Annotated in this window: 34 protein-coding genes (1 of these 34 running past the window's edge); 6 read left to right on the top strand and 28 right to left on the bottom strand. The window is 45.4% G+C overall.

Features of this window, described 5'->3' with window-relative positions; translation table 11 throughout:
- Window positions 1-1,203 carry the beginning of an alpha-L-rhamnosidase gene (locus HQN88_RS12330; RefSeq protein ID WP_173111764.1) on the bottom strand. It extends 2,085 nt beyond the left edge of the window, so only the first 1,203 of its 3,288 coding nucleotides appear in the window; its start codon is at window positions 1,201-1,203; the stop codon falls past the left edge of the window.
- 174 nt (window positions 1,204-1,377) lie between these two features.
- On the opposite strand from HQN88_RS12330, the gene HQN88_RS12325 reads away from it, so the two are divergent.
- A complete protein-coding gene (locus HQN88_RS12325; RefSeq protein WP_173111761.1) occupies window positions 1,378-2,370 on the top strand; it encodes an AraC family transcriptional regulator in 993 nt (330 codons plus the stop codon).
- A 92-nt stretch (window positions 2,371-2,462) separates the two neighbouring features.
- Here the strand turns inward: HQN88_RS12325 and HQN88_RS12320 are convergent, their stop codons facing one another.
- The 3 genes from HQN88_RS12320 to HQN88_RS12310 are packed head-to-tail and all read right to left on the bottom strand — an operon-like array spanning window position 2,463 to window position 7,509.
- Complete coding sequence (locus tag HQN88_RS12320) at window positions 2,463-3,560, bottom strand: SGNH/GDSL hydrolase family protein (protein ID WP_173111758.1); 1,098 nt, start codon at window positions 3,558-3,560, stop codon at window positions 2,463-2,465.
- Window positions 3,561-3,589: 29 nt separating this feature from the next.
- Window positions 3,590-6,070: a hypothetical protein gene (locus HQN88_RS12315; protein WP_173111755.1), complete on the bottom strand. Its 2,481-nt coding sequence runs from the start codon at window positions 6,068-6,070 to the stop codon at window positions 3,590-3,592.
- Entirely contained in the window at window positions 6,067-7,509 is a 1,443-nt protein-coding gene (locus HQN88_RS12310) for an L-fucose/L-arabinose isomerase family protein (RefSeq protein WP_173111752.1), read from the bottom strand. Before HQN88_RS12310 ends, HQN88_RS12315 begins: the two co-directional genes overlap by 4 nt.
- A 159-nt stretch (window positions 7,510-7,668) precedes the next feature.
- Between HQN88_RS12310 and HQN88_RS12305 the strand changes: the two genes are divergently transcribed.
- Complete coding sequence (locus HQN88_RS12305; protein WP_173111749.1) at window positions 7,669-8,457, top strand: helix-turn-helix domain-containing protein; 789 nt, start codon at window positions 7,669-7,671, stop codon at window positions 8,455-8,457.
- Window positions 8,458-8,473: 16 nt separating this feature from the next.
- Here HQN88_RS12305 and HQN88_RS12300 read toward each other — a convergent pair whose 3' ends face one another.
- Window positions 8,474-9,571 carry an SGNH/GDSL hydrolase family protein gene (locus HQN88_RS12300; protein WP_173111746.1) on the bottom strand — a complete coding sequence of 366 codons (1,098 nt, stop codon included), beginning with the start codon at window positions 9,569-9,571 and terminating at the stop codon, window positions 8,474-8,476.
- A gap of 299 nt (window positions 9,572-9,870) precedes the next feature.
- Between HQN88_RS12300 and HQN88_RS12295 the strand changes: the two genes are divergently transcribed.
- Entirely contained in the window at window positions 9,871-12,258 is a 2,388-nt protein-coding gene (locus HQN88_RS12295) for a helix-turn-helix domain-containing protein (RefSeq protein ID WP_173111743.1), read from the top strand.
- A 98-nt stretch (window positions 12,259-12,356) separates the two neighbouring features.
- The gene (locus tag HQN88_RS12290; RefSeq protein WP_173111739.1) at window positions 12,357-13,943 is read left to right on the top strand and encodes a glycoside hydrolase family 3 protein; all 1,587 of its coding nucleotides are present in this window, start codon (window positions 12,357-12,359) and stop codon (window positions 13,941-13,943) included.
- Between the two features lie 66 nt (window positions 13,944-14,009).
- On the opposite strand, the gene HQN88_RS12285 is transcribed toward HQN88_RS12290, so the two are convergent.
- From HQN88_RS12285 to HQN88_RS12175, 23 genes are all read right to left on the bottom strand, one after another.
- The gene (locus tag HQN88_RS12285; protein ID WP_173111736.1) at window positions 14,010-15,062 is read right to left on the bottom strand and encodes a zinc-binding dehydrogenase; all 1,053 of its coding nucleotides are present in this window, start codon (window positions 15,060-15,062) and stop codon (window positions 14,010-14,012) included.
- Window positions 15,063-15,144: 82 nt separating this feature from the next.
- The gene (locus HQN88_RS12280) at window positions 15,145-22,692 is read right to left on the bottom strand and encodes an Ig-like domain-containing protein (protein WP_173111733.1); all 7,548 of its coding nucleotides are present in this window, start codon (window positions 22,690-22,692) and stop codon (window positions 15,145-15,147) included.
- A 129-nt stretch (window positions 22,693-22,821) separates the two neighbouring features.
- Window positions 22,822-24,378 carry a DUF3502 domain-containing protein gene (locus HQN88_RS38360; RefSeq protein ID WP_173111730.1) on the bottom strand — a complete coding sequence of 519 codons (1,557 nt, stop codon included), beginning with the start codon at window positions 24,376-24,378 and terminating at the stop codon, window positions 22,822-22,824.
- Between the two features lie 86 nt (window positions 24,379-24,464).
- Complete coding sequence (locus HQN88_RS12270) at window positions 24,465-25,373, bottom strand: carbohydrate ABC transporter permease (RefSeq protein ID WP_246320199.1); 909 nt, start codon at window positions 25,371-25,373, stop codon at window positions 24,465-24,467.
- A 12-nt stretch (window positions 25,374-25,385) separates the two neighbouring features.
- On the bottom strand, window positions 25,386-26,285 hold the full coding sequence (locus HQN88_RS12265; RefSeq protein ID WP_173111727.1) for an ABC transporter permease: 900 nt from the start codon (window positions 26,283-26,285) through the stop codon (window positions 25,386-25,388).
- Window positions 26,286-26,542: 257 nt separating this feature from the next.
- Window positions 26,543-27,745: a Ger(x)C family spore germination protein gene (locus HQN88_RS12260; RefSeq protein ID WP_173111724.1), complete on the bottom strand. Its 1,203-nt coding sequence runs from the start codon at window positions 27,743-27,745 to the stop codon at window positions 26,543-26,545.
- An 8-nt stretch (window positions 27,746-27,753) separates the two neighbouring features.
- Window positions 27,754-29,265: a spore germination protein gene (locus HQN88_RS12255; protein WP_173111721.1), complete on the bottom strand. Its 1,512-nt coding sequence runs from the start codon at window positions 29,263-29,265 to the stop codon at window positions 27,754-27,756.
- Window positions 29,262-30,383, bottom strand: a complete 1,122-nt coding sequence (locus HQN88_RS12250) for a GerAB/ArcD/ProY family transporter (RefSeq protein ID WP_173111718.1) — start codon at window positions 30,381-30,383, stop codon at window positions 29,262-29,264. The genes HQN88_RS12255 and HQN88_RS12250 overlap by 4 nt, the downstream gene beginning before the upstream one ends.
- Window positions 30,384-30,399: 16 nt before the next feature.
- Complete coding sequence (locus tag HQN88_RS12245) at window positions 30,400-30,645, bottom strand: hypothetical protein (protein ID WP_173111715.1); 246 nt, start codon at window positions 30,643-30,645, stop codon at window positions 30,400-30,402.
- A gap of 201 nt (window positions 30,646-30,846) precedes the next feature.
- Window positions 30,847-31,881 carry a zinc-dependent alcohol dehydrogenase gene (locus HQN88_RS12240; protein WP_173111712.1) on the bottom strand — a complete coding sequence of 345 codons (1,035 nt, stop codon included), beginning with the start codon at window positions 31,879-31,881 and terminating at the stop codon, window positions 30,847-30,849.
- A 58-nt stretch (window positions 31,882-31,939) separates the two neighbouring features.
- On the bottom strand, window positions 31,940-32,938 hold the full coding sequence (locus HQN88_RS12235; protein ID WP_173111709.1) for a hydroxyacid dehydrogenase: 999 nt from the start codon (window positions 32,936-32,938) through the stop codon (window positions 31,940-31,942).
- Window positions 32,931-33,998: a Gfo/Idh/MocA family protein gene (locus tag HQN88_RS12230; RefSeq protein WP_173111706.1), complete on the bottom strand. Its 1,068-nt coding sequence runs from the start codon at window positions 33,996-33,998 to the stop codon at window positions 32,931-32,933. Before HQN88_RS12230 ends, HQN88_RS12235 begins: the two co-directional genes overlap by 8 nt.
- Window positions 33,999-34,030: 32 nt before the next feature.
- Window positions 34,031-34,822 carry a sugar phosphate isomerase/epimerase family protein gene (locus tag HQN88_RS12225; protein ID WP_173111703.1) on the bottom strand — a complete coding sequence of 264 codons (792 nt, stop codon included), beginning with the start codon at window positions 34,820-34,822 and terminating at the stop codon, window positions 34,031-34,033.
- Between the two features lie 21 nt (window positions 34,823-34,843).
- Window positions 34,844-35,761: a carbon-nitrogen hydrolase family protein gene (locus tag HQN88_RS12220; RefSeq protein WP_173111700.1), complete on the bottom strand. Its 918-nt coding sequence runs from the start codon at window positions 35,759-35,761 to the stop codon at window positions 34,844-34,846.
- Between the two features lie 78 nt (window positions 35,762-35,839).
- On the bottom strand, window positions 35,840-38,650 hold the full coding sequence (locus HQN88_RS12215) for an endo-1,4-beta-xylanase (protein ID WP_173111697.1): 2,811 nt from the start codon (window positions 38,648-38,650) through the stop codon (window positions 35,840-35,842).
- Window positions 38,651-38,751: 101 nt separating this feature from the next.
- A complete protein-coding gene (locus HQN88_RS12210) occupies window positions 38,752-42,015 on the bottom strand; it encodes a right-handed parallel beta-helix repeat-containing protein (RefSeq protein WP_173111694.1) in 3,264 nt (1,087 codons plus the stop codon).
- Between the two features lie 196 nt (window positions 42,016-42,211).
- Window positions 42,212-43,729 (bottom strand): extracellular solute-binding protein, encoded by a 1,518-nt coding sequence (locus tag HQN88_RS12205; protein ID WP_173111691.1) that lies wholly within the window; start codon window positions 43,727-43,729, stop codon window positions 42,212-42,214.
- Between the two features lie 74 nt (window positions 43,730-43,803).
- The gene (locus tag HQN88_RS12200; RefSeq protein WP_173111688.1) at window positions 43,804-44,670 is read right to left on the bottom strand and encodes a carbohydrate ABC transporter permease; all 867 of its coding nucleotides are present in this window, start codon (window positions 44,668-44,670) and stop codon (window positions 43,804-43,806) included.
- 26 nt (window positions 44,671-44,696) lie between these two features.
- On the bottom strand, window positions 44,697-45,650 hold the full coding sequence (locus HQN88_RS12195; protein ID WP_173111685.1) for an ABC transporter permease: 954 nt from the start codon (window positions 45,648-45,650) through the stop codon (window positions 44,697-44,699).
- A 144-nt stretch (window positions 45,651-45,794) separates the two neighbouring features.
- Complete coding sequence (locus HQN88_RS12190) at window positions 45,795-47,387, bottom strand: response regulator (RefSeq protein WP_173111682.1); 1,593 nt, start codon at window positions 47,385-47,387, stop codon at window positions 45,795-45,797.
- Window positions 47,388-47,389: 2 nt separating this feature from the next.
- Window positions 47,390-49,174, bottom strand: a complete 1,785-nt coding sequence (locus tag HQN88_RS38355; RefSeq protein WP_173111679.1) for a sensor histidine kinase — start codon at window positions 49,172-49,174, stop codon at window positions 47,390-47,392.
- 148 nt (window positions 49,175-49,322) lie between these two features.
- A complete protein-coding gene (locus HQN88_RS12180) occupies window positions 49,323-50,063 on the bottom strand; it encodes a LamG domain-containing protein (protein ID WP_173111676.1) in 741 nt (246 codons plus the stop codon).
- A gap of 150 nt (window positions 50,064-50,213) precedes the next feature.
- Entirely contained in the window at window positions 50,214-54,389 is a 4,176-nt protein-coding gene (locus tag HQN88_RS12175) for an RCC1 domain-containing protein (protein WP_173111673.1), read from the bottom strand.
- Between the two features lie 245 nt (window positions 54,390-54,634).
- On the opposite strand from HQN88_RS12175, the gene HQN88_RS12170 reads away from it, so the two are divergent.
- Both HQN88_RS12170 and HQN88_RS12165 read left to right on the top strand, forming a co-directional pair.
- A complete protein-coding gene (locus HQN88_RS12170) occupies window positions 54,635-56,383 on the top strand; it encodes a sensor histidine kinase (RefSeq protein WP_173111670.1) in 1,749 nt (582 codons plus the stop codon).
- Complete coding sequence (locus HQN88_RS12165) at window positions 56,364-57,479, top strand: response regulator (protein WP_173111667.1); 1,116 nt, start codon at window positions 56,364-56,366, stop codon at window positions 57,477-57,479. The genes HQN88_RS12170 and HQN88_RS12165 overlap by 20 nt, the downstream gene beginning before the upstream one ends.
- Window positions 57,480-57,671 lie beyond the last annotated feature (192 nt).

Genomic DNA, 57,671 nt, shown 5'->3' with positions numbered 1-57,671 from the left:
ATAAGTTTGATATATCAAATGTTTGTCAAATTGGCTGGAACCTGGCGCAAAATACTGATCGCTAATCGCCCTGCCATTGATTCTGCAATCATAAATCCCCCTAGCTGTCGCATAAAGTCTCGCTTGCTTAAGCGGTCCTTTGACTGAAAAATCCCTGCGCAGCATGGGGAGTGCATGGCAATCCGGACTTTTGGTCACTCTTAAGTCCGTTCCATCTCCATCCAAATCAATTCCGCAGTCGGTATCCATTTCAAAAAACTGATTAGACGGGTGTCGCAAATAGCTTAAGCGAATACCATCAAAGTGCGCACTTGTTCCCGCACCAACCCAATAACCAATTTCATTGAGTCGCGGAAAGGTTGTGATGTCGTTATTCCCGAGCGGATTTAATTGTCTCCCCATGACTCTCGTTCCTATGGAGCTAGGATTTAATACGGCATCAATGAGTACGCCATCTACATACGCGTAAGCCCCATTACCCACAACATCGATCTTGATTTCATGAGGATCGTATTGATTGGCTTCCGTAATCAGCGGACCTTTCTCTTCCCCTTCAAAGTTAACGATGGGTACTGAAGCAAAAGGAACATGTTTGTTATCATCTCTGTGATAGCCTACCCGATAAATATCCAACGTTGCTGGCTGATTGCTGATGTTGATTTCATACGAAATATAGTTTTCACCTTCTAAGAAGGATTCATTTCTTTCCCTGTTTAACAGTCTGGCATCATTAGCACCAAATACAATTCCTGCCCTAGTTCCACCTGTTGCGATAGTAATCGTACTTCTCAAAGAGAAAATGCCCATGGAATCGCTGCAAACGTAATATTCCGGTGCACCGATCCACTTCGCCCCGTTCCAGGCATCTAATGTCGGATTCATCAAGCCAGTTTCAAATTTGGTCGAGGCAACGGCGATTTCCGATGTTTGGTTCATTGTTATTACCGTAACAAAATATTCCGTACATGGCTGCAGCGCCCTTCCAGCATATGGAGTTCCGATCGAACAGTCCGTATCCATCCAACCACTGTCCCACATATCCAGACCCGTTGGTTTCCCCCCCACAGTAATCCTTACAGCCGTTTGCTTCATGTTCTTCTCATTTGAAATAAATGTCCAGGCAAACACCGGTTCTTTCTCATCTAAACCCATAGGCTCAATTTCATTCATGACCGTAATTTCAGAAATCAGGTAACCCGTCATATGCTATTTGCTCCCTATGCATTGTAGTTAATTTACATGATAATGAAATCCATGAATAAAATCATTAACCTCATTCACCTTAAAAAGTTTACATTTTATGCACTTTTTTATATGGTATAGTTATTCTTTTGAAAGCCTTTTCTTAACAGATGACCTTCTTGGAGGCTACGTACAATGAACCTAGTTGAATTGGACATCATGCTTAAAGCATATTCGGAAGAAGAGCTAGTATATCGTAAGTATTACGATGCCAAAAAGGATCGCAATGCGCTTCAAGTTTTTATGGATAACACTGACATGGAACTTATCAAGGAACTTACAGAAGGAGACTATTTTTCTTCGGGCGGTCGTACAGACATTATCATTCTAAAACACAAAAGATTTACACCCCTTTTCAAACATCGGCATGAGTTCTTCGAATTGATTTACGTATATGCGGGGCATTGCGTCCAGGAGATTAATGGCGAAGTTATTCAGCTAAGTGAATGTGATTTATGTATCATCCCACCCAAGGTGGAACATACAATTGAGGTATTTGATGATAGCATTATCCTAAATGTATTGATAAAGAGAAGTACGTTCAATGAAACATTTCTAGAAATGCTTAAACATGAAACCGTTCTCTCCGCATTCTTTATCAAAGTCCTGTATACAGAGGAATACAATAATTACATCATTTTTCGAACAAATCGAGATCCCAATCTCAAAGAAATCCTTTCCAAGTTATATGTTGAACAACATAACAACAAAAAATATACCGCGAATATCCTATTTAACTTGCTCATGCTTTTTTTCAGCTATTTGCTACGGGATTATGAAAGTCAAGTCGAATTACCCAAAAGTGTAACGAAGAATGATAAGTTGCTTTCGATCTTAGCCTATGTGCAAGATCACTATAAAACAGTAACCTTAGGAGAATTATCGAGTACTTTTCATTTCACCGAATCGTACTTAAGCAAGCTCATTAGAGCTACCTCTGGCCAAACTTTTCTAGATATCATCAAAACAATAAAATTAAATAAAGCCATTGAACTACTTACCTCTTCTGATTTAAAAGTTCAAAATATAAGTGAATCTATTGGCTTTGAAAATAACACGCATTTTATTAGGACATTCAAAAAAGTTTATGGCATTTCACCTAATCAATTCAGGAAAAATAGCAAATAGAGGCCGCTTATGACTACATAGAAAAAGTGGCTAAGCAGGATGTTGATCCTGGCTCAGCCACTTTTTACGTTAATAGTTCCTTACTAACGCTGTTAGAAAATCAGTTTACGAAAAATAGGACTAAGTGTTTCCGCTATATGATAATACCCTAAATCGGAAGGGTGAATACCATCTGTGGTGCATTCCTGGTAATCCGCACCTAACAACTCTGCCCCGTCAAAGAAGTGAAGATTAGCATCCCCTTCCTGCTGCAATCGCTCAATGATGGCCATTTGAAGCCCTTTGCGATCTTCACGACTTCGAAACATCTTGTCATCAAAGGCTTCCTTCGCAAATCGAATCTGCGAGATAACGAGAATGGGAACTTCAGGATGACGGGAACGATAAATTCCAATAAATTCAGGCAAAGACTCCTGAAACCGTTCTAGACTTGGCGCATTACCTTCATAGTCCAGAACAAGCAACGCGGGATCATCAATTTGGCTGATCAAATGGGCAAGCTCCGGCTCCCCTTGTGCATTCCCGGAGAAACCGAGATTCACAATTTCAATCGGTAATTTTCGGCTTAAAATGTTGGGGTAGGCCATACCAGGCCTAGAGGCACAAGCCCCATGGGTGATGGAGGTTCCGTAAATAAGAACCTTCTTGCCGCTAGAGAAGCCAGGAAATCCAGCAACCGATGAGGAAGGATCAAGACCTATCCAAATCTCCTTCACCCCTTGATATAGCGGAAGATTAAGCGTGATATCCCTCATTTCCCACGACAGGGATTCAAAGAGGATGGATTCGTATTCCTCTTTCGACTGATCAAAGCGAGTGGTATTTATATACCGTTGATTTCCCGTTGCACCGATGTAGCAATCAACACCACATTGACCAGTGGCAGGCATCTGGTACATAGTTGCCTTGTCCGCCAAAACGACCCTCACAGAAAGTTTCGGTGAATCGGACTGGAACCGAATTTGCACGCCAGCTGTATAATTCGCAAGTCGATCTACCTCTGATCGAATCGGATGACTTGGTTGGAGCGGCAGTCTTCGATATACCCCATCTTGTTCAAACCACGGCAAACCTGTTATTCGAAATGGTTCGCTGCTAGGAGAGTGCCATTCCCAGTCGCTGTTGATAGCCACATCTATTTTCATATTTCGATCCAGATTCTCTATCTCATTCTTCCTTGATACATTCATCTATTTTCACCGTCCTAAACGATTAGAACCTACCATGAAATATCAATGTTCCCGCTAATCTTCGATAGTCTTATGCAATTCCCAACAATCTTGCCGGATACATCCAAAAAGTGTTCGCCATTCTTCACTTCAACGACGCCGTCTTGTAGCTGCGCAAGAGGTGGGTAAATGGTAACATCTGCCTCAATAAGATTGTAAACACTAAGATTGCGTATTGTGCTGATTTGCTTCTTCACGGTTGGATAGGGCTGATTTTCTCTGCACGTGATGCGAGATGTTTGCTTCTGATTAACAAAAATTCGGCATTCATCATGGAAAGTTCGATCTAGTGCATAAGTAGCCGCTCCTTCTCCAATCATCACAGAATGTCCGATGATCACCGGGGCGCCATCAGGGAAACGTAGCTGAAGCCCAACAGAAGTATCCTGCTTACAGCCGGTAAGGATGAATGCGTTATCATGCCGTGTTATGAACATAAGCGCCGATTCAGAAGCGATCTCCTCCTTCAATTGGTAGAAGGAATAACCGAATTGCTGCAGGAGATAGCGTACGAAAAGGGAGGAATCCACAAATTCCTTGTCCTGCATGACTGGCAAATGCGTGATACCCGCAGTTTGGAATGGCAGCGAACCGCGTACCCAACCCACTTTGCCTCCATCCCATTCCGGTAAAGCTCTAGTTAGACTAAATACACGTTCTGTGCCCGTCTGATTCACACTTGCATGCACTTGCGTAGACCCGTCAGCCAGGTTGTCGACTACTTCACTTAACCCTCCACCTGAAATATGCGAGTGATGGTGCAGTTGATGAGTTCCCTTACTACTTAGGTGTTCTGTATGCTTAATCGTATCCTCTGGCAATGATAAGTTAACGGAAAAAGTACCTTCAAGCGCCTCCTCACTTCTTACATTTAACAGTTGCCGTAGCGCAGGATCTTCGACATTGCCATAGAAAATGATCTTGCCTCCACGACGGACGTAATCGACGATTCGCTGTACTTTCGCTCCTTTAATCCACGAGGCAGATGTAAACAAGACCGTATCTTGAAGCTTAAGCAAGGTATTGTCCTTCATTGCAAAAAAATCATCTGTGCTAAGAACCGTATTCAGCGGCAAGCCTTGGTTAATGGCATTGCGCACAAACCAATCATGGAAAAACACTTCGCTTGAATGCTCGCCAGATTCCGCCATTGCTTCGTGCAGTTCACGAAAAGGGTACAACCAAGTTAAAATCCCCGGCTGGTCGGGTGCATCTTTGAAGGCCTTCTTAATATGAGGAATAACTTCCATCGGGATATCTGCATCCAGCTCGCCTTTTTCCGAATCGATAGTTAAAATTTGAACGACACCCGGGCTCTCTAGTTCCCCCTCCGTATTAATTCGAGCGACGGTGAGCGGGCAATAAATATCATGCGGTTCCCGATCATAGAGGTCCCACCACGGATTTTGCCAGAACCAAGGATCATTGGCATAGAAGCGGAATAGGTAGGTCTGACTCGGCAGCACAGCAATACGTGACATATATCCTGTTAACTCCAAACCGAAATCATAGTTAAGCGCTCCCCATGGTGAGTTTGGCGGTGGGAATTCAACATAATTTCTCTCATACAGATCAAGTAATGGAATACAGTCCTTGGCTAGGTCCATGCCTGTACCGTAATTGGTTCCTCTAATCTCTGTTCGATAATTCGGGCATTCTTGTTTGAATATTTCCCAGAACGACAGCATCTTGGTCGATAATTCTTCGTACTCTGCCATGGCAAGCTGCTTACCATCGTAATTAGCTCCTAGATACGTCCAGGGAAAGTACGACAAGGCAAATCCATTGGAAAACCAAATATAATCAAAACCTAATGCAGGTAAAAAGCTTGCACACTGCCGCCCCAGAAACTCACCAAATGCTGTGCCTTCGGGAATGCCATCAGGATAAGCTGCATAAGCAACATTATCTTCTTTCAGCTTCGACCATCCACACACGACGGTATAGTCCGCCTTCAGCGAGATGAATTGCCCGCCAACTTCAGCGCGATTGATTTCCGGGTGCAGCTTATATTTGAAATCGGAGTAGGCAAATTCAGGTCCAGCGTCAAAAGTAGCTCCTACCTCCATGCGAATGCCATAACGCTCGGCTGCAATTCTTTTAAAGGAAGCGACTATGAATTGCAAATCACCGTAGGTGATTTTTGCTGTTTCGCTAATGTAAGGCTGGGCGATTCGCGGATCAGTGCCCTCTGTAAGGTGGCCGAAGAATTGCTCATTCGCGTATCCCACATAACGAGCCCATTCGATCTCGCGGTGCATATCGCCGTCCCAGACGAGAATCTCACTTCCATCAGCGACCCACAACAGCATGGAACAGCTGTCCGCCATGCCGATCAGAGGAAGCCATTGACGGATTGCCTCCGTACATACGGCTTCGATCGCCTCAGGTGCCATACTCTTGAAAGGCTTGAGGCTCATTTCCAGTGTAACTCTCTGCAAGGAATGCTTTGGTTTACTGGTGGTTGTCATATGACTTCCACCTCAATGCCCAGCACCTTGGCAACATTGCGAATCTTCGAACCCACATGACCCACCCCAAGCGCGAAGTGATGTGTAGGTCCCGCCGAACACCATCTTTCTACGAATTCAGCAACACCGTAATTAAATTTACAGCGTGTATTGGTATTTCCGGTTTGCGGAATTTCTCCTTTAATTGATTCGCCTTCCGTAGCAATCATTTTATATTTGCCTGCAGCTGTTTGTGAAATACTGAGCAAAGTAACAGGACCTGATTTGATACTGAATTCGACACCGATACCAGAACCGCTTTTGCCATGGAACAGATCTAATCCACGAATAATTGGCTGTCCGTCGCTGATCTTAATATTATGTGGACCATCATGCCCGACTAGCACAATATCATCGACGAAATCACAAGGATGCAGCTCTGCAAATGATCCCCCTGCGTCCAGACGATCCATAATTAACATCGCTGCGCAGGTCTTCAAATCGGCTTCTCCGGCAAGCGGAACTCCTTTGCCTGTCAACAGCGAGTTGCCGAGTACCATATTCGATCCGATTCGTTCATATTCGTTATTGTCGAGACCCCGGTAATAATAAGCAAGGCCTGTTAGCCCATTTTCCACAATCAGCTTATCCAGCCCGACCGCAACTTTAGCTGACCAATCGAGATCCTCTTGCTTGATCGGTCTTGTTACCGGATCGATAAAGGGATCGGATATTTTGAAAACACTTTTAATTTCATCCAGTTTATCCGCCGCTTCCTTAGCCGTTACACCATTGACCAACTTGGCTAAATCGCACATCTCCAGCATTTGCACATGCGAACCAAAGGCAGCTGTAAACGCTGTCGGATCGGAGTTCATATCATACATACCCTCGTAGGTATGCCCCATATAGCCGATTTTGGCATATTTGAATGCTCTGCGCGTATTAGCGACTTGGCACCATCCTTGTAATTCCTTCATCGCACGCTCATCATCATAGAGCGTTCCTACGATCATCCCAGCCGCAGGTTTTCCCGCTCGCACCAGTACACCGCCTATTTCAGGGAGTGAACAGATATTATCGTTAACTAACTGCATATAGGTCGTCGTATTACGATAATCAAGACGCTTTCTTGGCTGCAAGGCAACAAGTACCGTTGGAACAGACAAGTTCAGGATCGGGGTAGCCGCCGTCGAAGACGTCACATATGTGCTTAAGAAGCAAAATAGGAAATCCACATCTTGGCTTTTCAAATAGGAGGATGCGGTAAATGACTTATCTACCGTATCGACAAAGCCTGCCGACACCACCTCAACGTCTTGCCTCCGAAGCATCTCCTCAAATTCACGGCCGTAGCCCTCAAGCTCCTCTTTCAATCCTGGAAATTGCGCCCAATACGGCTCATGCCCCACTGTTATCACGCCGACGCGTGCTTTTGCTTTTTGGAATAAACTACTCATTTCCCTTCATCTCCCTTACTTCATTTTCTTCTTTAAGCTTAGTAAAATCAGTCTATTGAAACAATGAAGAATACAATAATTATTTCAACAATTCTACGATTTCGTTTATAATAAGAGAACGATTACAAACCTGACAAAGACAGATAAAAGGAGACTATTATGATCCAACCAGTTGCCGTCTATTTTGAGAATTGCGAACCCAATTGGCATGTACCGAAGGGTATGACTAACAATCATATTGTCATCCTAATGACGAATGGAAACATCCGCTATACAATTGAGGACCAAATCTTTTCGATGCAGAAGGGCGACCTTCTATTTGTCCCTCAAGGTGTTTGGCGCAGCGCGATGAATCCAACTAAAGAACCGCATGATATGTATGTCGCGCACTTTCACTATCAAGGAGATGGGGATGGACTTCCCCTGCTCATCACACCTAATCGTTGCATAACCAGACCTTTTAACTTTGACTATATGAAGCAAAGATTTTCGCTTTTAACTCAGCATTGGCTGCGTAAATCCGTCTATTCGCATACAATTTGCCATAGCATCCTGCTTGAAATCCTTGCTGTTATGAATGAAGAAATCGAGTCGCAATCCACACAAGGCAAATCGTATAGCATCGTTATGTTGCTACAAGCCTACATTCTCGATCACTATCACAGAACGATTACTTTGACGGAACTAGCTGAATACGCAGATCGTACACCGAATTATGTCAGTACCATTTTCAAACAAGTTACTGGACTATCCGTCATCGACTACATCCAGCAGATCCGCATTGCCGCCGCCTGCGACCTGTTAACCAACTCACAAATGAACGTAGGAGAAATCTCCGATTTTCTCGGATTCTGCGAGCAATCCTATTTTAATAAAGTGTTTAAGAAATGTACCGGAACCCTACCTTCAACCTATATGAAAGAGAAAGTTCAGGTATGGAAATCTTAAGCTGTTTTCATACCTCTTACTTCAGAATTCCGATAAGAGCCACATGAAAATTCGTCCCTGCGCAATCCTCTCGATTGCCGTGAACAACCTCCAGCTCTATCTGATGCAGTCCTTCTTCGAGATCATCCGCGATCCAGTAGATACGGAACCAACCCCCGTCCTCGCACCAATCGGGACGATCGCGACAAGTCGTGATCGCAGGGCCCCCGTCCAGCTGATAGGTGAATTCAGCTGACTTTTTGCCAAAGTCGAAAGCTAGGGCTACTCCCTTGCCTGTAAAAGAAAAAGAAAGCTTAGCCCCAATTGCTGATGTGCTTAATATCTGATCAACCCAAGGCATCTGGGGCGCAGCGCGTCTAGTCATCCATGGACCTTCCAGCTGAACCTCATCGAATGAGAGCGTATCCGCTTGCCCCCAATGATGACGATTAAGCGGCGTTGGGAGCGGTTTATCGATTACGTCACTCGCCTCATCGAGCGCTGTTAGCAATTCTTTTTCTAAATAGGCAATCACACACTGCCCATAACTTAGACTGCCTCGATGCTTAGGATGCAGTCCATCTGGCAACCACTCGTCCCAGGTCATCCGGCCTCTCTTCACTTCCTGCCAGGCATGCTGTCCAACCCAAACCGTGCTGATGTCATAATGTTCCGCTAATTCTTCGAATTCAGCGATGCTGGGAGGAACCTTACCCTGAGACATGTCCTCATACATTCTCTGCGAGTAGGTATAGATAAAAACGAGCTCACTGCGTCCATCTGCCAATAGCTTGCGTATTAATCCCTCTCTTGCTCTCATCCGCTGTTCAGTAGGTGTATTGTAGTCATTGACGGCAAATTCAATGAAAATCAGATCACATTGATGGTTGATTAAGTCCCGCTGTGCTCGGAAAACAGCCAAATCGCTGCCTGTCGCACCAATTGCCGCATTCTCCACAGTGATACGTGCGTGAGGAAACGTTTCTACAAACCAGCGCGCGACTGGTTCCGGCCAATTCGCCATCACTCTGCTGTCACCTGTAATAGATCCACCGATGAAACCCAACGTTAATTTTCCTTTTTGCAGTTTACTGCGGACATGTGTTAATCGATTGCGAACCTGTATGGTCTCCATTTTGCATTCATCTCCATGTGATTTTCAATTGTGGTGAGCCCCTGAGATGCAGCCCAATCCCTAGTTTAAACGTAGCTAACAGAGGCTTGCATGTATACTGTAAATTACGTCGAAACTTCCGATAATTGTAGCGAAGAGGTTGCATTCCGTTAGAAATAGGTCCAAATACGAGCATAGAGCCCTGTTTAGGAGCTATATGATTTATGTTGGTTACTTTAAGTTTTGCAGATTATATTTACTTTTACTTTTATATAAGCTATTCTCACTTCTACAAGGCATGGAAGGAGCCAAGATAATTAATGAAATTAAACATCTTATTTGCCTCCAAAAGCTTTCTTTTAAAGATCGTCTTGTGGATTAGCGCATCCGTTCTGCTCATTGTTGGTATTCTGTCTGTCATCATTTATTGGAATGCACAGAGCTTAATGATCAGCAAGGAATCCGACAACAGTAAAAAAATCCTGCTCCAAGTCAATTACAATACGAATATTATGAATGAAACCATAAGTCGACTTACGCAGTCCCTCTATTTAAATAATGATATTACTTCCATTATGTACGCCGAGCAGGAGAATATGGTTGATGTCATCAAACGTATTAATAACGTCGTTAATTCACTAACTTCCTCTTATCCCTACATTCACTCGATCAGTGTATATAACCGCAATCTCGATCAATTTTATAATGCCGGCTCACCGATTTTTTTCGATGATCCTCAGTTGTTAGCGTTATTTGATTCGAATCAAATACTTCCCAAATTAAAGCCCATTTTTCGGGATATTCACAAAGTAGTGAATAGTGATAACAAAAGTGAACGTGTTCTCTCCTATTTTATGTATGAGACGGACATGAACGCTGACAAACCGAACGGTGCTGTGGTTATTAATGTGAAACCCGAATGGCTGCTTGGCAACATTAAGCAAATTAATAAGGTTGACCGGCAACAAGGAAATAACATTTATATCCTTGATCAGCACGGGGACTATATGAATGAAGATGATAATCGAGAAGATCCGCTTAAATTGAAATGGTTAAAAGACGAGGTTGAAAGTCACACCAAAGAACCTTTATCTTCATCTTCAGAAACTGAAAGTTCGTTCAAAAGTAAATATATGGATACGCAGTATTTAATAACCTACCTGTATCTGGATAGTATTAACATGACGTTATTGAAGATTCAGCCCACGCTAGAGGTATATGGGTATATTCAAGGCTTTAAGACGAGTATTATCTTCATTACACTCATTTTCGTTGTGATGGCTATTATTATTTCCATCAGCATTTCCCGTAAAATCTATGGTCCTATCGGCAATCTCGTGCAAACGATTTCATCTGGACGAATTCATAAATTCGAACAAAGAAGCAAGGGCGATGAAATATCCTATTTGGATTATGTCTATAAGCAGTCCATGGAAACATTGAAGCTCTACGACAAACAAATCTACCAATACGGGGATGTGATGAAGCACTACTGGTTAAACCGCATACTTACGGAGAATTTGAAAATGGATACACCTGAGCTGGAACGTATTTTCCATGAAATGAAGATAGCTTTGCCACTAGACAAATCTTATGCCGTTTTACTTCTGAAAATAGACAATTACAAGGATTTTCAGCGCAGCTTTTCTTCCAAAGATAAGGAAACAATACGCTATGCGATGATTAACATCACCTCAGAATGGATTTCACGAACCTATATTAATGAAGGTCTTGACTTAAAGGATGATCACGTTGTTTTAATTCTTAGCCTTCCAGATAAGCATGACGATTTTGAAAGCTCTGTGACATTATTGATTCAAGAAGCGCAACAGTATGTCCAGCAGTTTTACAAAATTACGTTTACAGTGTCCCTCAGTCCTATCTCTGGAACCATCGATTCCTTACATAGCCTCTATAATAAAGCCTTGGATCAAACTGTCTATCGCTTTAACTATGGCCATAATGCTATTCTCGATGCCAGAGCCTTGCTTCTTAACGAGAATAATCCTAAAACAGGATACGCCAAGAATCTAGAAACTAATTTGCAGGATGCCCTTCGTAAACGCAACTTAGCCCATATTGAGGAAGCTATGAGACGACTATTCGACAGTATTGGTCAACTCAATTATTATAATGCTCTTGCTTCAACATTCCGGCTATTAGAAACGACAAAGAAAACGTTAGAATTCAGTTCAGACCCGGAAACTCCTTCGCTTATGATTGATCTCTCTAGCTTTTCGCTTCAGCTTATGGAGAAAGAGACTTTAAACAGTATCTACGAAACGATCATTGGTGCAATTCGAGAATCTATGCAAACAGAGCCAGGAGGAACAACCCCTAAAGTAAATCATTATGTCGTAGAAACGGTATCGGAGTACATCGAGACACATTTCCAAGACCCCTCCCTCTGTTTAGCATCCATTGCTTCTATTATGAAAATATCTCAAAGACGTCTGGGCAATCTCTTTAAGGAGGCCATGCATGTTTCCGTTGCCGACTTTATTAATGAAACAAGGCTGGCCAAAGCAGCCGAGTACTTAACCCAGAATGAAATCAGCGTACGTGAAATTGTAGAAAAAGTAGGCGTAGTAAACGAAACGTATTTCTTTAGTTTATTTAAAAAGCATTTTGGCATAACCCCTAAAGAATACGCCTTAAAAAGCAATGTCAAACAATTAAAAACTCAAAACACGGAGTTAGAAACGTAGCCTACATCCCTACATCCCTACATCCCTACATCCCTACATCCCTACTTCCCTACATCCCTGCATACCGAGAACCAACAACAAACGAAAGAGGCCTATCAATGAAATATAAGATCATTCAAACGGAACGTGCCAAGAGCTTAATTGAGTCACTTTCATTCCGACAGTTATTGAATCAAGTATGCTGCCCAACTTATGGTATGGTTAGCAAGGAGCGCGTAGAAGAATTCGGAGCCATGTTCTTTCATCCAATGGAACGGACAGAATTACAGCACGTTATCCAAGGTTTCAAACAGAATTGCAGCATCCCTCCTTTTATTGTTAGTGATCTCGAATGCGGTCCTGGCAATATGATCCTAGGCGCAACGAAGTTCCCTTACATGATGGGGTTAAGTCAGGCCAACTCGGCAGAACTCGCTTATGAAGTGGGGAGAAGCACTGCAATCGAAGCAGGAGATCTTGGCTATAATTGGACATTCTCGCCAGTGGCCGATTTATCCGTTGATCCTGATAGTCCTGTTGTTAGCATGCGCAGCGCAGGCAAGAATCCCGATCAGGCCATTAAGATTGCTAGGGCTTATATGAGCGGGCTGCAAGATCATGGCATGATGGCTACAATTAAGCATTTTCCCGGTGATGGTTATTCCTCTTGGGATCAACATTTGACGACACCGCGCCTTCCACTGGATGCAGCCGCATGGAGAAACGGGCCGGGACGCGTCTTCCAAAGCCTGATCGATCAGGGAGCAATGACGATAATGCCAGGGCATATTGCCTTCCCCGCTTTTGACGAACCGGATGAGCGCGGACTCTATCCACCTGCAACGGTATCGAAAAAGCTGCTGATTGATTTGCTGCGACATGAGATGGGATTCGAAGGATTGGTCGTGTCGGACGCTATTGAGATGGGCGGAGTTGTCGGCTATATGAACTACTACGATGCTTGTGCTGCGGCTTTGACGAACGGCTGCGATATGCTGCTATTTCCAAGAATGGACGAACGATTCTACACGGAGATGGAACGTAGATTCAATAGCGGTACGTTATCACTGGAAACACTCCGAGATCGAGCTGGCAGAATTGTGTCGCTCAAAGAGCAATTTGGTCTTTTCGAAGAAACGCTGTTTGCTTCTAACAAAGTGATACCAGATAAAACAGCACATGCAGCATTAGCCGAAAGCGTTGTCAAACAAAGCATTACGTTGGTCAGAGATCGAGAAGGATTGCTACCCTATCCACTCTTACCTGAGACCAAGGTTCTACATGTTGTTATTATGAATAATTACGACCGTTATGAGGCACTGCTGGAAAGAATGAAGCGAGAAATCGGACAATACTCCCATTCTGTCGATCAATGGGTCGATCCCGGTCCTGATGCCTTATTCCACGCTGTTGCCGGAAATGTGTACGACGTCATCATCTGCTCAATCGGCAGCCGCCTTAGCTACGGCTTGAATGTTGTTCGACTGCATGACGAAATAGCGAGAAACATGATGGGCGGGTGGACGAAATTTGATACGCCGATTATCTTCGTTTCCCACTTCCATCCTTTCGTTCATAAGGAATATGAGGCTTCCATCGACACCATCGTGAATACGTATGGAGATATCGACTGTACAGCCGAGTATCTGTTACAGGCGATTACAGGCAAAATGCCGATGAATAGAAACCTGATTGCCCACGATTAATGTATACAAAAGGCCGACCAAGTTAACAGCTTAAACTGTTACTTGGTCGGCCTTTCTCTTTAAACGTTATTGAGCCCAATCGAATACGACGGAGAAGACGTCATTAGGATGCAAACACAATTGTTCATAAGCTGATGGCGCTTCCGTATAAGGAACAATGCGATCAATATAAAGTCGGGGATCAATGACTTTTCTCCGAATGGCTTCAACAGCATTCAATCGGTCTTCATTCCCACGGTCACCGGGCATGAGAAGAAGAACACCTTCCGAATTCAAATCAACCCTTGGATCAAGGCTTAGTTTATTTATGTACGTGCCTTGATAGACGATACGCGGCCAATGACCGACAATTCCTGAAATTGGATTTACATAATACGTATTCAGATCCCGATACACATGCGGTGTCCGGCGAATCAGCTTATGAGCAAGCGTTGCCCCCTGCGTGGAACCTGAAGCTTCAATAACGATATTGGCACCGCCATCACAATAGGCAAGTATGCGTTCCACAGCATCTGGGTCAGTGGCCTGAACACAAGCGTGAACACCATAACGTAAGGAACGTTCAAGTCTGGATTCCGCAAGATCTACAGCAATTACCCGACATCCTTGGTTGACTAGAAGTCCCGCAGAGAAAGCCCCAATGACTCCCTGCCCGATGACCACCGCACATTCATCACGCTGTGGCTGCGCCGCCATGACTCCACGCAAGCTGATCGCCGCTACCTGACTAACAACATAGTCCAAGGGATCGGACCCTGCTGGCAGTAGAATAGGCTTATCTTCTACCCCAACATGATGCATACTCGCCTGCCCTCCCCATTGCGAATTGATGTCCTTCGGACCCGATTGTGGATTGTAGCTGAGAAGGTCACCCACACGATAACCCTTTACATTCCCGCCTATTGCGACCACCTCACCAACAGCCGCATACCCAGGAATTAATGGGAATTTATCAGCTGCACCATAGTGACCACCCAAGACGCGTGTTTCCGTACCGCTTGAAACGAAGGTATATCGTGTTTTTACAAGCATTTGATTCTCTGTCATTTCTGGTAATGTAAATGTACCGAAGCCCACTTTGTTAGCACTTTCAAATACGATGGCATGAATCGTCGTCATCTCTACCTGCCTCCATTATTAATCCGTAAATAGATAAACAAAACGAAGATCCGTAGACCCTCGTTTTGTCATCCTCACAAGGTTACATCTCAAATACAATCGTTGGATTGGTTGTAATAGAAGCTACAATTTCTTTGTACACGCCTCCATAGGTCACCCCAAACGTATACGTACCAGGCAATAATTCCTTGCTGATCTCACCACCCGTTGTAGTTCCCACGGTTAGCCAGCCCCCCGCATAGTAGCTCACGGTGCCGCCGTCCAGCAGATGGCCTTGATTATCCTTCAGTTGTACCTTCACCTTGACCGTTTGGAATGCTATCACGGGGTCAGCGCTTACTTGCTGTGCATGCTCCTTATAGGTCCCCTCATAGGTCATGCTAAAGGTATAGAAACCAGACAGCAGCTCCTTGCTGACTTCCCCGCCAATTGTGCTTCCCATCGTCTGCCAGCTACCCGCATAGTAACTTACACTGCCGCTGTCGATCAGATTGCCCTGACTATCCTTCAGCTGTGCTTTCACCTTAACCGTCTGGAAGGCAACCACTGAATCAATGCCTACGTTCTGTACTTGTTCCTTATACGTCCCTGCATAGGTTATGCCAAAGGTATAGGAACCAGGCAACAGCTCCTTGCTCACTTCGCCGCCAACCGTACTGCCCATCGTCAGCCAGCCTCCCGCATAGTAGCTCACGGTGCCACCTTCCATGAGATGGCCTTGGCTATCCTTCAGCTGTGCCTTCACCTTAACCGTCTGAAAGGCAACCAAGCCATTCGTTCCTGTATGCTGTACTTGTTCTTTATACGTTCCCCCATAGGTCATGCTAAACGTATAGCTGTTGGCGGGGAGGTTTTTGCTTACTTTGCCATCGGTGCCCGTTACACCAAACTCCTTCCAGCCCCCATCATAGTATGTCACGATGCCTCCGCTCAGCGGATTGCCGAAACTGTCTTGAAGCTGCACCACTAACGGCGATGTCGTTACCGGTGGCATCGGATCCGTAACAACCGGTCGAACTTCCACATCGTCTAGGTAATAGGAATCCAATCCTGCGGGTAAATCCGTGAACATATACATGGACATATTCGTTACAGTACCTGTCTCTTGAAGGGTATACATACCTTCTAAATGCGTCCAAGACGAGGCACTTAAAGGTTGACTTGTTAAGATAATTTTTTGCTTTGTAACACCATCTACCTTGTAAGTCAATCCTAACCGCAGTACTACACCCGCTGTGGATTCTGGTGCCAATTTGGCCCAAGCCGAATAATAGTACTCATTTCCTTTTAGAATATTAGCAGGAAAGTTAAGGCTTCCAAAGGCATTCGTCTTGGTGATCTTTAATGACTGGCTTCCGCTATGCGCTTGGAGCGTACTCATCGTCCTCACAATTTCCCACCCGGAATAAAGTGGAGTTGCCCCCTCCATACCTGGATCGCTAATCAAGTTGCTGCCTACGCTAGGAGCAAGCACCGTCACGACAGCCGTTGCTGATTTACCGCCTTTTGCAGCTGTCACTGTAATCGTGGCTGTACCGGAACTAATCGCATGCACAGTTCCCGTCGCATCCACCGTTGCCACATTGGGATGATCAGAGCTCCAAGTTACGGCTTTGCTTGCATCGGTTGGCAGCACCGTCACGACAAGTGCCTCTGACTGCCCCAAGGTCAAGCTCAGAGAAGATTTGTTCAGGTTTACCCCAGTGACTTCAATCCAACTCGTATTTCCTTTAAAAGAAGCCCAATCCGTCAAAACACCTGTTAGAAGTGCAGGTTTGTTCGCATTCACAAGCAAGCTGCCCGCTTGACTTCCAATAGAGATCTTGGTTCCTACGCTGATGCTGCCAGCAAATCCAAATAATTGATCCCTTCTCATGATGCCTTCCGTCAATACTCTGCCCGACTGTCCTGGTGCAATGGGCTCCAATGTAATCCCTATGAAGCTCTCCGCCGAATCACCAGGTGTCATGAGGCGCAATGTCGTTTTATCGGTATCAAAAGATACAGCGGCAAATCGCGGAATGCCAACTTGCGTATGGTTCTCCAGCGTCATTTGTTTATCGGGAAATTGCGGATAATATTCGTTCCCGGTTACGTTATATTCTACCGCATAGCCTGAAGTGCCCAATACGCTATTTATGACATTGATGATATAAGCGTTGGTCTGTTCCGTATAATCTTCATTAAACAGGATCGTCTTGGTCGTCCCATTCTCAAAAAGTACCTGCAAGGTTTTGGGATTGACTGTACCATCTCCTAGCCTTCTTCCGAGCGTATTATTCACTTGGATATTGGAACTCAACCCTACCTTAATCCCTGAGATATCCCAGTAACCGTACAAGTAACCCTTCAGACCTCCGCCGCCATCGCGGGTGATATACGTTCCCAGAATATCCGACACAGCACTCCCACTAACCTTCACAGTGGAGCTGCTTCCCGTGGATGAACTGAATAGCGCCAGCGCTCTTCCTCTGTGACCGTCCAAATAACCGATGGGTGTACTGTGATTGAACGTAACGTTATAGTCCGCGTGATTCGCATATTGGTTTTCCGGTTTTTGCGTGATCCAAGGCGAATCATTTTGAAGCATATAGGTGCCTACGAATTCACTGTTGTTAAAGATCACTTCATCCTGTGTTCCGCTTCCCAAAGATTGTATAACAATGGGGTTTGACAGTACTGTTGAAACAACCTTGCTGTTATTGATGATATTGATTTGAGGTTTCGTAAAATCTTCTCGATTATGCACATACCAACCGTTAGCCTTGGAAACAAAGGTGCTATCATAGAATGTTTCTACTACACCACTCGCTGAACCATACCCCCAAGCATGGGAACCATTACCGCTACTTCCTCCCCACACCTGTGCGGGATCTAAATCCGCCGGAGGCGTCACACCAGGATGCGCTGCTATCCAGTTCTTCCGGTAGTCGACCGCTTCCAGGTTGCCATAATGCTCAATGTAGACATTTTTGATAATATGGACGGCATCTTTATTTTTACCGCTAGCCTCGCTGTGAAGTGGATATCTCATGTTTTTGCCCGTAATCTTCAGATTCTCTAGATTAGCCGTTCCTTGCAACCACAAGGTCGATTGTTCGGTGATTTCACTATTCGTAGCCGATGGGCTATTCTCTCCCTTTAGCCAAACAAGATCCCTGTCTGTGCCTCGGAGCGTCACATAGGGTTTTACCACCCAATTCTTCTCTGTGTACACGCCAGGATATATCTCAATCACATACTGTTTCTCAGCGCTGCTATCCTTAATGCTGTCATTCGCCAACTTTGGTGACACATAATCACCTGTTCCATCGGGCTTTACCGTTAAGGTTACCGTTTCGTTCGTTCTTTCGATGACGGTTACTGTACTCGTAGCGCTTTTACCGCTATCAACGGTGATCCCCGTGATTTGTGCGACGCCTAGACTTCGTCCATAAACGGCGCCATTCACATCCACGGTGGCCACTTCCGGATGATCTGAATGCCAGACAACCTCTTTATTAAATGCATCGGCAGGCAAAATGACAGGCAGCAACGTTTTCGTTTTACCTTCCATAATGGACGTGGAGCTTTGATTCAGGCTCATATCTGTCACATATACCCAGGCAGGTGTTTCCTTATAGGTGACTGGCCTTACTGCTACATCATCCAAATAATATACGTCATTCTCAGCCGGCAAGTCTGTAAATACATACATCGTGACATTCGTAACGTTTCCTGTCTCGTTAATGGTATTCTTGCCCTTAACCTGTTTCCACTCCGTACTGCTCAGAACAGGGCTGGAGTTTAGAATTTGCTGCTTCACGACACCATCTAAGTTATAAGAGAGACCGAGCCTTAGTACTTTGCCAGGTGTCGGATTCGATTGAAGCTTCACCCATGCGGAATATTCGTATTCCCTCCCTTTCTCAATATTCACTGGAAACTGAATACTGCCGTGTTGGTTCGTCTTCGTAACTTGCAAAGATTGGTGCCCGCTATGATACTGCTCCGTATTCCGCTCCCTGATCGTTTCCCATCCGTTTGGAACAAAATCCGCTTCCATACCCGGATTAGAAATCAGGTTATCTCCATTTACAGCTACGCTTGACGCCGTATCCAGCGTGATGGCATCAACACCAAAATCCCCTTGTGCATTCGTCGGAACCACTTTGATTTGTTTAATTGTGCCGGTCCATCCTGCATGATTACTCGGATCCCATACATACTCCCTGAAGTTTGGATCATTAGGCAGCACGAATGTCGTCAGCTTATTTAGTGAATGCCATTCAGAGGATGTAGACGTCCTGAAATATACCTGAGCTTCAGTACCGCTTGTGTCATTCCTAAGTGTTATCTTAACCCTCTTAATGGAGGAAGCAGCGAAATTGATGTTGTCTGGTGAAATCAGCTCAGGCCCGCTCCCTGTTGAGGTTGCTTGATAGATTCCGCCTGCTGTCTGACCTCCCGTTACTTGATTGTTCGTCGTCCAACCCTCAAAAGTGATAAAGTCCCAAACCTTGGCTGTGGTATACAAATCGACAGTCTGAGCACTCGAATCCCAATTCACAACATATCCAAAAGCTTGATTGAAGAAAGTAGCTGGGATTAACAGCTCGCCCGATGGCCGCAGTTCAGGAGCATGCTCCAGCAGGATACTCTGGCTGTCTTTATACGCTGTCTGTTCACCGACCTTGAGTCTGTATACCCGATTGTCTTTCACGCCAATTAACGTTTGCGTCGATGCCTCCCACTCTGTGCTGGCACCGATCAACTTCAACATCTCCCCTGCCGGAACCATGACCGTTTGATCAACTACTGCTGGCTTTTCATAGAATTGGGCTTTCTTGCTGTCGACTTTCACATTGATACCTGCATCAGGCGAGTAAACAACCCCAATGGCATCTATGCTGAAATCTCCAGGAACTGTTAAAGGATCAAATCGGATCTGCCGAATAACCCCTTCCCATTTGGCAAGCTTCCACATATCAACCACATAATCGGTATAGCCAGTTTCATTGCGTTCTACATAAAAGCTAACGGATTTGACTTCGTTCCAGGTCGTATCCTCATTCGTAATAAAGAACACCTGACCTGAGGAACTCTTATTGCTCTTCATTCTGATTTTCAAATAGGGATGCGCTGAAGCCTGAATATCTAAGTGGTCCGCCGACATAAGGCCGGGATCAATATTCGTCGCTGTTCCTGAGTAGGCGCCATTATTCACCACACTATTGCTGACCTGTTTCTCCACACGCCAACCCTCGGAATCGCCGTTGGTATTGAATCCCCAGAACAACCCGTACTGGTCCGTCACAGCTGGCGGCGTCGGCGTCTTTAACGGCAATACGCGACCCGGCGGATGCAAGATATTTATCCTTTCCTTCTGAGCTTGCGTTGGCTGTACATCGGAATGCGCTGTAGCACTGGTAAATACATGTCGGATTGCGTCGAGGTAGCCAAAACCCGCTAAACCTGCAGGCATAATAAAATGACCTTCCCCTAACTCGTTCCAATTATCCAACATCACCATTTTCTTACCTAAGCTGCCCGTCGGCATCGATGGCTGTAAGGTATCCTTGGTCCACTGTGCAACAGATTGGAACTCCGAAGGCGTGGTGTAATAACCTGAATTGCCTCCCCAAGCCAAATCATCTCTTCCCATACTGATCATCGGCAGGGCATCGATGATGCCTGCATCGCGTTGAGCCGTCATGTACGATTTCTGAACGTCTTCATGCCCACCTACGCTGCCCCAGGAATAGGCATAGACGGCGTCGAAACCAGCCAATTTTCGGTCACTCATGGACTGTGCGTCCGATGCTGAAGTAGTCGTCAAGAGAATCATGTCATCAAACCCTAGAGTTTTGACTGCGTTTCTCAAATAATCCATCTCCGCCTTGACGCCTTCCAAAGTACCTCCGAAATCGCGTTTGAGAGCGGTAAGGCTATAGATGGAGAGAACTGGTTTATTATCAATCACCATATAACGTGGGTCCTTGAAATAATACTCGATCCAGTAAGGCACGATATTCGAGCGGAAATCCTGGCTATCTTTCGCTTTGGATGCCCCATTCTCCCACATAATAGCGAACTTCGTTTGATCGCTATATTTGGCGTCGAAATACCCATCATGCAGCGAGTTATGCAGATAAGGCTCTTTTACTGGAAAGCCTTCCCCATATGAGGGTCTAAACCAACATGAGATTTGGTAATCAATGCCGTGCTCAGCCATCCACTTGCTCTCCCAATCGGCCGTCTCTGGGTTCCCCTCGTCATAGTAACCCAAATAGGGTTGCCGCTCCGAGTAAGGCGTAATCGTATCCCAACCGAGATGATTGCCTTCCCTCCAAATGGGACAGCTTTGAATACCGATTGCCTGATCTGCAGAGATCGCAGGGGTCGGAGCAGGCACATAATCCGCTGGAAGCGACACATCTTCATATACCAGAATATCGTCCAGCCATATCACACCTTGCGCTGTTGCCGATGCCGTAAATGCAATGCCGTCTAAACTTGTGGAGGAAGTGTCGAATGGCACTCCTTGTGCCTGCCGCTTTCCATTTACATAAATATCCGCCGTGGCATTCGACATATCTAGCACCACTTTGACTTCATACCATAGATTAGCCATATAATCATAAAAAGGGACGGGCTGACCTACCTGATTGATGTAGGAGAGCTTACCATTCGCGGTTAACAGCTTCATCACAGTCGTATTACCACGCAAGACTTCTGCAGAATATCCATCCTGTTTTTCTGGGATGAGCATCTTGTAAGCAAACACAGTATTGGCCGAAGTGATAGGTATGTTTTTCTTCAGGCTCATCTCACCACTAGCCCCTGCGGTATTCAGTTTGAGACTAAATACATCGGGACGCACTGCGCTTTTCATTTCCTCGACCGCTACAGTTCCGCCTGCAGTAGCGATCTGCCAATCTTCAGGCAGAAATCCTGGCATCAGGGAAATGAATCTTTCATTGACCGCATATCCCTTGTGGATTTTAACGGGGGCGAGGAAGATATCCCCTTTGGAAGCCGCACCAGTCTGAATTTGCACATGGTCGAGACTGGTTACGGCATTCTTAAAGCTTGCATTGGAAGCTTTAAGGACACCATTAATAAACACATCCGTGGAATTTGTACTTATATTCGCAATGACTTTAACACCATACTCCGTATTTACCGTATAGGATTGCAATGTCTGTATAACCCCGCCGGACGTCTCTAAACTAAGCTCTCCATTGCGGGTCACCATACTAACAGCCTCTGTGTCATTACTACTGAGCTGCCATTTGACCCCATCCATCATCGCAGATAGCTTAAAACGATACTCCAGTGTAATAACACCTTCATTTTGTTGGATGAACTCCCTGCGGATAGAGACCGGCAAGGTTGTATTCGTATCACTCATTTTGAACCAGTTCAGATAGGAAGAGGATAGACTGCCCCCTGCCTTGCGGACATCCCAACTAGAAGGCAAGACATCCATCGTGTTGTTATTGGGAAAGGAGAAACTCTCGTCAACCAGATAACCTCTCTGAATCGGGACATCCTCCGCTTTCGCGGTAGTTGATTGTAGAATGAATACAAGTACCATTAGCATACAAGCACAGATGATCGCACCAGCGGCCCATCTTCTCTTGTCCATCAATGATCACACTCCCTTATAAGTCGTATTGAATACGCTTCCAAATCCTATTCACTATTTCCCCCTATATCTGTTGCTTTTCATCTAAAATTGGAACCGAGTGAAGAAGAACCCGGTTCCAACTTTCAATTACTTATTTTGCGCTTTCCAAGCGTCGAGCTGCTTCTGAGCTTCGGCTTTAATTTTCTCCAAGCCAGCATCTTTCAATCGCTGCTTCATTTCACCCAAGAACTTATCATAATCAGGCATCGCACCTGAATATAAAATGGGTTGCAGTTCCGCATAAACAGCATTAACTTGAGCTATTTCGGATTTCACGACTTCCCCATTAAAAAGAAATCCTAGGATGGATGATGTTTTGGCTTCATTATTATTTTTTTGCATTTGCTCTAGGGATGCCTTCGAGTTCCAGCCTGAATCCCATTGATCCCATAGCGGCCCCAGCCAGTTATGCCAGATTGCCCAGGTTTGTTCTGCTCCGCTCTTCGCATCTACAGACATGGCGTCTGTGCCAGCACCGGATTTAACCGTATAGTTCTTTCCTTCTAGCCCATAAGCTAGTGTGTTGGACAGTTTCTTATCTTTCCAAACCAAATTAAGCAGTTCCATTGCTCTTTCTGGATTTTTCGATGTTTTGGAGATGGCGGTTGCCGCCCCTACCATATTACTTGTTGCTATAATGGGATAAAATGCAAGCGATTCCACGGTTGGAAACCCAAACAACGCTGTCGACTTCGAACCATCCTCCGTATATCCCCCAGAATCACGCATGATCGCATATTTCCCCGACTTGGCTTCAGCCGTGAAATCCGTTTTGATTGCCGCATCTTTGGCTACATACCCTTTCACATAATAGTCGTGCATAGTGCGATAATTGTTGACGAATTGGGGAATGTCTGTTTCCAATACGAATTGGTTCGCCTTTTCATCATATCGGATCCCTTTGGTTACATTGGTATGGTCTGAAATAAAGTCCCCTGGTGCAGAAACTGTTTTCGTGACCAGTAATGGCGTTATCGTAGGCTCATTCTTCTTAATCGTTTCTAAATATGGCTCAAGATCTTGTAAATTCTTTATTTTCTTATAATCCAGATTGTACTTCGTCACCAAATCTTTTTTGAACACAATGCCATTCGGCGTGGTAAAAGGTCCCTGACCTGGAATCGCCATAATCTTGCCATTATACGTAACAGACTTCCAAGCACGTTTATCCACTTTCGCGAGAATATCCTGCCCGTATTTCTTCAGAAGATCGTCCAGTGGCAGGAATGCACCTTTTTGCACATTGGAATCAATCGCATTCGTCCAGTTCGAGGTAAATACAAGGTCGTACGGTTCACCGGAGGCTGACATTAGCTTCATTTTGTCTTCCCAGCTTGCTGCGTCAATAAAGTTAAAATGCAAATTCGCGTTTACACCGCTTTTAATCGTTTTATTCGCTTCCGCTTCAATCGCCTCTTGATCTTTCATCGTATCAATCGGTTTACGCATATACCAGCTGATGTTCACCAACTCTTTGGTTGGCTCGACTGCTGTTGTCGTTTTGGGAACTGCTGAACTGCTGCCCGTGGCATTAGGCTCTTCTTTCTTATCTGTACTGCACCCGCTAAGTACCACGGAAACCAATAACCCCATCGACACCACGCCGCCTACCACTTGCTTTGTCTTTTTATTTCCCCTGCTCACAAACATACCTCCCTAAGAATATGATGTTCATTTATATATAACAGACACATGACATAATTTCCATGCGCTGGACTTACTTTTATGAGCTACCCTTTTACAGATCCAACCGTCAAACCTTGTACGAAATATCGTTGAAAGAATGGGAATATGACCAGCATCGGGCCTGCTGCAAGAATACACATCGCCATCCGCGCAGCTAAACTTGGTACTTGTTGTCCTGGCTTAACCAGGCCATATTGCATCGCTTCGGCGCTATTGAGGAACTCCATGTTGCGCAGTACGCGAATGAGTAAATACTGCAGCTTCATCTTATTTTCGTGGTCGATGTACAACAGGGTCAGCCACCAGTCATTCCAATACTGCAAGACCAGGAATAAGCCAAGTGTCGCCAACGCCGGTTTACTAAGAGGAATGACGATACGTGTGAAAATGGTAAGCTCGCTTGCTCCATCGATCTTGGCGGATTCAAATAAAGCGTCAGGCAGGGTTTGTAAGAAGCCTCTCATTAACAACACATGCCAACCTGTGATGAGGAATGGAAGAATCAGTGCCAAGAGGTTATTTTTCAAATCCAGCCAACTTACCATCAATATGTAAGATGGAACCAGCCCACCCTGGAACAGCATAGTAAAAAATACATAGAACGAAAGCCCCTTCCGATAAGCATAATCTTTCCTTGAAATCGTGTAAGCGAAGCTTGTTGTAATCCATATCCCTGCCACAGTCCCAATCAGCGTTGTATAAATGGTCACCATATACGCATTTAGCAAGACAGCAGGATCATGGAGAATCACACGATACGCAGTTAAATCGATCTTCTTTGGCAGGATAGAATATCCGTACTTCAGAATATCACTTTCGTTCTGAAAGGAGGTGCCTATTATTACTAGAAAAGGATACAGGCAAGCGATACAGACAAGAATAAAAATGGCATGAATAATCCATGTACTGAGCATAAATGGTGAACGGGTGCTAGAAATCCGTGGTGTCATCATGTGACATTCTCCTTAGAATAATGAATTTTCACGATTAATTCTCTTTACGATAAAATTCGTCAAAATGACCAAAGTGAAACCAACCGTAGATTGGAAGAAGCCTGCTGCTCCAGCCATTCCGATATCCCCCATATCGACTAGTGAACGATACACGAAGGTATCGATGACATCCGTTGTTCTATACAGAGAGGAAGAATTCAGGGTTACGTTATAAAATAATCCGAAGTCGCTATAGAAAATTTTACCTATTTGCAGGATGACCATCATGATAATAATCGGTTTAATCATGGGAATCGAGATCGAAATCGCCTGCCGCAGCTTGCCTGCCCCATCTATTTTAGCCGCCTCATAATACTCCGCATCCACACTCATCAGTGCCGCATAATAGATGACCGCACCGTACCCAAGTCCCTTCCATACCGCTCCAATAATAAGAATAAATGGCCAATACTTCGGCTCGTTATACCACATAACAGGCGCAATACCGAGCATCTCCAATCCCTTATTGAAAACACCGTAATCCATATCCAAGAGGGCTCGGAAGGCAAAACCAGCGACTACCCATGAGATGAAATAAGGAATGAACAAAACGGTCTGATACACCTTCACAAACCGCTTACTGACCTCACGAAGCATCAGTGCAAATGTGACTGAAATCATGGTGCCTAACGTAATGAACGCCAAATTGTAGAGCAGTGTGTTCCTTAGCACGCGTTGTAAAACATCGCCCTTAAATAGAAACTGAAAATTGTCCAAGCCTACCCACGGGCTGTTCCAGATCCCCAGATCATATTTGTAATCCTTGAAAGGAAGCAATAATCCGTAGAGTGGCACATAATCAAAAATGAACAAAAGCGCAATGCCTGGTAACGCCAATAAGGTCAAACTGAAATTTTTTTTAAATGTTTTCATGTACCTGCCCCTTCTTGCTGGAATGCCTGTGATGATTGCGTTTGTGATATCTTCACTGTAGATAATTGAGTCCAGAATGTATATTATGAAAATTGTCTTGAACTTGGAAAAATGACTTTCTTGCCGGTCGAATGGTCTTCGATTCATGCCGATATATGCGATAAAATACAAAAAGCGTTCAAATGACTACCTTACCGTCATTTGAACGCTATAGAGATTACTGGTGACAACAACAATTGGGTGAAAGTAAAGCTTACTTATTCAGGGGGAATGGCCATCGGACTGCCGGCATTCATCCCAGTATCTGTCAATCTTGCTTTCACCTTGACAGAAACTTTCGCCTGAGAAAACCGATCATCCCAGTCCTCTGACCACCTCTTCCATAGCCGAGGGTCTCTCCGCTGGACATGCTGCCCCACCAGCAGGATGTCTGCCTTCATTTTCTGCACTTTTTGGACAGCTTCCATCGTGTCTTTTTTGATCGTCTGCTCAATTCGATTGATGAATCGACGATGCTCCTCTTTGGTGAGAATACTCGAGCAGCTCATCTCCCCAACCTTACCGTCGACTTCAAGATGAATTTCTATGAATGGCCTATCTTCAATTGAAGATACTTGAAGCGTTGTCTGCTCCTTGTAAATCCAATAGGAATCACCACCATTTAGCATCTGCTGCTTTTCATTTTCCTTCTCGCAAGGTATTGTGGCAAGTCCCTCATTAAATTCATCACGAACCATCAGAATGCTATCTGTGATTGCGGCGGGAATAAAGCCCTGATCGATTGTACCGGATGGAAAACGCAATAAGTTCATTCCATCAATGATAAAGAGAGGATGTTCTTGACGAAGCATGCGAAGATGAGGCAGTAACGTCACCGAACTAGGCGATTGCGCAAGGATATCCAGATCAAGGATAGAAACTTTGGAGGCCATGCCAGTAAGTCTATTGGACATCCCTTCTACCGTCTTCATTTGCTGGCCAATTGTATTCTCAATTAATGGATCAACAAGCAGATAGTTACCCGCCTCTCCATCCGTCGTCATAACCGCCACAGCACCTCTCGGACCTTGAGATCGCGAGAAGTAGTCCAAAATATTACCTATATTTCGGTTCGCAGCCATCTTTTCACTGATGAGGAGCGCTCGCATGTGACTCCACTGCAACTTCCTCCCCAGCTTTCCCGAAATATGCGCCGCGGCTTGCGAGATCGTCGAAGCTTCGCTCGAGATGGTCAGGTATGAAATGCCCTTCGTCGCCTTATTATTTCTCGATTCTGATGATCCCGGACGATAAATTTGCGTAGTGACACGGTATTCCCCTTGATCTGTCTGATCAATCGCCACAGCCTGAACAAATCCCCACTGTGTCAGCTCATTCTTATCCCAGCAGCCCCCCAACAGTATTACGACAATGCCACACCCTAGTATACGTATCCCTAAACGTACACTTCGCTTCGTCATCCCTATTCTCACTTCTTTCTTCGAGGAGCTGTTGAATCAAGCAAACGACGATTTCGGGGAGATTCCAAAAATTTTCGAAGGGGAGCACGTACTACAATATCTCTCAAATCCCTCGCCTTGAAAGGCGCGAGCGAAGATAAATAGGGCTGTCCCAATGTGTGAAGACAAGCCAAGTGCAGTAGCGTGAGTAGAAACATGATCATCAGACCAAATCCGCCGAGGAGCGACGCGGCTACCATAAACGGAAAACGGAGAATACGAATCGCGATTGCAATGTCGTAATGAGGAATTGCAAACGAAGCAATACCCGTCAAAGCGACGACGATAACCATGATAGGCGAGGCAATTTTCGCTGTAATCGCAGCTTGCCCAATCACTAGCGCACCCACAATACTGACAGCGGAGCCGACTGGCCTTGGAAGCCGGATACCCGCTTCTCGCAGCAACTCGAACGACACTTCCATAATTAAGGCTTCGAGGAAAGCCGGAAACGGTATGCCTTCCCGCGTATCTAAAATCGCGAGCAACAAGACGGACGGTATTAATTCGGGATGGAATGTAGACAAAGCGATATAAATGCTCGGTAGCGTAAGTGCTATGAAGAATGCCAGAAGTCGCACCAGCCGAATCATCGAAGCAAAGATCGTACGAACATAGTAATCTTCACCTGTACTTATAAAATCAACCAGGAAAGCCGGAGCAATCATCACCATCGGCGAATTGTCTACCAATATCGCCATTTTCCCGTCCATTAAAGCAGCTGCGGCTACATCCGTCCGTTCCGTATTGCGATATTGAGGAAAAGGCGTATAGGAAGAGTCCTGTACCCAGTCCTGAATATAAGAAGTCTCTGGCACATCATACTGCTCAATTCCGTCCATTCGATTACGAAATTCCTCCAAAATCTCTGGAAGAATAACCCCTTCTAGGTAGCAAAAGGCGATGGTCGTCTTAGACTTTTCCCCAGCTGTAATAAACTCAATCTTTAGCTGGGGCGACTGAATTCGCTGGCGAATCATCCCTAGGTTGATCCCGAGCGACTCGACCGTACCTTCTCTAGGTCCTTGAACTACCGGCTCACTTACCGGTTCATCCACCTGCCGTTTATCAAATGTGGCAGATTTATAAGCCACCGCACAATTCCAACCGTCAAAAAGCATGACGATATACCCCTGCAGGACTAAATCTACAGCTGTTTCCACATCTGAAACGATGGATAATCCTAAGGATGTCGCCCCAAAATGATCGAAAAAGTAAGCAATGGCATCGGGATCAATCGTAGCGAGATCTGCTGATTGTACATTCGCGAGGTCACTAAGCATTCTTATTAAATAACTGTCACTATCCTCTGTAATTAGTGAGTTGCAGTACCCGACCAACACCGAATAAGTAAGCTCACTTCCATATTTGCGCAATTCGAACACAACATCTTGACAATTTAAGAACGCCCGTTCTAAATTTTCCTTGTTGAACTGAAGGTTCGTTTGGAGCATTGTTGGATGATTCCCTGAGATAGTCATGTCTCGTTCTCCTTTTGACGATTAGAGACGCTGCCTTTCAACCAAGTCAGCACGGTCAGAGCAAAAATTAATGTGCATCCCACAAAAATAACCGTGAATGGCCAGACAGTATAGACTTGGTATTGAAAATCCGCCGGCCCCGAGAATAACGTCAGCGACAGCATCGTACATAATAAAGACGCAGGGTATACGTAGGCTGAAGTATTGTTCACACTGGTTAAGCGGACCAATAATTTATTTAGCGCAAATAAGTATAGCGTCGCTTTCATGTAAGAACCAACGATAATAGCGATGCCGACAATTGCCTCGATCCGCACATTGCTTCCATTCACTTGGATATTGCTCGCGAGTTGATAGAGGGAGTAGCTGAGGTGGGCCGAAGCTGGGCCGAAAGCTACGATCGTACATATGGTGGCGATTACTATCGTTACGCCTGTAAGCGAGAAGGCCAAGAACAATTTGCGATAGAGTACGTTCGTCTGATCTTTGGAAGCGAAAGAAAGAAAAATTGGAAACAGACATACCTCTCCAAACGGGAACCCTGCTCCTACATAGAAGCCATGAAGGAGATCCCCAATCCCTTTATCTGGTAGGGGCAGCAACCTTCCCCAATCATATATCGGATAGGCAATAATCAGAATAGCTAGCGTAAATACAAACATAACCGGAACAAGCAGCACGAACACGCGCGCTGCGATGACAATTCCCGCTCTCGCCGTTAGCGCAGACACGAGTAAGCTTATTGAACAGAAGATATAAGAAGGCGTCTTCGGCATCATACTGCTCGTAAAAAAGTCTCCTATACCGGTTACAATCGCAGAAGTTGCAAAAAGAAGCATCAGGACAATCGGGAGCATGACAACGATGGTCGGAATTCTGCCAATAAGTTTGCCGCAATAATCTATTAAACCAATACCACCATGACGGTGATGCAGATACAGCGTACAAGCCAGTACGAGCGCACCAAAACCAAATGCACCGATGAGGGAGAGCCACGCAGCATTTCCTGAGAATCCAACAAGTGGCGTGGGTATATAAATAATGGCAGAACCCATTGTTACTGCGATTAACAGGCTAGACATCTGTCCTGTCGTCAAGATGGATCGGCGGTTGTTCATATGTGTTCTCCATTCTTTAAGAGCCGCTAATGGAAGCGAAAAATGCAACGATGGCATCGGAAGGGGACCCATATATCCATTCCAAACAATCACCGGGGCTCGGCCATGCTGGATGGTACAAGAACAGGATGATTAAATAAAGCGATGGAGACCCAAGCACGATGCCCCATATGAACGACTTTCGTTCCATCTGTTGCCAATCGTATTTATACAAGCCGATGTAGAGGGCAAATAGCAATACAAGAAATATGTAATTATCCACTGGCCCTGCCCCTCTCCTATTTTACATATATTGTTAGGATGTCATGTCGAACAAACATTCATTCATTTTGGGTAACATTAATTGTTTAAGCGGTAAACAAAGAGGCAGCCAGTGGCTGCCTCCCGAGTACAATATTCCCCCTATTAGATACCTATTTGCTGCGATTACGCATTCCACAAATTCATTGATGATCGTCTCATTTTACTCTTTTATTTCACAATCAACCATCACATGAATCGTATCGCCTTTATGTTCGTTTCGTAATTGAAAGGCACGATCCACCTCAGTGAGCGGAACAATATGCGTGATCATTTCTTCTGTATTTACCAATCCATCCTGAACAAGCCGGAGCCCTTCATCGAAATAGCGACGATTGTCGATATCTCGTTTCGGCTCCGTCGACAGAATATCCAATCTTTTCTTATGGATCTTGAAAAAATCAACGGGTTTACGGCATGTGCCGATGCAACCGTACATCACTATCTTTCCATTTTGGGCAGTAGCATTGATTGCGTCTACCATACCTTCGCCTTCCAGAAGACAAGGAATGACGACGTCAAAACCATCCGGAAAATCATGCTTTAGTATTTCCATGGTATCCGCATGCTCATGAGGAATTTTATACGTATGCGTTGCGCCGTATTTACGAGCAAGTGCAAGCTTCTCGTCGAATAAATCGGTCACGACCAGGTTGCGCGGACTGTACAAACGGACCACTTGCGTCATAATAAGCCCACTTACCCCTTGGCCTGTTATCAACACATTCTTATTCGGTGAGATTTCAGCCAGCTCGGCAGCATGGATGATGCCTGGCAACACTTCAATTAAGGAGCCTTCAATGAGTGGCAAATCCTTAGGAAGTACTTTCACTGAGAACGGCTCGCAGCAGACATATTCCGCAAATGCCCCCCACACATAGCGCAATGCAACATGATCACCTTGTTTAATTCCCGTTACATTCTTGCCGACTTTATCAATAATACCTGCGACCTCATGGCCAAGGCGGGTCGGATACGAAATAAATTCGGGTTCGCGTGCCCCCCTGAACACTTCGACATCACTCCCGCAAATCCCAACCCATTTCACTTTGACACGTACTTCACCTTCGTTCGGCTCTGGTATCAAAGCTCTGCGATTACTGACCTTTCCAATTCCATCCATGACGGCACAAACTTGCGTATGCGGTCCTTTATCATCAACTAGTTCCATTGGAGGAACAGACATTTTCCTAACCATACATGCACACCTCTCTTAGCTACGAAATTCAGTGTTACGATCTACAAGTAAGAAACAATTAAGTCATCAGCGCTAAGCGAGCTTTGCTTACGCCGTGCTGGACAGATTCTCCGTTAAAATATCGATACATATCCTCGACGATAGATCTTCCGATTCTTTTCCGAGATGAAGGGTTCACCCCAGCAATATGCGGTCTGACTAGCACATTCGGCAACCGGCGCAACTCACTGTTCAGCGGCAACGGCTCCTGTTCAAATACGTCTAGCGCAGCAAAAATACGATTCGTTCGCAGTTCCTCAATCAACGCTTGCTCTTGAATAACGCTTCCTCGAGAAGTATTAATCAGCAGGCAATTGTCCTGAAGCAAGCGAAGTTCCTCTCGTCCGATCATGTGGTCGGTCTCGGGAATCATAGGCAGATGGAGAGAAACTAACTGTGCACGCCTCAGTACGTCATGCAAAGGCAGCAACTCCACACCAAGCTCTGCAGCCCTTTCCGGTTTCATATACGGATCATAAGCGATAAATTGCACCTGGAACGGCTTCATTAAGCGAATGACCTCCTGAGCCACCATGCCAAGCGCGACAAAACCTACCGTTTTCCCTCGCAGCTCATCCGCCTCCATCGCGAGAGATTTCCAGCTGACGCCCGATCTCATCGACTCATCCACAAGCTTAATCCGATGACCCACAGCAAATATTAGAGCCATTATGGATTCCGCAACCGATTCGGCAATCGCGTGACCTCCTGATAATACCGTTATGCCTCTATCAAAAGCTTCAGCCGCTACGACATGTTTCACCGAACCTGCCATATGAGCAACTAACTCGAGCTTAGGAGCTGAGTCAAGCATATCCCCTGTAATGGGCGAACTCCCCCACGTTGAAATACAAGTGGAAGCATCTCTAAGATGACTTTTCAGTTCATCTGGTGTGAATGGACGGTCCAACGGATTTACTACAAGCTCGCCTAGCTGTTTTAGTCTTTCCAATACATCCGGCTCCAAGAAAGCAGATAGCTCATTCCGCTGTATTTGCACCACAATTTTCCTAGTCACAGTCTCTCTCCCTTTTCTCTTGTCCTACCTCATCTAGCTGAATCACCGAATTCGTCGCAATGGACGCAAAAATGGCATCCATCACACGCATAACTCCTAGCACTTCATCTCCTGCTGCCAAAGGCTTTCGTTTCTCCAATAGCGAATCAACAAATTCCTCTAGCTGCCATGTAAAGTTGGAAGTATGCTTGCCCGAACATACTAGTTTCTCGCCATTATCCCAAAGCTCATGCTCATCCTTCAGATGCAGTACTCCTTTGGTCCCTGTCATGTAACGGAGGTATACGCTGTCTTGCGTGCTCCAGATCCTTTTACCGCCAAGACCTTCCTCATCGCCCGGAACTCTTCCGGCATTAAAGGACATCATGACGTTGGCCATCCGATTGCGCGAAAATTTCAACGAGATGGTAACTTCGTCCTCCCCTTCCCAATTTGGATTATGGGAGTAGCCTTGTGCATAGACGGTTTCCGGCAGTTCACCATAAGCCCAAACGATATAATCCAGGATATGACTGCCCCACAGAGGAATGATAAAACCTCCAATGTGCTTAACATCCTTCCACCACTCCGCAGCCGGTTTATCGATATATGCTAACAGCATGGCATGAATAGTGAATAAATCGCCAATCTCTCCCCTATGGATTTTGTCAATCGACTTCATCACAGGACCGAAAAATCTTCGACTCTGTCCGACCATTAAGGTTACTCCGTTCTGCTCGGCGGTTTCGACCATTTGCTTGCCTTCGGAATAGTTGAGTGCCATTGGCTTTTCAATTAGTACATGCTTGCCTGCCGCCATCGCTTTAATGGCGTAAGGCGCATGCAAATCATGCGGCAGCAGGAGCAGAAAGGCATCAATTGCTGGATCCCCAAGGGCATCATCAAAGGAAGTGTATAGGCTTACTCCAACCCAACCTGCCGCCGCCCGATCCGCTTTATCCGGGTCACGGGAAACAATGGCCTGTAAAGTGACTTTATCTCTCAGCTCTTCAATCGCTGGCAAATGGGAGCTAGATACCCTGCCCAAACCAACAACACCTAAGCGTATTTTATCCGCCATATACTTGCCCCCTTCCTTGCACATTAGTTAGATTAAAAGAGTGTTCTGGCATAACGGATGTCATCCCGAATTAGTCGATCAACTTCCGACTCTGCCGTATACTCTGCCGTCAAACAGATAACCCCTTCATATTTACGTTTGGTTAGGTAAGCCGCAACACGTTCCCAAGAAGCCATGCCTTGACGTCCGGATGTAAAATGCCGCTCCCATTGAGCTTGCTCTGCTTCCGGTCCGTTGCTCCGTGTATAAAAGACATTTTTGAGATTGACCATATGCAGATGTGACCACACAATATCTAACCCAAATTCAGGCTGTTGACCAGCCAAAGCATCATGTGAGCAATCCCAGACAGCTCCTACATAATTAGGATTGAGATCTTGCAGCAAGTGCATCAGCCCCGAAGAATCCGGAATAAAGTCACCGTAATGCTGCTGAACGCTAACTTTAACCCCGTACTGCTCACAAAGATGAGATACGTCTTCTAAGTGCTTACGCAGCTTAGCGACCGATTGGAGATAGCCTTCTTCATGTGAAATGGCCGGCATAATTCGAATGCTAGGAATCCCTGCCTCTGCGCAGGCCGAAAAAATGCGTTCATCCGTTTGACTAGCTACGCTAAAAATACGCAAACCATGATCGGCAAAATAAGAAGCGAGCTTCGCCAAACCTTTTTCCGCATCAGCGGGCTCCAGTTGGAATCCTTCTCGTAAGGGAAACTCTACACCGTCAAAGCCGCTCTCTTTCACGAACTTGACTAATTCTTGCACAGGAGTCGTTCTCCACGGTTTGGTAAAAACAGAAAATTGTACAGGTGACTGCGTCATTTGTAACACTCCTTTTTTGAGTTAAACATCTGCTTTCCTTTTGCCATGCTGAATGTTCTCAGACCTCTTGTGGTATTCCTTATATGTTTCAAGTTGGAATACTTCCTGTATCCTCGCTAGGGGCCACTCTTGATCATTGGACTCCATGGTGAATATATTTTCTTGAGAAAAACTTTCGATGGTCACTTTGCTTCCCAGTCTGCCTTGAATTTCTAGAAGCTTGTCATACTGATTGTCGATATGAAAGATTTGTTTCTCCAGATCGATTGTCTTTGCCGTCCATCCTCCCCACTTGGAAGTCGACGCAAGAATTTTGCCTGTCTTATCAATAATTTTGGAATGATTCGTTCTTACCGAGGAGACGACATAGTACGAATTGAACCAGGCATGTGCCTCAAGCGGAAAGCCGCCATCATAGGCGGAAGGCCATACAACAAGTTCAGCGCCCTTTAATTTCAGCGAATGCCATAGATCCGGATAACCGATATCAAAACAAATGGCAATGCCGACTTTACCGAAATCCGTCTCAAACACAGGTATTTCAGTACCGGGTGTTATGCCATCAAGCTTCATCTCACCATCGGTCGGATAATATTTGAGATATCTCCCGGCCAGATTGCCTTCTCGGTCAAATAACCAAGCAGCGACATATTTGTTGCCACCGATCCATTCGTGAACACTTGCGATGATGTAACTGTTGAGTCGCTCGGCTTGTTTGGAGAGGGCATGGTACGTTTGCTGCGTCAATTCCTCTGAAGTTTCATGGTGATGATCACCACCGGTTACGAGAAACACTTCAGGGAAACAGATAAGATCGGGCTTCAGCTCTGTGAATGCATCTAGCATATTCATAGCTCTTTGCAAATTGTCTTCTTGTGTAGAGCCTTGAATGAGTTCTTCGTTAAAGCAGGTGCTAATGACATTTACTTTTCTTGGCATGCATCATACTCCTTAATGAAGAGCCGCTTTAAAGGCGGCTCTTTCGTTCTTTGTACGTTGTGTTTTGCTAAGGCGCAATTACGGAGTTTCCACCTTAACTAAATCAACAGACTCAACGACGATGGATCCGCGTTGGCCGGCAGTTATCCCAATTCCTACAGTCAAACTCATCGGCGCAGTCACAGGAATCTTATCTAATGTAATCGTGACATAATCAGACCCCATGTTAGACATTTGCTTACTGTCATATTTAGCACCTTGATACCATAAATAAACATTTGGATTATCAGCTACTTTTTTTATTCTCGCTGACAATTTATACGAGCCTGATTCTTTAACTGCGATGCCCGCTTGTCGGATCGTAACTCGCTCCGGGCCACTTGCCGTCATTTGAACCGCGTAGTTGCCCGCCTGCTCTCCTTGTACGGTACAAATGCTGCCATTGGAAGGATTGAATAAATATTCCCAGAATTTCGGAACCGCTTTGCACAAGTTCATCGAATAATCACCTGGCAAATCTATAAAATCATTGTTCTTTAACAGAGGTCTCGCCTCCAACGCGACTGCACTTACTACAGTAATCGGCCCCGAACTTTCAATATAGGCAATATTCGGAACTTGCATCACTTTATTCCCATTTGTATCCGTTGTTATCGGAATCGGTTGGTCGTACATATCGAAAGCAGACTCGATATTCCCGTTAAATTTAATTTCGTAAGGCCCATCATTGACGAAATCCGTTCCAATGACAGAAAGCGTCTTTCCATTAGTCAAACCAAAAGAATGTCTGACTTTAAATGTAATTGTTGAGATTCCAGACCACGTTAACAATGGTTTAACGGAACTCACTTTACGAAATTTGTTATTAAAAACGCCTTGTACGTAATAAAATGGTTCAGGAGAAAGGGTGTTTCGGTTGAAAAACACTTCAAACGTCCCCATATTGATAAATTTGCTGTAGCCCATTTTCAAGTAGTTCACGAGCCATTCCACAGAGCTGTATAACCTAGAATCCACGGGAACAGCTGTATTATGAAACATCTGCTCCGTCATCCAATACTCCGTGCTTGGACGAGCAGTCTTCAGTTTGTTTATCCATGGTGTCGTTCTAGAATCATCACCAACGCCTCTATAGCCATGCACATTATAGATATCGAAATAATCAGTCCCGTTCTGATACAGATTTTCCTGGTCAAAAAATGCTGTCGGCAGACTTACATTATTGGCCTCATCCGAAAAGCCGCTAGTTAAAATCTGTGCATTCGGGTCTGCGCGCTTCGCCTCTCGATAGGCAATTTTGAGCAACTCTAAATACTGAGCGTTTGTTCCTGCGAACGTAGCCGCATTTCCGGAGCCTGGCTCTGCATTGAAATTCACTTCATTGTAAATTTCCCAATACTTCACTTCCCCTTTATAACGACTGACCGTTTGATAAATGTAATTAGCCCACTCACCTTCAGGATCTCTCGGTACCCAACGCTCTGGGCGATGTGCCAACGTATTCGTCTGCATAATTGCATCTGAAGGTTGCGTTGCTGCCCAACGCGATGGATACCCTAGCACGCCTAGAACTTCAAGACCTGCAGCTCGGTTTCTAGCCACATATTGATCTGTTTTCTCCCAATTAAAGGCCCCTTTTGTTGGCTCAACAACATTCCACAAAAATACTTTACCATCCGCCCACGTTCGAGTGATGCTAGCATTCACATCCGTCCAGATCTTGGGCTCCCAATCATATTTGGTATGGAATCCGTAGAAATCGGCATATACCCCGTCTGTTACAGACGTATTGTTAGCAGGGAGGACGGCAATTGCACTATCGTAGCTGACGATAGGATTACCGGCTGAAGTTACCGTTGTTTTCAATTTATAATATCCTTGCCCATTCAGTTCAGGCAAAGCCAATTCGTGAATGGCGTACTTCCCATCGTTTTGCACTTGAATGGGTATGCTTTTAGTCAGAACTGTACGATCGTAAGGATCTTTCGCTACAATCTGAACAGAGTAATTCTGGACATTACCACTATAATTTAGTGAGAGCATAGGATATATAACGTTTTCTCCCACAACAAATTGCTGCGTTTCCGCGCGCCAAGCCGGAGCGAAGGCATGGTAGTTTGTCGCTCTATGCCAGTTCGTTCTATACCGCTCTACCGTTGTCATGTCATTCTTGACAAGCAGACTTGTATCGCTGTCCGCTTGAAATTTACTGTCGGGCAGGCTTAGCAGTTCCGATGCAGATAACTCCTTCGTCGAGATCTTTAATTGTTCTACATGAAAAGGCTCCGATTTCTCTACTTGCAACACATGCGAAAACAAATCTTCATTGAGTGGCCCTGTAATCATCACTTCATTAACAATGTCATTTTTCGTCGAGAGCTGCTGTTGAACGCCATTTAGATATAAGCGGATGCGACTGACATTCTCAGACGTATAATTCCAGGTTAGAGCCACGTTGACCCGTTCTCCAGGGGTATAAGGAAAGGAAGTGAGAGCGCCACTGAATGATTCACTGCCATTAATACGATAAACAAATTTTAATTGCGCGTTCTCTTCAACTGGCGGAATATAAATACCCAGCAATGTATTGCTGCCGTTGCCTAAATTCCGTGTTGGCGAAACAGCAAACGCGAATTCATAATCATTTCCCGATTCCGCCGCAGGCTTAGTCGGATGCATCGTCATTTCAATTGTGCCTTGATCAGGCCGAAGAATGCCTCTCGTATAATGCTTAAATTGCGTATCGTTTTGGTAATAATAGGTATTCTGTGCATTCGTAGTGGCCGCGTTCCCAACAGTGGGCATCAACGGTAGTATGGAAAGTACTAGAACTGAAATCATTAACCATATCAGGGCTGTCATCCCTCTGCGCCTGTTACTCATGTTCATCCCTTTTACCTCCCTGTCTAATTGTACAAAATGGTGATTATTCCCAACAACGGGATAGAAGTAAGATATCACTGACAATCCTATGAATCGAGTATTTATGTTCATTCATTATTCATCCTCGATACAATAAACGTCATATCACTCAAGCCAACGACGCCATCATCATCAATATCAGCGATTTGAGCTTCTGACCAATTGGGGCTTGAAGACGTACTGCCATAGTAATAAGCGACAATGCCTAAATCTCCGACCGTAATACCTGGTTGGTTATTGAGATTACCCGTTTCGGTCAGAATTCTTCCCAATTCAAAATGGCTAATCGCTGTCTCTACTGCTTGACGAGCAGCATCCACTTCAGCTTGTGTAACTGTATCTGATTGCACAACTGACTTCGCAGCAAGAATCGCTGCCGCAAGTGCTGGACCGCGTAGCGCAATAGAACCAGGGAAGTAGTTGCCGATGGCATTGCCCTCGACGGCCCCTTGCAGGAGAGCTTCTCCCTCAGCGATCTTAGCAATCAGCAGCTCTTTGTTTACATTACCGAGAATTTGAATTGTATAACTGCCATCTGCCACATTCGTTTCAACACCTTGCCCGTTGGCAATCTTCACTTGCCTAACTACCAAACTTGATGCTTGCGAAGTAACCGTTTCTTTGGCTACGAAATTCATTTCCACTATGCTCGCTGCTCCTGTTATCACATTGCTGCTGCCCAAACTAGCCAGAATGAAATGAATCTTACCCTGTACGGCATCATGCTGCTCCTGAACAATGCCAATACCGCTTCGCATGCTTTGGGAACTTACGTAGGTGAAGCGTTCCGGATCATACACAACTGTAAATTGCATGGCAGATGCGTTCGCCGCATTCTTAAGTCCTACCGTTACAACCATTTCCGCACCTGAGTGAACATTCGTAGGCCCTGTTACGACTACGCTCGGATTTGTTTCTGGTTCAGGTTCCGGTTCTGTCACGGGATGATCCTGAATTTGAAAAGAAACCTGCGCAACGTTATAGACAGCATCCGTTACGGTCAAACGATAAGAACCTGGTTCGTGGATCACTGTCCCTGACAAGAAGTTGGCATTCACCAAAATCTCCGTCTCCATTGTGACACTAGACAAGAAATAATCTTTCACCCATTCGCTAATTTCCTTGTCGATTATGCCGTCTGGAGCTTCAACCTGTGACACAATCTCGTAGGTTCTTGCCTCAACCTGACGTTCCCCCTCAATCTTAGACATGCGATACAGCATCCCTCTGCCTTTGTTAAATTCAGGGGTGACAGAACCGGTATACCGTTCACCTTCGATAACTCCCGTAATTACTGGTGCTGACGTGTCGATCGTGAAGCTAACCGTGGTTGTTTGCGACATATACGTCACGCTTAGGACATAATTACCAGCTTGTGTAATCGACGTGCCTGACAGATAAGAGACAGGTGCCTCACTATTCCGAGTGAGCCAAGCTACCCCACGGTCATAGGTGGCTGAAACAACGCTGGTATAAACCTGCCCATTGACTACTCCTGTAATAACGGGTGGTGCGATGAACGGATGCTGCTCTTCATAAGCACCTATATCGGGCCCATCCCCTACGGGTCTAGGATTCCCTAGAAAATCAACGGCAAGGCCGACACTCGCTCCCGCATCAATGGCAGGCGAGCTAGTTTGCAAAGCATAATTGGCCTGACTTGCATCCATGAAAAGCGGGTCACCTACAATGGCATGATGATCCTGATTTTTTTCCACTGAATAGCTGCTAGCCCCAAACATTTGATTAGCCTTGTAGATTTTCTCTACGCCGCCTTGGTTCCAGTACACGCCGCCGTCACTCGAATTCGGTCGCGTGTATAAATTGTGATCGATCGTTAGCCCACTGATCGTCGCTTCATTATCCGCATGAAAGGACAGCATATAGTTCCCTTCATTGCCAGCAATCAGATTGTTCATGATACTTACGTCCTTCATCGTACCTTTAGCTCCTGCAACCGATTGCCCCTGAACACGAATGAACACCGCCGCTTCCCTGTTCACTGTATCCGCTTTGAAACGTGAATTGGCAATCGTGTTGTTATACACGGTTGTGCCATCAATGTAACCCGATCTCGTATTTAAATAAATAGCCGAATTGAAAAAATCGACAGACGTAACTTTGCCCACATGGTCGATGACATTATTGCGGATAGCTGTATTCGTGGCATCTCCCGTAGCGGTAAAGATGAGAATTCCTGAACGATACAGGTCATGGATGTGGTTTTGCACAATCGACGTATCGGTGGAAGAATCCACAAGAATACCTGCGTGATACAAGTTACCCCGTGCGGTTGTACCTCCTTTGCCTTTGTAAATATCACGGCCAATCCCTTCGATTTCATTCTTCTCTATCGTATTCTGCTTTGAATTTAATCCAGCCGCGCCCCCAACGATTTGAATCCCGACCGTATCGCCATCGTCTGTATCAAGCAAACCAATGTCATGTACATGATTGCCGCTTATGACATTATTGGATGCCCCTCCTTCTAGCGCAATCCCGAAGTAATTCATATCGTAGATTTGGTTATTAAGAAGTTGATTATAGCTGGCTCCGCTAATGCGTACCCCCGCTCTGTCGGCACCATGAATAGCAGAATTCTGAACCGTAACATGATGACTTCCTGTACCAATAAATACGGCAAAGTCGTACCCACCACGGAAGTCTATTCCATCAAGGAGGAGATAATTTTTGCCATTTGATGAGAAGGCAAAGTTGCTGTTTTTACTCGCTATTTCAATGACATGATCATTGGCAACACCCGTGGACGGTTTGTAATAAACGCTTCCAGTTACGGAATCTGCAACAAAGGAGCCAGGTGTCAAAGAACCGATTGTCGGTCCCGGCAATCGGGCATCGGCATGATTGCCTTTCAGCCTTTTTCCATCCTCAAGCACGGTGAACCTTAGGCCATCGCCCGTCAGCCCGGTTTTCTTGTATTCACCATTCACATCTGGGCCGATCCACGTGTCTATTCGTGTCCCACCACTGATGATGGGCTTGCCCAGCGTTGGATCTCCATAAGATCCATATCGAATTGGATTTTCGTCTACGCCAGAGCTAGATGGCCGAAGTGTACTGCCTTGCCAAATCTCGCCGCGTTTAAACAAGACTTGGTCTCCAGGCTGCAACGATACGCCATTTACCTTCGTAATCGTTTGCCAAGCCGTTGCTGACGAAGTACCGTCATTGCTGTTATTTCCTGCTGAGGCATCCACATAATAAGTTGCTCCGGCAGCATAAGTCACATCCGACAGTGACAGCACACTGAGTAATCCAACACACAGAAACAAGAAGAGAACGATCTCTTTGCGAATCTGTTTGATTAACAAATCATTTGCCTCCTTTTGGGTACATCATTTGGCTGCATCTTTCTTTGTAAGCGCTATTTCTTGCATCAGAAAATAAAGCTGTCCGCAGAACAAATAATTTAGTCTGAATATTCAGTAAATTAATGTTAGTACCGAACAGCCCTGTTCCCTCCCAGCCTTAGGCTGAACCTAGGCCGGGATTTCATAAGGATAATCATTATTTTTTCGTATACCATTCATTCATCGCGTCAATAGCTGCCGTGCCTCCACGGGAGTTAAATTCCTTAACAAATGTGTCGAATTCATTTAAATTCCGAGCACCCATAATAAACTTGACAACATTCTCATTTTTGAACGTAGTTAGATCGGTAAGCTTTTTATCATAAGCATCAATGGAAGGAGCATAGAATGTCTCTTCTTTTACCTGTGCATTTTTGGTTAACGGTTCATAGTAAGGAACGAAGCCTTTAGCCGCTAGTCGATTCTGGAAATTCTCTTTCGTATCCATAATTTGATACAGAATTCTCCAGCCAATAGCTGTGCTTTGTTCAACCGTTTGATTTACCTTACCATTCTCCACTTTATAATCCGTGCCTTCTATACCGTAATCCTGGAGTTTTAGCGCCTCAGGTGACGAGAAGTAATTGAGGAATTCCACCATGCCTTCCGGATTTTTGGCTCCTTTCGGAATCGTTGAGAAGCGATTGGTTACCGCCTCTTGAATAATGCCCGATTTGCCGGATGCACCAACAGGTAACGTTGTGTATTGCGTTTTGGCTGTCGGTATTTTAGTAGCTAATGTGTCAGCAATCGTTTTTGCTTCCCACCAGGCGATATCGGCTGATGCTGCTTGCCCGCCAATGATCTTGTCTTTAACGTTGGAAATTTTGGTAACGGCAAACTCCCGATCAACGAGCCCTTCATCATAGAGCTTTTTCATAAAAGTCAGAAATTCTTTATATTCCGGCTGTGTATACGCAAACTCCAGCTTGCCGTTCTTCACAACGGTTCTGGAACTGACTCCGAAGGCACCTGCAATGGATCCTAATGAGGTATCAATGTCTTCTGGACCTCCTGCAGCAAAGGTAAACGGAATCATCCCTTTTTTCTCTTTGATTGTTTTGAAAACTTGATAATACTCATCGAGCGTCGTTGGCTGTTTGAGATTCAGCTCTGTTAGCAAATCAGTTCGAAGTAGTAATCCTTTAGCCAATGAAGTCGTATTCGGGTAAGGAAAAGCGTATAGTTTGCCATCCACTCGCCCTACATCCAACTCTTCCTTAGAGAGCAGTTTTTGGTAATTAGGTGCTTTCTTGATCAAATCATCCAAAGGCATGAAGGCGCCTTGACGAGCAAGCTTGTAGAAATCTTCCTTACTTCCGATCGGCAGCCAATCTGGCACATCGCCAGAAGCTAAGATCAAAGAAATCTTTTGTTTGGAATCATCTTTGGGCAACAATTCAAACGTCGGATTATAACCCGATTTCTGTTGATGCAAGGCAAAAATCGGATTATTATTGAGCTCCATCCCACTTTTAAATGTTTCCGCTGCCGCATTGTAAACCGTCACAATTTTAACATTTTTATTCTTGGGTGAGGCTGATGCTGTTGTGGCAGTTGTTGATCCCGCAGAAGATGATGGCTGCGCGTTATCGCCTCCATTGGACGAACAACCTACAGCTAACATGGATAGGGCAATTAATGAAACGAATACTTTTTTTCTTTCTCTCTTCATCTTGCAACCTCCTTATTTATAAGTAGATCCTGGTTCTATATGAAGGGCGTCCCCTTGAACCCACAACTGCGTCCTTACTCCTTAACAGCTCCTACTAAAGCACCCTTTACAAAATATTTCTGCAGGAACGGATAGATCAGCAGAATAGGCACAACCGCTGCGATGATCGTCGCTGCTCGGATGGATTCTGGTGCGGAATTCATCAAGGCCTCTACATTACTCATACTGATATTGTTCTCATCTTGAATGATGGACATCAAATAGACTTGCAATGGCATGAGATTGCGGTCTGTGATGTACAACATGGCACTGAAGAAGTTGTTCCAATAGCCGACTGCATAGAACATCGAGATCGTGGCGATTGAAGACATCGACAAAGGCACATAAATCGAAAATAAGATACGCGTGTTCGAAGCACCATCTATTTTAGCAGACTCATCTAAAGCATCTGGAATACCCATAAAGAAACTTCGCATTAAGATCAAATTAAAAGGCGCAACGAGTGTCGGAATGATCATGGACCAGATCGTATTCGTCATGCCGATTCCTTTCACGACCAGATACGTTGGAATGATACCGCCACTGAAAAACATCGTTAGCACATATAAAAATAGAATGAATCGACGTCCTGGAAAGCCAACCTTGGATAAGGGATACGCTGCTAGCAACGTAATGAGCAGACTCAGTAATGTACCTACGAGCGTAATAAAGACGGAATTGCCAAATGTCTTAATAAATTGTTGGTTATTCAGCACATAAGCAAATGAATCGAAGTGCATTTCTTTAGGCCAAAATGTGATCTCATGAGCCAGTACATAGGATTCATCACTTAGCGCTTTTGCTAATAAATGTATAAATGGCAGCAGCATAGATAAGCCAAGCAGCGATAGGCACATATAATTCAGCCACCCGAAAAATTTCTCACCTTTTGAATAAATCATTGGAGCGATCTCCTTCCTTCATCTGATTAATAGACACCTTCTTCACCCATTCTCCTAGCAAACCAGTTGGCACAAACCAGCAGGATACAACCGATCACGGATTTAAAAAGGCCGGCTGCCGACGTAAGACCAAATTCCATTTTGCCAAAAGCTTCCCGGAAGACGTAGGTGTCAATAATATCAGATACATCGTAGACCGCAGGATTGTACATAATCAGCACCTGCTCCAGACCAGCGTCCAAGAGATGGCCGATTCTAAGCAGAAGGATCACAATGATTGTAGAACGCATGCCAGGGATCATGATATGCCAAATTTGTTTAAAGCGATTGGCACCATCCATAATGGAGGCTTGATAGAGCTCTGTATTAATTCCAAGTATGGCTGCCAAATAGATGATCGCTGCCCATCCGCTTTCCTTCCAGATTTCGGTTAACACCAGAACCCAACGGAATTTACCAGGATCCGCCATGAAAAAGATCGGTTCGACGCCGAACGCTTTAATAAGCGAGTTTACGATGCCTGAGCTTGGCGATAAAAGATCAATCGCGATACCACCGACCACGACCCAAGAGATGAAATGAGGGATGTAAGTGATCGTTTGGATCGTCCTTTTAAGGAAAACATGTCTCATTTCATTGACTAAAATAGCTAGGACAATCGGGGCTGGAAAGCCGAATACCAGCTTCATTAAACTGATTACTAACGTATTTCGAATGACCTTGGGAAACTCGTCATAGGCGAATAACGTTCGAAAATGCTCTAAACCGATCCATGGACTGTCCATCACGCCTTGAATAATATTGTAGTCCTTGAAGGCAATGACGACTCCATACATCGGTGTGTACCGGAAAATAATTAGAAAGATGAGTCCCGGAATGGACATCAAGTATAAGTCCCAATGCTTGGCCACGGTTTTCCACAAGTTGGTTTTAACGCGTGTTGGCTGAACGGTTCGCGTTGATGAAATGTTGGTGTTCATGGTGCCCCTCCTCTGTCAGATAAGTGATCGTGCTGCTTTCGATACTCTTATCTTACAGAGGGCTGAATACGTTTCCAATGCTACTGGCATGACATCCTATGCAACTTTCATGACTTCCATCTTCCAAAACATTGATAGGATAGCCTACTTGTTCAGGTCTCCTGGTTTCATTCCCCAATACTTCTGGAACGCCTTAGAAAAATAATTAACATGCCGAAAGCCCACTTGTTCCGCTGCTTCATACACCTTTGCGCCTTGAACCAGTAAGGCTTTGGCCCGCTCCATTTTGCGTTCGAGGACATAATCTGTGAACGACATCCCCATCTCTTCTTTGAACAAGCGGCTCAAATAAGATGAATTCATAAATAAAATTTCTGATATTTGGTATAAGCTAATATCTTCATGCAATCTGGCGTCGATAAATTTCAGAATATCCGTGACGGATTGTTTGGTGCTGCTTTTTCGGCTTTCATTCACAAAAAGACAGATTCGGCCAATGACGCGAATAATCCATTCCTGGATTTGTTCTCTCGTAAGCAGTTGATTTAGACTCTCGAAAAACGGATAATCGTCACCCGTCACCTCCGCTAGCAGCCACTGTCTAGCATGAATAAACCTTGAAAGCATACCGCTGATGTGAATTAGAAATTCTCGCACTTCATTCACGCTGCCCGTCGCAAAAGCCGAACGAATCATCTGGCCCGCCACCTCTTTGGCCTGATGCTCATCCCCCAGCTCAAACGAAGTTTCCAGTTGCTTCTCCATATCTGCTAAAGAAGTCCATTTATTCGCAGCAGCTTGATCTTCATGAAACGTAATCGCAATGTTATGCCCGTAAACGATCCGTGTCTGTAGGGCCATTTTTGCTTTTAAATAAGCATCAGGCAGCAGCTCCTTAGCAGCAACAATTGGACCGATTCCTGCGCTCGCGGTAATTTTCAAGCTATCTTTTGTCATCGTCAATACATCGGTAACCGCATGATTAACACATTGATAGAAGTCCATTCGATTGTCGTCCACACTTCCCATAAACAAGACGACAGTAGTCCCATTTGTATCCTGAAAAATGAACGCTGATGCTTCAACTAGACGTTCCTTCGCTATCGTGTTTAACGAAAATAACAGCAGCGATCGGTCTGATGGCAGAAAACGTGTATCGTCCTCATTGAGTGGATCGATATCCAAAATAACGGGAATATACAGCTGTTCCGGCAGTTTCAGATGCACCTCTTCGCCCCGCTTATCCAGCTCCCAGCTCGCATAACTGCCTGTTAGCCAATTCCGATAAAAGGCTTCATGCAGACGAGGGAGATGCGTCTTCCACCTTTCCTTCAGCAGATCATACTGATGCTGCTCTTCTAACTCCATCCTTCTCTTGCTGGCTGCATCAAGAACGGTCACCAAAATACTATCGTTGCTTGCTGGCTTGAGCACATATTTGCTCACCCCGTATTCGATGCTTTCTCTCGCGTAATCGAACTCATCATGTCCAGTCAGCACGATCAATTTGATATGCCGATGTTGCTGCTGCAACACACGAGCCAACTCTAATCCGCTCATCACGGGCATTTGGATATCCGTCAGAACAATGTCCGCTCCTATTTTCTCCACCAATCGCAGAGCTTCCTCACCAGTCCCCACGGCTCCAATCAGTTCTATACCATTCTGTTCCCACGCAATGCCTTCGGCAATCCGATCTCGCAATCTGACTTCATCTTCCACAATAAGCAGCTTCATCTTTATGCCTCGCTTTCATGTATTTGAATTTGAGCCTTCTCAGCGGAATTACTATTAACCGGCAGCATGACCGTCACATTCGTTCCTTCGCCAGCTATACTCTCAATGCCTAGATCAGCTTGTTCCCCATAAAATAGCTTTAATCGGGATTTCACATTTTTCAAAGCAAAAAATTGCACCGAAGTGGATTGCTCTTCTCTTACGAGCATATTCGCTTGACCCTCGCCAATTTTGGCTAGTTCTTCTTGTAATGCATCGAGCGCATCTTCCTTCAGCCCTATGCCCGTATCCTGAATGACAATATGAAGGCGCTGCTCCTCAAGGGTAATCGTGAGCGTGAGAGCCCCTTTTCCTGCAACCTTTTCCAAGCCATGTACGATCGCATTCTCGATTAATGGCTGAAGCAACAGTCTGAGCAGGGGAACTTTCCTCGCTTCTGGCTGTACCGTTACGTTAACCGTAAATCGATCCAGCAGTCGTATTTGTTGAATGCGAATATAATACATAAGGTGCTCAAGCGTTTCCTCCACTGTAAAGGTCTCACGTCCTTTGCCGAGGCTGACCCTGAAAAAGTTGGCTAAATTCATCACCATTTCGCTGACCTCATGCACATCATGCTCTTCCGAAACCGTGTAAATACAATCGAGTGTGTTATACAGAAAATGGGGATTGATTTGGGACTGAAGCAGCCTAAACTGTGACTTGGCCAGGTGCAATTCCTTTTCATATCCATCTTCAATTAACTGCTTTTGGGTGCTAACCATCGTATTGAAAGTATTCATGACATACCCAAGCTCATCTTGCCGTTGATGCTGTACGAAGGCATTTAAATTTCCGATACTGACTTGTTTCATTTGGGAAGATAGGCGAAATAACGGCTTCGAAATCCCACTGTAAACGAAAATCGAAATGGAAAAAGCCAGCAAAATGCTTACTAGCATAATCACATATGTAAAATCACGAATTTGATAATTGGATTTCAAAATTTCCTGCTCTTGCTGTTTAATCGTTAGTTCCCACCCAGACGCCATTTGTCCAGATGAATGGGAAAACAACTTAGACTCATCCGACTGCTCACTCGCAGATTGAACAATAACTGGCTTGCCTTTATAAGATAAACTCAGCTCTGTCTTATTGGATGGAATAAGCGGTTCGACAATATCCATTAAAGCCGACTTCGCAATAGCTGTGATGACGAGATCCTTCTCCTGCGATTCCAAATTATAGGGATCCATGATGCGAATAAAATAGATGCGATCCTCTTTCCAATAGGGTTGGATTCTTCTTACTTGCGGATCTGGCACATAAATAATCATAGCTCCGTTGGCCCGTACCGCTTCCTGGTACCACGGCTGTTCGTACACGTGATCAACATGCACAATTCCCGTTTCGTAGGATAGGGCATTCCCCGTGCTGCCATGTAGAACCGACATCTCCTGTACCATTGGATTCACATTAATAATCGCTGAGAATTGTTGCTGAACTTTTCTAAGCTCATACAAGCTTTCACTGGAGATTTCCTTCGTAATTCTACTGAGAACCTCATTGACATTCTTATCTGTGCTAATAAGGAAAGACATCTGTCCCACATTTTGCACGATTAAATCCAAGTATCCGACAGAGGTTAAAATAGAAGCGTGTACCCGATCGCCGATCTGCCTTTTTAGGATGGATTGGGACATCTGATTGCCGAACAAACTGACCGACACTAACGGGAGCAGGATGAGAAGAAACAGCGTCGTTAATTTAAACTGAATTGATTTTTGAAATTTCTGGCGAAGAAGCACATTGGCCTACCTCCTTTTTTCATCATTCTAATCCGAAACCTGTCTAGATTAAAGGAGAATTGTTACAACAATTGAAAAACCTGCCCGACTACATGTCGGGCAGGTCCAAAGCAGTGTGGTCGCTATAGATTTAGCTTAAAACAGATCACTACGGCACCAGTGCCAACAAATCCTTTTCGCTGAGTACGTCCCCATACACAGCCAAACCTCCAAGCGAACCAGCGAAGAAATTGCCCATCTCGCCAGACCGGTGGACAGCGCCAACCGTGAAATCGGATCCGTTCTCTCCACCATCGTAGATCCCATGGAAGTAGGGAAACGGGTTAAACGCAAGCCTAGCGTCAAGCGTTCCATCGAGATACACCTTGGAGAAACAACCGTCATAGGTAAATGCCACCTGGACCCACTCGTCAGTCCGTACCGGAGTTGCTCCGATCGCCGAAGTCATGCAGTATGGATGACCCGGTGTGGGACCTCCGCTACAGGAAACGTGACCACAAACTTGCTCTGCACTGTCCCAAATCCTCAGATTCAAGAATAGACAATACTGTCTCTGCCTCTGCGTTTCATTCCACATGCCAGCAACCGCTTGGCAATGACCGGATTCAATAGACTTCCGTTTAATCCACGCTATGATCGTCATCTTCACGCCATAACCGTGAAAGTTCAGTGCTGGACATTCCGCGCGCGGGATCCGAAGCCATTGACCAAGCTCAATCGATAGCGATTTCGGGCCAAACACGCCATCTGTAGGACGAGCTATGTCTTCCGTCATCTCCTCAAGTCTGTACGCATATGGCCCTTGGGCTGCGAGATCATCTTCTCCTTGAAAGTCCCAAAACGAAATCAAAGCTGGATGTTCAACGACAAGCTTACTATCCAAAAACATAGACAATCCCCCTTTGCTTCTAAGTTTACAGGGATGCTCGGCAATCTACCAATGCCAATTCTACGTTTTTTTGTATGATTCTAAGGCGGGGCTACCCGTAATGTCATTACGTAGACAGACTGGGACAGCTTCTACTTACGTGCTATCGTATTACTTAAGAAATTTCCAAAACCGTAAAAGCATGACGGCAGCTTCCGCTCTTGTTGCAACGCCATTTGGCACGAATTGATTCCCTGCCCGTCCGACCAGAATCCCTCGTTCACGGATTGTTTCAACATGAGCCTTGGCCCAAGCTGGAATGCTTGCCTCATCAGCGAAGGCTAGGCTTTTCTCATTACTAGCGTTCCAATTCATCACTTTAGCGACCATCGCAGCCATCTCTGTCCGATTTACTGTCTGATTCGGCTTTAATGTCCCGTCTGAATACCCATCGAGAATCCCTTTGTCTACTGCTGTCCAGATCGTCGTGCGCGCCCATTCCGGAATGCTGTTCTTATCGCTGAAAGGAAGATCGCCCTCGTCGTTGCTCTTGTCAATTCGAAGAGCTCTAAGCAGCATGGCGGCAAATTCCGTCCGCGTTACATAACCATCAGGCACGAAAGTGTCAGCACTCACGCCAACCACAATTCCCAGCTCTGCCGCCTCACAAATCTCCAGCTTAGCCCAATGCTTCCCAATATCCGTAAACGGACACCCTGAGGCCGATGGCGTCGATGGAACTGATGGAGCCATACGATTAATTGTTAGCGTATAGTTTGCCACAGTTCCATCCTCAGCTTGAACCGCAATCTTCAGAACATTGGATCCTATTACTAATGGAACGGTACTTGTCTCGCCTACACGTTCACCCAGCAATTTAATAATTGCGCTGGAGTCAGATGAAGCTAAGTGCAGCTCGACCTGTTCAGCATCTGTCTCTGCTGTATACATTCTAGTCCCGGGTGTGAATGCAGGCGATAGGCCCAGTGGCTTGCCTGAGATATCCACGGTTAATTTAGCCAACTCAGCATTGCTGGATAGAGATATTTCCTGAGACGGCGCTGCACTTACTGTAACCCCAACTTCTTGGCCTGTAACTTCTACGCCGTTCAGATAAACAGTTAAACTATGATTTCTAACAGACTGAGTCCCATTGTAAGGAAGAGTAATGGTTGCTTCTGCGTTCGTATTACTACTGACTGTTGCCGCCTCTGCTTCAACGCCGTCAACGTAGACCTTGAGCGTCTGCCCGATTAGGTTGGTGCCTGTCACTGTAACCGTTGTACTGCCTCCGGCACTCGGTAAGCTTACCGTATTGGCAGATATACTTATCACCGCAGGCACAGCAACGATGAAGCTGGCATTGGCTGCGTCAAGCGTATTGTGAATGACGTTCTTAACCACATTCCCAGCAACAATAACCTCGTATACACCATCATCCAGCATGCCATTAAAGCTTAGAGTAAATGTTCGAGAAGGCTCGTCATAGCTTGGCGTAAAAGTGGAGAAGCTGCTCCCGTCCTTCTTCATACTGATCAGCGAAAGCGCATTTGCCGCTGTGAGCTGGGCTCCTCCAGCGATCCAGTATACGGCCTCGCTGACTGAAACGGATACTTCATCTGGGGGTGTAGCAAATTGTTGTTGATCTGTGAAGCCGCCAAAAGCAACAACAGGCTGCGTCGTATCGTACAGTAAGCTCAACGTATTAGACGCTGTATTGTCATTCCCTACCGCATCGGCTGCTGCCGCAGCTCCAACCGCTACTGTCACAACCTGACCACTCGTCATTGGCGTAATACTCGCTGTGTAGGTAGCCGCACTTACAGAAACTAAATCTGATGCTGTGCCATTTCCGACGACAAGCTCATTCTCAGCCAAGCCATTAACGCCTTCGCTAAAGGTAATCGTTACCAGAAAGGCGGCGTTTACAGTACCGCTTGCTGAACTGGATAGTGTTGTTGTTGGTGCCGTATTATCCAGTACAAATGGGCTTGAAACAGCATCCTTCACATTGCCCACATTGTCTGTTGCACGAATATGCAAGTACCAGTTGCCATCCCCGCTTGTCTGGCTAAACGTATCCAAATTGCTGAAGGTCGACCAGCCACTTGTCGGAGCCGCTAATCCTTGTGTCCACGCATAAGTCAGTGAGGTAGTATCTACACCACTTTGCGTATCGCTAACCGTTACCACGGTTGCTGCCGTTTTCGCCGCGTCTATACGTCCATTCGTACCAAACTGCACACTCGGAGGCGTTTCATCAATCTCTAGTGTAATTGTATACGTTTGACTGGGCAGCAAATAGGGCTCGACACGCACTGGGATAACCGTGTCCGTGGTTACTCCTGCTAGGTTAATCGTCTTCGTGCCGCCACTTGGCAACAGCTCATTGTTCACGTACATGACTGTTTGACCCGTGTCCGCAAGGATCGGTGTTACATGGACACTAGGCTGCGAGTGACCGTCATAATAATACGTGTAAGCCGTGACGGTGGGGTTAAAGGCTTCTGTAAAGTTCCCTTCCTGCAAAGTTAAGCCGCTCAGCTTGGCATCTCCTGGAGCGGTCCGTTGACTAAAATTGTCACGCCCCCATCCGACGATCGTGCCATCTGCTTTTATTGCAAGTGAATGGTATGCTCCCGCTGCGATCGCCACCACGCCGTTCAGTCCGCTAGGTATACTGCTTAGACCAGAAGCGCTGTTTCCCCAAGCAACGACGGTACCGTCTGATTTCAGTGCTAGCGAATGGGAGTCTCCTGCAGCGATCGCCACCACGCCGTTCAGTCCGCTAGGCACAGTTATTTGACCAAGCGTATTGTGCCCCCAGGCAACAATTGTACCGTCTGATTTCAGCGCTAGCGAATGGGAGTCCCCTGCAGCGATCGCCACCACTCCGCTCAGACCGACTGGCACGATACTTTGGTTACTAGGAAAGTTGCTTCCCCATGCGACGACGGTGCCATCCGATTTCAAAGCCAACGAATGACTCACCTCAAAAGAACTCGATGGCGTACCTCCTGCGGCAATCGCCACCACATCTTTCAGACCAACCGGCACGGTGCTTTGACCGTCAGTATTCCCCCCCCAGGCGACAACGGTACCGTCTGATTTCAGCGCTAGCGAATGTCTCGCTCCCGCGGAGATTGCCACGACGCTGCTCAATCCGCCAGGCACGCTTTTTTGACCATCAATATTACTTCCCCAGACGACGACGGTGCCATCCGACTTCAGGGCAAGTGAATGGTAGCCACCAGCAGAGATGTCCACTACGTTGTTCAGTCCATTCGGTACGGTTGCTTGACCACCAATATTGAGCCCCCAACCAGCGACGGTGCCATCTGATTTCAGCGCTAGCGAAGAATTTAACCCTGCCGAGATGCCATTTCCTTTGATTGGCGAAGATAGCCCCACCGGAACAGTTGTCTTACTGTCACTGCCGTCTCCCCAAGCAACGACTGTGCCGTCCGATTTGAACGCAAGTGAATGCTTCCCCCCTGCGGAGATTGCTATTGCGTCGCTCAGGCCTACCGTCACGGTCAATTGGCCTTCCGTATTGTCTCCCCATCCGATGATGGTACCATCCGATTTCAGTGCAAGCGAATGTTTTTCTCCTGCAGCTACTGACACCACATCCTCCAAGCCTGCCGGCACACTCGATTGATTATGATTATCTAATCCCCAAGCGACGACCGTGCCATTCGATTTCAGTGCGAGCGAATGAAACGCCCCCGCTGCAATCGCCACCACATTGTTCAGACCCACTAACACGCTGACTTGACCCTCATCATTATTTCCCCACGCGACGACGGTACCATCTGATTTCAGCGCTAGCGAATGCAGCCGTCCTGCGGATATCGCTACCACATCGGTCAGACCACTCGGTACACTGGCTTGACCCTCATCATTATTTCCCCATCCAACGACAGTACCATCTGATTTCAACGCCAGCGAATGTTGCCATCCTGCGGCAATCGCTATCACACCGCTCAGGCCACCCGGGACTGTTCTTTGGCCTTCCGTATTATCTCCCCATCCGACAACTGTACCGTCCGATTTCAACGCCAGCGAATATTGCCATCCTGCGGCAATCGACATCACACCACTCATGCCCACTGGCACGGTTGTTTGGCCTTTCGTGTTGTTACCCCACGCGACGACCGTGCCATCTGCTTTTAATGCAAGAGAGTGCTTTTCTCCTGCTGAGACCTGTATACCTGCCAAACTTCTCATCCCATCTTGTGAAGCGGAGACTGATTGCACACCGAATGGAACAATAGTGCTGAACAACACTACCAAGCTCAAAACAAGATACACGATTCTTCTCCAGTTTACATTCAACGTTAACACTATGTACTCTCTCCTTCATCCGACATTATTGAACAATCATCTTCAATCAGTTTCAATTCATAGTAACAGCACGCTCTGAAAGAATTATGAAAGAAACGAAGAGGAATAGTGCCTGGCAACTAGTAAGCCAACTATATCGCCATTCAAAGCCTTATGGAAACTACCTTTACGGTCGATATATAGAAAGAGAGCGCTGGTGAGCTGGTAGATGAATCTCTTTAAGTCAAACATAAGGAATCTATTCAATGACTACAACTATTCAACATATTTTTATGATTGCTTCCGTGATTATGATGTGTATCATCTTTTTCTTTGTGTATGGGTTTAGAAAAGAGCGCGGTATCAACTATCTGATCGGTGTAATCGGATGCCGGATTATTTATGCAAGTGGTGTGATTTGCGAGGGTAACAGTTATAGCTTAATGGGGAAACTTTTCTTCCGCAATATTCATCAAACAGCGTTAAATTTAATGGTCCCTTTTTTTGTCTTGTTCGTACTTGAATTGGTCGCCTATGATAAGTTATTACGCGCACGAGGGAAGATTGTGATGTTCGTGTTATTCGCAACTTGGTCCATGCTGATGTGGCTAGATGCAGACCTTCATATAATCTATCGTAAAATTGAACTCTTTAATGGTCATTTATTAACAACGAAAACCATCTATTCTATTACTTACGCGATGATTTGTTATAGTATCTTGGCTGTATGTTTTTATTTTCTGTTTCAGTATATACGGAATACCCGTAAAGATTTGCGTAGCCCAGGGATGTGGGTTCTGTTTCTGATCTCATTCACGTTTATCATCGAGATTGTGAAATTATTTAAATCGGAATGGTCGTCATGGTTACTTCCATTGTCGGTCTACTGTGGTTTCTTAGGCATGCTAGTCCTAATCATTATACTGCGGTACAAGTTCTTTTCTCTCACTCCTTTTGCCAGAAATATTGTCCTTGATACACTGCAGGAGAGTATTCTGATTGCGAATGTTTCCGGTAAGATTATTGATAACAATAAACAGGCTTCCCATTGGTTTGCAGAGCTGGGTTATGCAACGATTTCCGGTCGCAATATCTCGGAGCTATTGTCATCTTGGCCCGATTGGGCTACGTTATGCCAATCTATGCAACAAGGCAATATAGAGATTGATGCTTGGCTGGGCGGAGAAAGAAGAATCTACAGTGTGAATGTATACCCACTACATACACTACGCAGGCAGGGAGAAGGCAGTATTTCGCTTATCTTTGATATTACGGAGAAGCAGCGCAATCTGGAGCAGATTGCCCAGCTCAACCTGTTGAAAGATCAATTATTTACGATCGTGTCGCACGATATTCGGGGTCCGCTGGCCTTGCAATTTCAACTTGTTGAATTGCTGGAAGATGATCGAGACAGTTTCGGTACAGAACACCGGGAGATCGTTGAGATGCTGGGAGACCAGATTCGTAATACACTCGGTATGACTGCTAACTTGTTAGAATGGTTTCGCAGCCAGCGGGAAGACATGGCGCTTCGTCCGCAGTCCTTAGAATTATCTGAAGTCGTCGAGGAATGCTACCATGTACTGCATATTAGAAGCGGTGCCAAACAGATTATGGTGCATAATAACATCACCTTAGGCACTCGGGTGTATGCGGATCGGGAAGCACTTGGATTAATTATTCGCAATTTATTGTCCAACGCGATTAAATTTACTGGTTTAGGCGGTTCTATCCATATACAAGATGAGATATCGGGAAACATGGTAATCATTTCTGTCCGCGATAATGGGATGGGTATGAAAGAGGAACAGACTCGTCAGCTATTTAGCTACAAGCAGATTCATTCAATACCCGGCACAATGGGAGAAAAAGGCGCAGGACTTGGACTTCTCGTAAGCCGACAGTTTGTACAGCGAAGTGGCGGGAATATGTGGGTGGAGAGCCAATTAGGACAAGGAAGTACCGTTTACTTCACCATGAGAGGGGCACAACGTGATGAAAGTTCTCATAGTTGACGATGAGCCTGCCATGTTGTTCGTAATGAAGCGAATGTTAGCAACGATAGAAGGCGTGGAGCTCGTTGGCAGCTTCCAGCATGCAGAGGAAGTACTAGACTTCGTGCGGAACGGGGATGTGGATCTAGCATTTCTAGACATTAAGATTGCTGAGGATAACGGATTAGAGCTAGCCCGCCGCTTGCGATCGCTTCGTGCCGAACTTGACATCGTGTTTATTACTTCACATTCAGAGTTTGCGCTTCATGCCTACGATGTCTATCCATTAGACTACATGGTTAAGCCGATTTCTAGAAACCGACTGGCCCAGACAATTGCACAAGCAACGAGCAGACAGAGTGCTTCTTCGGATGATGATGCTGCCGATCTCTTACTTCCTCGACTGACGGTTCGGGGGATGGGTTGCCTCGAGGCCAGTACGAAGCAAATGGGTGCTGTGAAATGGATTTCCAAAAAAAGCATGGAATTATTCGCCTATTTGCTCGTTAACCGGGGGCGAAGCGTAACCAAAATCCGGATTTTGGAGGATATTTTCCCGGAGAGGCCACTTAAGAATGCAGAAACTTACCTCAATACGGTAGTTTATCAACTTAGGAAGGCGTTGTCACCGCACGGGTTCAAGGAAATGGTCATTTCAGCTCAAGAGCAGTATCGTATAGACTTGGATCAAGCAGATGTTGATTTTATTCAATTTGAGCAGGACGTGAAGGAACTATCTGATATCAACGCAGGGAATATAACAGCAGCCATCGATCTGGAGAAACAGTTTACAGGGCAGCTGTTCGAGAATAATTCCTTTGTGTGGGCAACAGTGGAACATGAGCGGTTGGCCATCATGTACGATTCCTTTGCCAAACGTCTCGCCAATTGGTTACTGACTCGGCAGCAATTTAGGGAAGCGGCGCAAATTGCGAGAAAACTTGTAGCTCATAATGAATTTGAAGAAGAGTCCAATCTTCTTCTGTTGCATATCTACGGAGCAACAGGAGATCATCAGTCCCTACATAACCATTACGAGCACTACAAGCAATTGCTGCTTCAAGAGCTTGACCTGCAGCCTTCGTCGGTTATTCAACAACTATATGAACAATATTAGTGATCACCTTCTCGTGTTAGGGCAATGAACATTGTAGTCCACGATTTCCAATAGGAATACCACGTTACTCTCCGTTAGATTCCTGTAGATGGATAAATTTCAGCTTTGTAAAAAAAGGAGCGCCTCTGTACGATGGAAGTACGCTACGGGTCAAAAGCCCTTTAATTCCATCATCCAGGAGGACGCTCTACT

Origin of the sequence: Paenibacillus qinlingensis, assembly GCF_013204845.1 — a bacterium.
Lineage (GTDB): Bacteria > Bacillota > Bacilli > Paenibacillales > NBRC-103111 > Paenibacillus_E > Paenibacillus_E qinlingensis.
The sequence above is the reverse complement of the archived record's forward strand: the minus strand, read 5'-3'. Positions and strand labels throughout refer to the sequence as shown.

Coding starts and splice junctions, on each gene's coding strand:
- HQN88_RS12325 (WP_173111761.1), top strand. CDS start 1,378: ATGAACCTAGTTGAATTGGACATCATGCTTAAAGCATATTCGGAAGAA.
- HQN88_RS12320 (WP_173111758.1), bottom strand. CDS start 3,560: ATGAATGTATCAAGGAAGAATGAGATAGAGAATCTGGATCGAAATATG.
- HQN88_RS12315 (WP_173111755.1), bottom strand. CDS start 6,070: ATGACAACCACCAGTAAACCAAAGCATTCCTTGCAGAGAGTTACACTG.
- HQN88_RS12310 (WP_173111752.1), bottom strand. CDS start 7,509: ATGAGTAGTTTATTCCAAAAAGCAAAAGCACGCGTCGGCGTGATAACA.
- HQN88_RS12305 (WP_173111749.1), top strand. CDS start 7,669: ATGATCCAACCAGTTGCCGTCTATTTTGAGAATTGCGAACCCAATTGG.
- HQN88_RS12300 (WP_173111746.1), bottom strand. CDS start 9,571: ATGGAGACCATACAGGTTCGCAATCGATTAACACATGTCCGCAGTAAA.
- HQN88_RS12295 (WP_173111743.1), top strand. CDS start 9,871: ATGAAATTAAACATCTTATTTGCCTCCAAAAGCTTTCTTTTAAAGATC.
- HQN88_RS12290 (WP_173111739.1), top strand. CDS start 12,357: ATGAAATATAAGATCATTCAAACGGAACGTGCCAAGAGCTTAATTGAG.
- HQN88_RS12285 (WP_173111736.1), bottom strand. CDS start 15,062: ATGACGACGATTCATGCCATCGTATTTGAAAGTGCTAACAAAGTGGGC.
- HQN88_RS12280 (WP_173111733.1), bottom strand. CDS start 22,692: ATGGACAAGAGAAGATGGGCCGCTGGTGCGATCATCTGTGCTTGTATG.
- HQN88_RS12270 (WP_246320199.1), bottom strand. CDS start 25,373: ATGATGACACCACGGATTTCTAGCACCCGTTCACCATTTATGCTCAGT.
- HQN88_RS12265 (WP_173111727.1), bottom strand. CDS start 26,285: ATGAAAACATTTAAAAAAAATTTCAGTTTGACCTTATTGGCGTTACCA.
- HQN88_RS12260 (WP_173111724.1), bottom strand. CDS start 27,745: ATGACGAAGCGAAGTGTACGTTTAGGGATACGTATACTAGGGTGTGGC.
- HQN88_RS12255 (WP_173111721.1), bottom strand. CDS start 29,265: ATGACTATCTCAGGGAATCATCCAACAATGCTCCAAACGAACCTTCAG.
- HQN88_RS12250 (WP_173111718.1), bottom strand. CDS start 30,383: ATGAACAACCGCCGATCCATCTTGACGACAGGACAGATGTCTAGCCTG.
- HQN88_RS12240 (WP_173111712.1), bottom strand. CDS start 31,881: ATGGTTAGGAAAATGTCTGTTCCTCCAATGGAACTAGTTGATGATAAA.
- HQN88_RS12230 (WP_173111706.1), bottom strand. CDS start 33,998: ATGGCGGATAAAATACGCTTAGGTGTTGTTGGTTTGGGCAGGGTATCT.
- HQN88_RS12225 (WP_173111703.1), bottom strand. CDS start 34,822: ATGACGCAGTCACCTGTACAATTTTCTGTTTTTACCAAACCGTGGAGA.
- HQN88_RS12220 (WP_173111700.1), bottom strand. CDS start 35,761: ATGCCAAGAAAAGTAAATGTCATTAGCACCTGCTTTAACGAAGAACTC.
- HQN88_RS12215 (WP_173111697.1), bottom strand. CDS start 38,650: ATGAACATGAGTAACAGGCGCAGAGGGATGACAGCCCTGATATGGTTA.
- HQN88_RS12205 (WP_173111691.1), bottom strand. CDS start 43,729: ATGAAGAGAGAAAGAAAAAAAGTATTCGTTTCATTAATTGCCCTATCC.
- HQN88_RS12200 (WP_173111688.1), bottom strand. CDS start 44,670: ATGATTTATTCAAAAGGTGAGAAATTTTTCGGGTGGCTGAATTATATG.
- HQN88_RS12195 (WP_173111685.1), bottom strand. CDS start 45,650: ATGAACACCAACATTTCATCAACGCGAACCGTTCAGCCAACACGCGTT.
- HQN88_RS12190 (WP_173111682.1), bottom strand. CDS start 47,387: ATGAAGCTGCTTATTGTGGAAGATGAAGTCAGATTGCGAGATCGGATT.
- HQN88_RS12180 (WP_173111676.1), bottom strand. CDS start 50,063: ATGTTTTTGGATAGTAAGCTTGTCGTTGAACATCCAGCTTTGATTTCG.
- HQN88_RS12170 (WP_173111670.1), top strand. CDS start 54,635: ATGACTACAACTATTCAACATATTTTTATGATTGCTTCCGTGATTATG.
- HQN88_RS12165 (WP_173111667.1), top strand. CDS start 56,364: ATGAAAGTTCTCATAGTTGACGATGAGCCTGCCATGTTGTTCGTAATG.